Here is a 57,361-nt window from a genome sequence, read left to right on the forward strand (position 1 = left end):
AGCGGTGAAAACGTCTGGGAATACGTCAGCCCCTATCTCGGCAAGGCGCCGGGCAGCGACGCGATCAGCAACTGGGTGTATCGGGCGCTGCCTGTGAGTTATGACTGGGTGCCAACGGACACACCACGCTCCGAGACGGCGGTTAATGCTCCGGTTGTCGGTGTGCAGCAAACCAATGCCAGTCGTTAGTTAAATTGGAATTAATGCTCGAACGAACGGCGATAAGTTATGAGCGAGTTGAACAGTGCTTATTGCAATTTGGTTAGTAACTCGCGTGGACAATAATTGAATGTCCAACCATCCTGACTGTCGTGAGTTTCCAGGAGGAAACTTGCTCTCATCGGAAGACACTTATCCCCACGATAAAGGAAATCGAATCATGTCGAGCATTAATGGCACTTATGTGAACGCTAACGCTGGCGCCAAACTGACGATTACCGATGGCAACGACTCCAACGGTACATTCAGCGGGACGTTCAGCCAGGGCGGCGTTAACTATGACGTCAGCTACGGGCATTACCATTTCCAGAACAGCACCGGACAACCTACCACCATTACATTTGTCGGTCTGAATGGTAATAGCGGATTTCAAGCGTGGTCATTGTTTTCTCCTGATCACAATTACGCAAAAGTTCGCGCGGCCGGTTCCCGTACTAACTTTGACGGTGAAGTAGTGACCCTTGCAGGGGAATTCGTCAAACAATAAGACGCGCGCAATCGATAAAGGCCGGTGCACGAAAGTGCTCCGGCCTTTTTGCTGTTTCTGGAAAATAATAATCAATTATCTACTTGGTATTAGTCGTCCTGCAAAACCGGGTCAGGCGAATTTGATGCGTTGCATGAATACTTTCAATGCCTGAAAAGCATGCTCTTTTTCACGCATCGCTGCAGCCCGCGTGGCGCGTGGCTTTGGCAGAATTGATCAATTTTTATATTCCATAAAGACCTATGCATAACGTTAAAGATTACTTTCGGAGATAAGCGTCAAGCCCAATGATTCACCCATCGATTCGCCGTGGGGGATTCAACAAAACGGTTGATCGGCAGTTTTTGTAGAGAACGCAAAAAGACCGCAGGGAGTGAATCAATGGGCAATGTCCAGACCGCCGCCAGCGCAGAGGAATTGCTGTGGCGTCAGACGCCGGGTGGCGAGTTGGTCGATCTCGGCCGGCCGCATCGTGTGCCGTTGGGGCAGTTGCGTTTGCAGCGTGCGCCCAAGGGCATTCTGAGTCGGCGCGAAACAATTCTGCTCGGCGTGCTCGCGCTGGTGGTGCATGGCGCGGTGATCTACTGGATCAGCCAGAAGCCGACGCCAGTGCTGCCGATCGTGCCGCCGGAAATTCCGCCGATGACCATCGAGTTCTCGCGCCCGGCACCGCCAGCGCCACCGGTAGTCGAGCCGCCGCCACCTGCGCCAGTGGTTGAACCACCACCGCCCGTGGAAGACGAACTCGCGGTAAAACCGCCGCCGCCCAAACCCGTTCCGAAACCTAAATCGGTGGTTAAACAGGCACCCAAACCAGCACCGAAAGCGGTTGAGCAACCACCGGCGCCGCCACAACCGGCAGCCCCGGTTGCAGCGCCAGCGCCACCTGCACCTCCCGCGCCGGCACCGGTAACCCCGGCCTCAGCGAATGCCGCGTACCTGAAAAACCCGGCACCGGAATACCCGTCACTGGCCCAGCGTCGCGGTTGGGAAGGCACGGTGTTGCTGCGCGTGCATGTGTTGGCCAGCGGCAAACCGGGTGAGATCCAGATAGCCAAAAGCAGCGGCCGGCAGCAGCTCGACGACGCGGCGCTGAACGCCGTGAAGCGTTGGAGTTTCGTCCCGGCCAAGCAGGGTGATGTCGCCCAGGACGGCTGGGTCAGCGTGCCCATCGATTTCAAGATTCATTAAACCGAAACCAAATTCGCGCGAAACGTTTACACGAGGGAATACATCATGACGTTACTGGCATCTCCACTGGAATCCATCGAAAGCGCGGTGATCTGGCTGCTGGTGGTTTTTTCCGTCGCCACCTGGGGTCTGGCATTGCTCAAGGCTTGGCAGTTCGGGCGTCTGAAGGCGCAGGACCGGCGTTTTCATAAACGTTTCTGGGCGGCGTCGAGTCTGGATTCAGCCGCTGAATTGAGCGAGACCCAACCCGGCGCCGCAGCGCGGGTGGCACAAGCCGGTTACGCGGCGATTCAGGTGGGCGAGGCGCCTCAGGCCAATGATTTGAGCCAGGCGATCAACCATCAGGATCGACTGGAGCGCGCCCTGCGTCAGCAAATTGTCCGCGAACGCCGTTCGCTGGAAACCGGTCTGGCGGTCGTCGCAAGTATTGGTAGCACCTCGCCGTTCATTGGCTTGTTCGGCACGGTGTGGGGAATCATGGAAGCGTTGAAGGGAATCAGCGCGGCCGGTTCGGCGAGCCTGGAAACGGTGGCCGGCCCGATCGGTGCGGCACTGGTCGCCACGGGCGTGGGGATCGCCGTCGCGGTGCCGGCGGTGCTGGTTTACAACTACTTTTTGCGCCGGTTGAAACTGACGGCGGCGGATCTGGATGACTTCGCCCACGACTTCTACAGCCTGGCGCAAAAGAGTGCGTTCCGCGTGTTGATCCACCCGACGGCGCACAAGGTTGCAGCCCCGGGCAACGCGGCAAAAGTGAAGGAGGCGTCCTGATATGGCCTTCTCCACGCAAGACAGTGATGAGGTACTCAGCGAGATCAACGTAACGCCGCTGGTGGACGTGATGCTGGTGCTGCTGGTGGTGTTTATCGTCACCGCGCCGCTGCTGACCAACGCGATCCCGATCAACCTGCCGAAGACCGAAGCGGTGGCGCCGGTCGAGCAGAAGGATCCGCTGGTGGTGAGCATCGACGGTGCCGGCAAGCTGTTTATCAATAAGGATGAGATTCAGCCGGACTTGCTGGAATTCAACCTCAAGTCGGCCAAGGCCAAAGACCCGGAAGTGCGCGTGCAATTGCAGGCCGATGACGGGGTGAACTACGGCGAAGTGGCACGGGCGATGGCTTCGATTGAACGGGCGGGGATTACCAAGTTGTCGGTGATTACCGCGCGGTAACAGGATTTACGTTTTTCCGGGGCCGTCTCCTTGGCAGGGTGCGGCCCTTTTTTTATTTTTGGCAGGGAGAAAAGCCCCTCACCCTAGCCCTCCCGAAACGTCGGACCGCCCAGAGGGAGAGGGGACTGACCGCGTTGTTCGGCCGCTGTACGCCGATATGTGAAATCCAGTCGAGCTCAGGATTTGAAAGGCCAGAAGATCAGCTCCCTTTCCCCCTCGCCCCCTTGGGAGAGAGGGCTGGGGTGAGGGGGGAAAGAATCTAAAGTCATAAACAATACTCATATTCAATTCAGGTCTTAATAAATAGCTTCTTATTCCTTAACGAATATAAATCCCCTCCCTATACTCGTTCAGGAACAGACACGACGCAGGAGAGCTCCCCATGCGCAACGAATCAATCCGCTATCTGATTGTGCCGGGCTGGCAAGGATCGCCAGAAGATCATTGGCAAAGCCATTGGCAGAACAGCCTGCCGAACAGTGCAAGGGTCGAACAGGCCGATTGGCTGACGCCGCGTCGTGAAGACTGGGTCGCGGCACTGGCCGAGGCGATTGCTGCCGACAGTACGCCGGTGATCCTTATCGCCCACAGCCTTGGCTGCGTCACGGTTGCCCACTGGGCGGCCACGGCGCCGTTGCAATACCTGCGTCAGGTACGCGGCGCCCTGCTGGTTGCGCCGGCCGATGTCGAGCGCCCGGCCTGCGCGCCGGCATTGCGCAATTTTGCGCCGATTCCGACCAATCTGCTGCCGTTCCCCAGCCAGGTTGTCAGCTCCGATAACGATGCTGCCGTCAGTGCACCGCGAGCGCTTGAGCTGGCGCGCAACTGGGGCGCCGAGGCGGGGATTCTCGCCGGTGCCGGACACATCAACGTCAAGTCCGGGCATCAGCGCTGGGAGCAGGGTTTTGCTTATCTCTATCGCCTGCAAAACCGCATGGAACACCACGCTCGCCGCCGCGCCTGATTTTTATTTCTTTCAACGCCCCCGTCTCCCGGCGGTTTTGGGCGGGAGTCTGCCATGAGTTTCGAAACCTTCGGTCAGCCATTGCTGACCTTTCCTGACGCGGAAAAAAGCCCCCTGAGCATTCGCGCCAAGGCATTGGTGTTTGTCGACCCACGCTCACGTCAGTTACGTGAAGAGCTGGAGCAATTGGCGCCGCGCTCGACCTCGGTATTGATCCGTGGCGAGACCGGTACGGGTAAAGAATTGCTCGCTCGGCACATCCATCGCGCCAGTGACCGCAGCGGCCTGTTCGTTTCGGTCAATTGCGGTGCGATCAGCCCGACCTACGCCGATGCCGAACTGTTCGGCTATGCCGCCGGCAGTTACAGCGGCTCGGCCAGCAGCCGTGCAGGCTGGTTCGGTTCGGCCAACGGCGGCACGCTGTACCTCGATGAAATCGGCGACTTGCCGCTGCCAATCCAGATCAAATTGCTTGCCGCCCTGGAGAACCACGAAGTCACCCGTGTCGGTGCGCATCAGCCGAGTCCGGTGGATGTGCGCCTGGTGGCGGCGACCAGCATCGATCTGGCGCAAGCAGTGGACGCCGGGAAATTCCACGAGCGGCTTTATCACTACCTCAGCGAAGGGCAACTGGAATTGCCCGCCTTGCGCGCGCGTATCGGCGACATTCTTTCGTTGGCCGAGTATTTCCTCGGCATTTATAGCCAGCGTCTGGATCTACCGGTGCCGCTGATCAGCGAGGCGGCACAACACGTGCTCGAACAACACAGCTGGCCGGGCAACACCCGCGAGCTGGAAAACGTCATTCACTTTGCCTTGCTGGTGAGCACCGGCGACGAGATTCTGCCGGAGCACCTGAATCTGCCCGAGGTGTCTGGGCCGCAGCTTCAGATCGAGCGACTGGTTGCACAAATCAACATCGGCGGCAGCGTCGATGAGCGTAAGGCATTGAAAGATTTGCTGATTCGTTTGGGTGAGGCGTTGTAACCGTTTCGTTCAACATGAACAAAATGGAATATGAAGCTGAATAAACGTTATTGTCCGGGAATAAAAAATCCCGGTATTGTCCGACCCACGCCAGCGATATCACTTCACTGGCACACGTATTAATGCCGTCGTCGATGACGACCGTGATTTTCGATAAGGACACTGCATGAAAAAGGTTCTGTTGTTTACCGCATTGGCGGCTGCTCTGACTGCTTCCCTGGCCAATGCCGGCGAGAAACTGGTGGTTGCCGCGACCCCGGTGCCGCACGCTGAAATCCTTGAGCTGATCAAACCGACCCTGGCCAAAGAAGGCGTGGATCTGGAAATCAAGGTGTTCACCGACTACGTTCAGCCGAACGTACAGGTTGGCGAGAAGCGTCTGGACGCCAACTACTTCCAGACCCTGCCGTACCTGAACAGCTTCAACCAGGGCAAATACAAGGACGACAAGTCCAAGTACCTGGTGACCGTGCAGGGCGTTCACGTTGAACCGTTCGGTGGTTATTCGAGCAAGTACAAGACCCTGGCTGAACTGCCGGACGGCGCCACCATCGCCATCCCGAACGAAGGCAGCAACAGCGGCCGCGCCCTGATCCTGCTGCAGAAGGCTGGCCTGATCGAACTGAAAGACCCGAAAAACGCTCTGGCAACGCCAAAAGACATCGCCAAGAACCCGCACAACTTCAAGTTCAAGGAACTGGAATCGGCCCTGCTACCACGCGTTCTGAAAGAAGTTGATCTGGACATGATCAACACCAACTACGCGCTGGAAGCCAAACTGAACCCGCAGAAAGATGCGCTGGTGATTGAAGGCGCTGACTCGCCGTACGTGAACTTCCTGGTGGCCCGTGAGGACAACAAGAACAGCGACGCGATCCAGAAGCTGGCCAAAGCCCTGACCAGCCCGGAAGTCAAAGCGTTCATCGAGAAGAAGTACAACGGCGCGGTACTGCCGGCGTTCTGATCTGACGCTTGAACCACCCCCTTCAAGGTGTGAAAACGCCGATGGCCAGTGATGGGCATCGGCGTTTTTGTGTGTGCCTTGAAAAAGCCCCTCACCCTAACCCTCTCCCAGAGGGAGAGGGGACTGATTGGGGGATGCTGTAGAGGTACGCCGACGTGAAAGATCTCTGCTGAATTCATAATCGACTCGATGATTCAGGTCGACGTAATACGCCAGACACCTCGGTCGGCCCCCTCTCCCTCCGGGAGAGGGCTGGGGTGACGGGACTGATCGGGGGATGCTGTAGAGGTACGCCGATGTGAAAGATCTCTGCTGAATTCATAATCGACTCGATGATTCAGGTCGACGTAATACGCCAGACACCTCGGTCGGCTCTCTCTCCCTCCGGGAGAGGGCTGGGGTGAGGGGACTGATTGGGGGATGCTGTAGAGGTACGCCGACGTGAAAGATTTCTGCCGAATCCATAATCGACTCAGTCTTTCAGGTCGATGCAAAACGCCAGACACCTCGGTCGGCTCCCTCTCCCTCCGGGAGAGGGCTGGGGTGAGGGGCTTTTGACTTACGCTGCAGCCTTCAACGCCCGCCTCAACGCCACCAACAATTTCACAATCTCCTGCGGATCCAGTCGCTGCGGCACTTTTACGTCCATGTTTTCTTCCTTGTTATGGGTTTGGCCGGGGGAGTCTGGCCAAAAGCTGTTCGTCCTTGGAGGGCTTTCGTGAAAAAAAGATCCGTCCTACAGCGCAAAGGAAAATAGCCTTCTTATTCCTTCCCGGCAAACCCACAGGATAGTTTTTTGGGTGATATCAATATGCTTTAACGGTATTTAAATTCTTGTTTTTATACCTATAAAGTCGGTGCTTGCCGGACAGCCATCCGCTGTCCACGGACTGCACCACCGTCGCTTACCGAGCGGCGTCCAGGACGTTTCATGACTTTCGATTACGCATTTATCCTCAGCACCCTGCCGGCGTTTCTCAAAGCCGTGGGCGTGACGCTGCAGGTGGGTTTTATCGCCATTGGCACCTCATTGCTGGTGGCGCTGCTCAACGCGACGATTCTGGTGTTCCGCACGCCATACCTGCAAAAACTGGTCGGCCTGTATGTGGAACTGGCGCGCAACACGCCGCTGTTGATCCAGTTGTTTTTCGTCTACTTCGCCTTGCCGGCAGTGGGGATCCAGGTTTCCGGTTTCACCGCCGCAATCATCACCATGACCTTCCTCGGCGGCGCCTACCTCACCGAAGTGCTGCGTGCCGGCGTCGATGCGGTGCCGCAGGCGCAACTGGAATCAGGGCGCTCTATCGGTCTGTCCCACGGCCAGTTGCTGCGCTATGTGATCCTGCCGCAAGCGGGGATCCTCAGCCTGCCGTCGCTGTTCGCCAATTTCATTTTCCTGCTCAAGGAAACCACCGTGGTCTCGGCGGTGGCGGTGCCGGAAATCCTCTACACCACCAAGAGCTACATCGCGCTGTATTACAAAACCTACGAAATGCTCGCCGTGCTGACGCTGATCTGCGTGCTGTTGTTCTTGCCGCTGTCGCTGCTGCTCAGCCGTCTGGAAAGGAGGCTCCAGCATGGCCAGTTCGGGTCTTGAATTACTTTGGGTGTCGTTGCCGCAATTGGCCAAAGGCGCCGGGCAAACTCTGTCGATCTCGTTTCTGAGCATCGCCATCAGCACCGTCGGCGGCGTGCTCTACGGCGTGTTGCGCACGCTCAATGTGACGTGGCTCAACGCGATTTTGCGGGTGTACCTGGAACTGTTCCGGGCGATCCCGGTGCTGGTCTGGTTGTATCTGTTGTTCTTCGGCTTGCCGATTTTCTTTGGTCTGAGCATTCCGAGTTTCTGGTGCGCGGTGCTGGTGCTGTCCCTGTGGGGCGCCAGCGAGGTGGGCGAAGTGGCGCGCGGTGCGCTGCATTCGTTACCACGCGGCCAGCGTGAAGCGGGGCTGTCGATTGGTTTGAACGCCGCGCAACTCTACGGTTACGTGCTGCTGCCGCAAGCGCTGAAACGCATGACGCCGCCGACCATCAACGTCTACACACGGATCATCAAGACCAGCTCGCTGGCGGTGCTCATCGGTGTGGTCGACGTGATCAAAGTCGGCCAACAGATCATCGAGCGCACCTATGAATCGGTGCTGATCTACGGCGCGTTGTTCTTGTTTTTCTTTTTCATCTGCTACCCGTTGTCGGCCGCCTCGCGCGTGCTGGAGCGGCGCTGGACGCAAGCATGAGCGCATTGATCGAGTTTCACGGTTTCAACAAATTCTATGGCGAGCAGCAAGTGCTCAACGGCATCGACCTGCAAGTGCAGAGCGGTGAAGTGATCGTCATCCTCGGCCCCAGCGGCTGCGGCAAAAGCACCTTGCTGCGTTGCCTCAATGGTCTGGAGGAGGCGCACAGCGGCAGCCTGAAATTCCTCGGCCGTGAGCTGCTGGATAAGGCCACCGACTGGCGCGAGATCCGTCAGCAGATCGGTATGGTGTTCCAGAGTTATCACCTGTTCCCGCACATGAGCGTGCTCGACAACCTGCTGCTCGGCCCGCTCAAGGTGCAGAAGCGTCAGCGCCGTGAAGCCCAGCAACAAGCCGAAGCGCTGCTTGAACGCGTGGGACTTTTGGACAAGCGCGATGCCTTCCCGCGTCAGCTCTCCGGCGGCCAGCAGCAACGCATCGCCATCGTCCGCTCGTTGTGCATGAACCCACGGGTGATGCTCTTCGACGAAGTCACCGCCGCCCTTGATCCGGAGATGGTCAAGGAAGTTTTGCAGGTCATTCAGGGCCTCGCCCGCGAAGGCATGACCCTGTTGATCGTCACCCACGAAATGGCCTTCGCCCGTGCGGTGGCCGACCGCATCGTGTTCATGGATGCCGGGCGCATCCTTGAACAGAACCCGCCCGAGATTTTCTTTACGAACCCGCAAACCGCACGCGCGCAGCAGTTTCTGGAGAAGTTCTCCTTCGTTGCAACACTGCCAAAAACGAATCCGACAAAGGAACTGGAACTGTTATGAAAACTGCCGCTTTTTTACTGCCTCTACTGAGCCTCGCCTTGCTTGCCGGTTGCAGCAAAACCGAAGAACCGCCGAAGCCGAAGGTTGCCAGCGAAAGCACTGCGCCGGCCGGTTACCTGGACAAGATCAAGGCTCGCGACAAACTGATCGTTGGCGTCTTTACCGATAAGCCGCCATTCGGTTTTGTCGATGAGGCCGGGCGCTACGTCGGTTTCGATACCGACATTGGCCGGCGTTTCGCCAAGGATCTGCTCGGCGATGAAAACAAGGTCGAGTTCGTTGCCGTCGAGCCGGCAAGCCGTATTCCGTTTCTGCAAAGCGACAAGGTCGACCTGATCCTCGCCAACATGACCGTTACGCCTGAGCGCAAGGAAGCGGTGGAGTTCACCAACCCAAACCTCAAGGTCGCGGTGCAGGCGTTGGTGCCGCAAAGCAGCTCGGTGAAGAAACTCGATGATCTGGCAACCCGCACCACCATCGTCACCACTGGCACCACCGCTGATATCTGGCTGACCAAGAATCATCCGGACTGGAAACTGCTGAAATTCGAGAAAAACTCCGAATCGCTGCAAGCTTTGGCCAGCGGTCGTGGCGATGCTTATGCACAGGACAACCTGGTGTTGTTCAGCTGGGCCAAGCAGAACCCGGGCTATCGCGTGCTCGATGAAAAGCTCGGTGCCGAAGCGCCGATTGCGCCGGCGGTGAAGAAGGGCAATATCGAGCTGCGCGACTGGGTGAATACTGAGCTGGCCAAACTGGGTGAGGAGAAATATCTGCTCAAGCTGTACGACCAATATGTGCGTAAAGAGCTGAGTGATGACACCAAGCCTGAGAGTGTGATTGTTGAAGGCGGCAAGTGGCAGGGGTGATTGTCTGTCAGGTCGGTGGTGAGGCCTGCCCCTCACCCCACCCCTCTCCCGAGGGAGAGGGAGCCGACCGAGGTGTCTTGCATCAGACATCGACCTGACAAACCGAGTCGATTATGGATTCACAGACGCATTTCGCGTCGGCGTCACTTCGACTTTGGATTCACAGATGCATTTTCACGTCGGCGTCACTCTTGAGCATCCCCCAATCAGTCCCCTCTCCCTCTGGGAGAGGGTTAGGGTGAGGGGCTTTTGGCTGGAAGGCTCAATCCGGCCAGTTCCACGCCGGCTCATCCAGCACCCGCTGCCCGACAATCCCGGTCTGCCCCAGTGTCTTCTCCAGCACAATGCAGTTGCACTCCGGATCTTCCTGCAACGCCGAAATCAACCGCCGCGCATGCGACACCACCCACACCTGACACTGCTCCGAGGCACGGACAATCAACCGCGCCAACGCTGGCAGCAGATCCGGGTGCAAACTGGTTTCCGGTTCGTTCAGTACCATCAATGACGGTGGCCGTGGCGTCAGTAATGCCGCGACGAGCAGCAGATAGCGCAACGTCCCGTCCGACAGCTCCGCCGCCGATAACGGTCGCAACAAACCTTCCTGATAAAACTCGATGGCAAACCGTCCACCGGCCTGCGCTTCGATATGCACCCGCGCGCCCGGAAACGCATCGGTAATCGCCGCACGCATCGCATCCCCATCGCCAATCTCGATGATCGTCTGCAACGCCGCCGCCAGATCACGGCCGTCGTGATGCAGCACCGGCGTGCGTGTGCCCAATTGCGGCTGGCGCACCGGTGCATCGGCATCGCTGCGAAAGTGATCGTAAAAGCGCCAACGACGAATGAACTCGCGCATCTGAAACACTTCCGGCGAACTGCGCAGGCTGCCGACCTGATCGAACAGGCTGTCAAAGTTCGGCGTGTGCTGCGCCAGCACATCCCATTGGCGCTCGTTGCGTGTGCGGATCATCGGGCCGTCACGATCCACCAGCAGGCTGGCGGGGCGGTAAAGCGGGCCGGCCCAGATGCACTCGCGCTTGATCTGCGGGTCGAGGCTGAAGCGCGAGGGAATCGGTTGCGAATGCTCGGGCAGCATGAAGTGCCCGTTGGAGTCGGGCAGGCCGAGGCTGATCGAATAGCTGAAATCTTCCCCGGCGAACCCCAGGCGTAGACGCTTTACACCTCGGCGTACTGCCGACTGGATCGGCACCTCGCCGTTACGCATGCGCCGGCTGATGGTTTCCGGCCCGGCCCAGAAGGTCGACTCCAGCCCGCCTTCACGGGCCAGCGCATTGACCACGCCACCCTGAGCGGTTTCCGCCAACAGGCGCAAGGCCCGGTAGAGGTTGGACTTGCCGCTGCCGTTGGGGCCGGTGATCAGGTTCAGCCGGCCGAGCGGGATCACCAGTTTGTTGATCGAACGGTAATTGGCCACCGCGAGAGTATTGAGCATGGAATTCCTTCTCTTCAGGCGCCTATTGTAGGAGCTGCCGAAGGTTGCGATCTTTTGATGTTGTTTTTAAAAGATCAAAAGATCGCAGCCTCCGGCAGCTCCTAGAGGAAATATGGGGGACGAACGGGCGAACGTTGAACCCTGTTCTAAGCTCACAGTCGTATCGTCACTTGCACGTTCGTACACAGGAAGGAGTCTGCATGGCGAGTCCCGGTTTGAAAACAGCGGTCATGCTGAGTCTGTTCACTTTGCTGACCGCATGCGGCGAGAAAAAAGCTCCCGCTGAGTACCTGCCACGGGTTTTTGTACAAGAGGTCAAGCCCACGGATTACGCGGCTTCGGTGACATTGACCGGGGACGTGCAGGCGCGCGTGCAGACCGAACTGTCGTTCCGCGTCGGCGGCAAGATCATCCAGCGCATGGTCGACGTCGGCGACCGGGTTACCGCCAAACAGGTGCTGGCCAAACTCGACCCCAAGGATTTGCAGACCAACGTCGATTCGGCTCAAGCCCAGGTCGTTGCTGAACAAGCCCGGGTGAAACAGAGCGCTGCGGCCTTCGTGCGCCAGCAAAAACTCCTGCCCAAGGGCTACACCAGCCAGAGCGAATATGATTCCGCCCAAGCCGCGTTGCGCAGCAGCCAGAGCGCCTTGAGCGCGGCGCAGGCGCAATTGGCCAACGCCAAGGACCAGCTCAGCTATACCGCGTTGATTGCCGATGCGCCGGGGGTGATCACCGAGCGTCAGGCCGAAGTCGGCCAGGTCGTGCAGGCCACGGCGCCGATTTTTTCGTTGGCCCGCGACGGCGACCGTGACGCGGTGTTCAACGTCTACGAATCGCTGCTGGCCGAGCGTCCTGCGGATCCCTCGATCGTCGTCAGCCTGCTCGATAACCCGGCCATCAAAACCACCGGTACGGTGCGTGAAATCACCCCGGCGGTGTCGGCGCAGTCCGGCACGGTGCAAGTCAAAGTCAGCCTCGACATCCTGCCACAGGGGATGCAGCTGGGCTCGGTGGTCAGCGCCACCGCCAAGGGCAGCGGCAAGTCGGCAGTCGAACTGCCATGGTCGGCGCTGACGAAAAACATCAGTGATCCGGCGGTGTGGATGGTCGACGATAAAGGTGAAGCGCAGTTGCACAACGTGACCGTCGGCCGCTACCTGATCGGCAAGGTCATCATCAGCGAAGGCCTCAAGGGCGGGGAGAAAGTCATTGTCGCCGGTGGCCAGTTGCTGCATCCCGGCATGAAAGTCGAAATCGCTGAAAACACCTACAAGGGTCTGCAACCGGGAGCACAGCCATGAAGCGTCTGGGGCTGTTGTTCGTGGGTGTGTTGCTGGCGGCCTGCTCGAAAAGCGAGCCTCCTCCAGAGCCGGTACGTCCGGTGTTATCGGTCAAGGTTCAGGCGTTGAGCGAGGAAAGTCTCGGGCGTTTCGCCGGCAGCATCCAGGCGCGTTATGAAAGCAACACCGGTTTCCGCGTCGGTGGCCGCATCGCCAGCCGCAACGTCGATGTCGGAGCCGAAGTACAAAAGGGCACGCTGCTCGCCACCCTCGATCCGTCTGATCAGCAGAACCAATTGCGTTCGGCCCAGGGCGACCTGGCCAAGGTTCAGGCGCAACTGATCAATGCCCAGGCCAATGCCCGCCGTCAGCAGGCGCTGTTCGATCGTGGCGTAGGAGCGCAGGCACAACTGGACATCGCCACCACGGACTTGAAAACCACCCAGGCCTCGCTGGACCAGGCACGGGCGGCAGTCAATCAAAGCAAGGATCAGCTCGGCTACACCGAACTGCGTTCCGACCATAAAGCCGTGGTCACCGCGTGGAACGCCGAAGCCGGGCAAGTGGTGACGGCGGGCCAGCAGGTCGTGACCCTGGCGCAACCGGACATCAAGGAAGCGGTAATCGATCTGCCGGACACCCTGGTCGATCAGATTCCCTCCGACGTGGTGTTTCTGGTGGCCGGGCAACTCGACCCGAGCATCAACACCACGGCAACCCTTCGCGAGATCGAACCGCAGGCGCAAAGCGCCACGCGTACTCGTCGCGCACGCCTGACGCTGGCCGAGACACCGGACGGTTTCCGCCTCGGCACGGCGATCAGCGTGACCCTCAGTTCGGCGATCAAACCGCGCATCGAATTGCCGGCTACCGCTTTGCAGGAGGTCGACGGCAAACCACGTATCTGGGTCATCGACACCCAGAGCAAAACCGTCAGCCCCCGCGACGTCAGCGTGATCAGCCGCACCGACAGCAGTGTGGTGCTTGCGGGTGGCGTGAAGAACGGCGAGCGCGTGGTCAGCGCCGGCGTCAACAGCCTCAAACCCGGACAATCGGTAAAACTTGACGAGGACAGTCAATGAAAGGCTCTTTCAACCTCTCCGAATGGGCCCTCAAGCATCAGTCATTCGTCTGGTACCTGATGTTCGTCGCGTTGCTGATGGGCGTGTTCTCATACTTCAATCTGGGCCGCGAAGAAGACCCGTCGTTCACCATCAAAACCATGGTGATCCAGACCAAATGGCCGGGCGCGACCCAGGAAGAAACCCTCGCACAGGTCACCGACCGCATCGAGAAAAAACTCGAAGAACTCGACTCCCTCGACTACGTGAAAAGTTACACGCGCCCCGGTGAATCGACGGTGTACGTGTACCTGCGCGACACCACCAGCGCCAAGGACATCCCGGAAATCTGGTACCAGGTGCGCAAGAAGATCGACGACATTCGCGGGCAGTTCCCCCAAGGTATTCAGGGGCCCGGGTTCAACGACGAGTTCGGTGATGTGTTCGGCTCGGTCTACGCCTTCACCGCCGACGGCCTGACCATGCGCCAGTTGCGCGATTACGTAGAACAGGCGCGGGCCGAGATCCGCAATGTACCGGGGCTGGGCAAGATCGAAATGATCGGCCAGCAGGACGAAGTGATTTATCTGAACTTCTCTACCCGCAAACTGGCGGCGTTGGGTATCGATCAGCGTCAGGTTGTGCAGAGCCTGCAATCGCAGAACGCCGTGACCCCGGCCGGTGTGATCGAGGCCGGTCCTGAGCGGATTTCCGTGCGCACTTCGGGGCAGTTCGCCTCCGAAAAAGATCTCGCCGAGGTCAATCTCAAGCTCAACGACCGTTTCTATCGTTTGGCTGACATCGCCGACATCACTCGCGGTTACACCGATCCGGCTACCCCGGAATTCCGCTTCAACGGCAAACCGGCCATCGGTCTGGCGATTGCCATGCAGAAGGGCGGCAACGTTCAGGAATTCGGCAAGGCGTTGCACCAGCGCATCGATGAACTGACCGCAGACTTGCCGGTTGGCGTGGGTGTACACACCGTGTCCGATCAGGCGGTGGTGGTGGAGGAGGCCGTTGGCGGCTTTACCAGCGCGCTGTTCGAAGCCGTGATCATCGTGCTGGTGGTCAGTTTCATCAGCCTCGGCGTGCGCGCCGGCCTGGTGGTGGCGTGCTCGATTCCGCTGGTGCTGGCGATGGTGTTTGTGTTCATGGAATACAGTGGCATCACCATGCAGCGGATTTCTCTCGGCGCATTGATCATCGCCCTCGGCCTGTTGGTCGACGATGCGATGATCACCGTGGAGATGATGGTCACGCGCCTGGAGATGGGCGAGAGCAAGGAGGAGGCCGCGACGTACGCCTACACCTCGACGGCGTTCCCGATGCTCACCGGGACGCTGGTAACGGTCGCCGGTTTCGTGCCCATCGGCCTCAACGCCAGTTCCGCCGGTGAGTACACCTACACGCTGTTTGCGGTGATTGCCGTGGCCATGATTGTGTCGTGGATTGTCGCGGTGTTCTTCGCGCCGGTGATCGGCGTGCACATTCTCAGCGCCAACGTGAAACCCCATGACGCCGAGCCGGGCCGCGTCGGGCGTGCGTTCAATGGCGGTCTGTTGTGGGCGATGCGCAATCGCTGGTGGGCGATCGGTATCACCGTGCTGCTGTTTGCCCTGTCGATTTTTTGCATGCGCTTTGTGCAGAATCAGTTCTTCCCGGCATCGGACCGCCCGGAAATTCTCGTCGACCTGAACCTGCCACAGAACGCCTCCATCGACGAAACACGCAAAGCCGTCGACAAGCTGGAAGAAACCCTCAAAGGCGACCCGGACATTGTGCGCTGGAGCACCTACATCGGTCAGGGCGCGATCCGTTTCTACCTGCCGCTCGACCAGCAATTGCAAAACCCGTACTACGCACAACTGGTGATCGTCAGCAAAAACTTCGAGGCCCGTGAGGCACTGAGTCAGCGTCTGCGCGAGCGCTTGCACAAGGATTTCGTCGGCATCGGCAGTTACGTCCAGGCGCTGGAAATGGGCCCGCCGGTGGGGCGGCCGATCCAGTACCGGGTCAGTGGCAAAGACATCGATCAAGTGCGTAAGCACGCCATCGACCTTGCCACCGAACTGGACAAGAACTCGCACATCGGCGAGATCATTTATGACTGGAACGAGCCGGGCAAAGTCCTGCGCATCGATATCGCTCAGGACAAGGCGCGGCAGCTCGGGCTGTCGTCCGAAGACGTGGCGAACCTGATGAACAGCATCGTCAGCGGCGCGCCGCTGACCCAGGTCAACGACGACATCTACCTGATCAATGTGGTCGGCCGGGCGGTGAATTCGGAGCGCGGTACGCCGGAAACCCTGCAGAATCTGCAGATCGTTACGCCCAACGGCACATCGATACCGTTACTGGCGTTCGCCACTGTGCGCTATGAGCTGGAACAGCCGCTGGTGTGGCGTCGCGACCGCTTGCCGACCATCACCATCAAGGCCTCGGTGCGCGACGAGATCCAGCCGACCGATCTGGTGAAACTGCTCAAGCCGTCGATTGATGCCTTCGCTGAAAAACTGCCAGTGGGCTACAAAGTCGCCACCGGCGGTACGGTCGAGGAAAGCGGCAAGGCCCAGGGGCCGATTGCCAAGGTCTTGCCGTTGATGCTGTTTTTGATGGCGACGTTCCTGATGATCCAGTTGCACAGCGTGCAGAAGATGTTCCTCGTCGCGAGTGTCGCGCCGCTGGGGCTGATCGGCGTGGTGCTGGCGCTGGTGCCGACCGGCACGCCGATGGGTTTCGTGGCGATTCTGGGGATTCTGGCGCTGATCGGCATCATCATCCGTAACTCGGTGATTCTGGTGACGCAGATCGATGAGTTCGAGAAGAAGGGCTACGCGCCGTGGGATGCAGTGGTAGAGGCGACCGAGCATCGGCGTCGGCCGATCCTGCTGACCGCTGCGGCGGCGAGCATGGGCATGATCCCCATCGCCCGCGAAGTGTTCTGGGGGCCGATGGCCTACGCGATGATTGGCGGGATCGTGGTGGCGACGTTGCTGACGTTGCTGTTCCTGCCGGCGCTGTATGTGGCCTGGTACAAGATTCGCGAGCCGAAGAAGGATTGAGTCAACAGCGACCCTCACCCTAACCCTCTCCCAAAGGGAGAGGGGACTGATTGGGGGATGCCTTGGAGATACGCCGACCCGAAATATCTTCGCTGAATCCATAATCGACTCGGTCTCTCAGGTCGATGTATGAAGCGAGACACCTCGGTCGGCTCCCTCTCCCTGTGGGAGAGGGCTGGGGTGAGGGGCTTTTCCTGACTCAACTCAGTCCTTGCGCCAGACGCTGGCCAACCAAGGCTGCTGCTCGCGCGGCAACCCCGCCGGGCGAAAGTAATGCTCAAGCTCGACAAACCCCGCGTCCGTCAGCAACCCTCGCCACGCCTCAAGATCGTGATACGAGCCATAACGCGGCCCGTTCCAGCCCTCACGATTATCCCCGCGCGGATTTGAGCTGAAGAGCACACCACCGGGCTTCAGGGCGCCATGCAATTGCTTGAGCACCCGCGGCAATTCCTGCAACGGCACATGAAAAAGCACCGCATTGGCAAAGATCCCATCAAAGCGTTCAACCGGCAAATCCAGCTTCAGAAAGTCCTGCTGCAACACTTCACAGCCACTGTCTTCACGGGCCATTCGCGCGAACTCTTGCGAACCGTCCAGCCCGACGGCGATGTGACCCATACGCGTAAACGTCTGCAAATCCCGCCCCGGCCCGCAGCCGAAATCCAGAACCGTGAACGGCGCCACACCTTGAATATGCCGCAGCAACGCATCGATGTTCTGGCTGACATCGTGGTCGCGGGTGCCTTCACGGAAGTCTTCAGCCACCGAGTTGTAGTGGCCGAGGGTGGTGGCGGTGATCTGTTCGAGATCGGTGGGGGTCTGCTTCATGGTGGGGATACGCGGGCAATTGGGGTTTGCCGAATATACGCCATGAAGCGGGGCTGCTGCGCAACCCATCGCGAGCAGGCTCACTCCTACATTTGAAATGCGTTCCCCTGTAGGAGTGAGCCTGCTCGCGAAAGCGGTTTCAGAGGCGCGGCATGATTCCGGATGAGCTCAGCGCTTGTTCAACCCCCGCGCCAACCGGTCCCCACCCAACTGAATCACCGCCACCAGAGCCACCAGCAACACAATCACCGTCAACATGATCTGGCTGTCAAAGCGCTGATAGCCGTAGCGATAGGCGATATCCCCCAACCCGCCAGCGCCAATCGCCCCGGCCATGGCCGACGAATTGATCATGGTCACCAACGTAATGGTGAAACCGCCGACAATCCCCGGCAGTGCCTCAGGCAGCAACACATGCCAGACAATGTGCCAACGCCGGCAGCCCATCGCCTGCGCCGCTTCGATCAAACCATGATCAACCTCACGCAGACTCACTTCGGCAATCCGCGCGAAAAACGGCGTCGCCGCAATCGTCAGCGGAACAACAGCGGCCCACACACCGTACGTAGTACCGACAATCGACCGGGTAAACGGAATCAGCGCGACCATCAGAATCAGAAACGGGATCGAGCGGAACAGGTTCACGAACGCGCCCAAGGCACGGTTCAACACCGGCGCTTCATAGATCCCGCCCTTGTCGCTGGTGACCAGGATCACCGCCATCGGAATCCCCACCAGCAACGCGATCAGCGACGACACACCGACCATCAGGAACGTGTCGATAAAGCCCTGCAACAAGCGATCAAACCACATAACCCGACACCTCCACTCGCTGCGCCCATTGCCCTGCGCGTTCACGTAATTGCTCGGCACTCAATGGCGAACCGCTGACGGCCAACAGCAGTTGTCCCAACGCATGGCCCTGAATCCGTTCCACGCCACCCTGCAGCAATTTCACCCGACCGCCGAGTGCTGTGAAAAGCGCGGCCAGATCCGGCTCATCACTGGCGCTGCCGGTGAACTGCAAGCGCAGCACCACAGCGGCGTCGGAGGACGGCGGCTGCGGGTGCAAACGGCTCTGCAATTCCTCCGGCAAGGCGTGTTGCAGCGGCGCGAGCAAGGTCTGGCTGACCTCGTGTTGCGGATTGCCGAACACTTCCCAGACCGGGCCTTGTTCGACAACCCGACCGTGCTCAAGCACGACAACGCGATCGCAGATTTCGCGGATTACCGCCATCTCGTGAGTGATCAGGACGATGGTCAGGCCCAGGCGTTTGTTGATCTCGCGCAGCAGGCAAAGGATCGACTGGGTGGTCTCCGGGTCGAGCGCCGAAGTGGCTTCGTCGCAGAGCAGAATATCCGGGTCATGCACCAGCGCGCGGGCGATGCCGACGCGCTGTTTCTGCCCACCGGAAAGTTGCGCCGGATAGGCTTTGTGCTTTTCTTGCAGGCCAACCAGTTCGAGCAGTTCGCGCACCTTTTTTTCGCGTTGTTCTTTCGGCACACCCGCGACTTTCAGCGGCAGTTCGACGCTCTGCCACACGGTCTTGGCCGACATCAGATTGAAGTGCTGAAAGATCATGCCGATGCGTCGGCGCAAAGCGACGAGACGGTCTTCATCGAACTCGCCAATGTCGACCTGATCGATCAACACCCGCCCCGACGTCGGTTGCTCCAGACGATTGATGGTGCGGATCAGCGATGACTTGCCGGCGCCGCTGCGGCCGATGATGCCGAACACTTCGCCGCGCTGAATCGCCAGGTCAATGCCCTGCAAAGCCGCGACCGGACCTTGCCGGCCGTTGTAGGTTTTGCCCAGGCCGATGAAGCGTACGTGGGCGCGATTCAACTCCGGGTGCAGCTCGGTTTTTTCAGCATTGTGTGGCTCTGGAGTATCCAGTCGCCGTTGGATCGCGGCCGTCATGCTCAGCTTTCCCAACCGGCTTGATACAGCTTGCCGTGGGCCTTATCCAGCGCCGCGCGAACGACCGGCGAGTGTTGGTAGATGTCGACGAATTTGATCAGGCGCGGATCGGTTTTGCTTTTCGGCTGGATGACGAACTGGATCACGTATTCCTTGTGGTCGAGACCGTCGAACAGCAGTGCCGAACCGGCATCGAAGGTCTTCGCCAGGCGGATGTAGGCGGGGTAACCCTGGACCAGATCGGCGTCGTCATAGGCGCGCACCAATTGCACGGCTTCGACCTGGAGGATTTTGATCTTCTTCGGGTTGGCGACAATGTCATCTTCGGTGGCTTTGTAGCCGACGCCCGGTTTCAGCGTGATCAAACCGGCCTTGGCCAGCAGTTGCAAACCACGACCACTGTTGATCGGGTCGTTGGCGATGGCGACGCTGGCGCCTTCGGGCAGCTCATCGAAGCTTTTGTATTTTTTCGAATAGAGGCCGACGTTGTTGATGATCCCCGGGGCGAATGGCACCAGATCAAAACCCGAGGCGGCTTTGGCGTTTTCGAGGAAGGGGATGTGCTGGAAGTAGTTCACGTCGATGTCGCCGGCGGCGAGGCTGACGTTCGGCGCGATCCAGTCAGTGAACTCCACCAGTTCGACTTTCAGGCCTTGTTTGGAGGCTTCTTCGACAGCAGCTTCCAGCGGAATGGCGAAGGCGGCGGTGGTGCCGATTTTCAACGGGGCGTCGGCGGCGAAGATGGCCGAGCTGAACAGGCCGAGGGCCAGGGCCAGTGCTTTGACTGGGTGGGACAGGCGTTTTTTGGTCATGATGGGTTTTCCAGTCAGTGCATGAAATTTGTGGTGTTTGTTATGGCCTCATCGCGAGCAGGCTCACTCCTACATTTGGAATGCGTTCCCCTGTAGGAGTGAGCCTGCTCGCGATGCTTTTAGCGGCGAAACGCGGAGCCGGTGTGTTGCTCGGGCAACTGCGCCTCACCGTGAAACAGCTTCTCGCGCAAGCTGCCGCTGTCATACGCGGTCTTGTACGACCCACGCCGCTGCAGCTCCGGAATCACCAGATCGATAAAATCGACATAGCTCTCCGGCGTAACAATCCGCGTCAGGTTGAAACCGTCGAGGCCGGTCTCGGCGATCCACGATTCCAGCTCATCCGCCACTTGCTCAGGCGAGCCGACCACGGTGATGTAGCGGCCACCGAGGGCGTGCTGGTCGAGCAATTTGCGTCGGGTCCAGTCGTTGTTCTGCAGGTTCTTGGTAGCCGACTGGATGGCGTTGCTCTTCACGTACTGGATCGGTTCGTCGATCTCGTACTGGGAAAAATCGATGCCGGTCGACGCCGAGAAATGCGCCACACCGGCCTCGGCGCTGGCGTAACTCAGGTACTCGGCGTGCTTGGCCCATGCCGCCTCTTCGGTCGCGCCGACAATCACATTCAGGCCCATGAACACCTTGATGTCGTCAGGATTACGCCCGGCTTCGACGGCACTGGCGCGGACCTTGTCGACTTGAACTTTGGTCGACGGCTTGTTCTGGCCACTGATGAACACGCACTCGGCGTGACGCCCGGCGAACAGCAAACCGCGATCGGAACTGCCGGCCTGAAACAGCACCGGCGTGCGCTGTGGCGAAGGCTCGCAAAGGTGATAACCCTCGACCTGATAGAACTCGCCCTTGTGCTCGACCTTGTGCACCTTTTCCGGGTCGGCGTAGATCCGTTGCTCGCGGTCGTTGAGCACTGCGCCTTTTTCCCAACTGCCTTCCCAGAGTTTGTAGAGCACTTCCAGATATTCGTCGGCCTGATCGTAGCGACGGTCATGTTCCACCTGTTCGCTGAGGCCCATGGCTTTCGCAGCGCTGTCGAGGTAGCCGGTGACGATGTTCCAGCCGACGCGACCACGGCTCAGATGATCGAGCGTCGACATGCGGCGGGCGAACAGATAGGGCGGCTCGTAAGTGAGATTCGCGGTCAGACCGAAACCAAGATTTTTGGTCACGGCAGCCATCGCTGAAACCAGCAGCAGCGGATCGTTGACCGGCAACTGGATCGACTCTTTCAGCGGCACATCGACCGAGTTCTGATAGACGTCGTATACACCAACGATGTCAGCGATGAACAAACCGTCGAACAGCCCGCGCTCCAGCAATTGCGCCAGTTCGGTCCAGTATTCGAGGGTGTTGTAGCGCGTCGAGGTGTCGCGCGGATGCGTCCACAGGCCATGGTTGATGTGGCCGATGCAGTTCATGTTGAACGCGTTGAGCAGGATCTTCTTTTTCGCCGCGCTCATCAGATCGTCCCTCGCAACGGAGGGTTTTCGTCATTGAGGTAGTAGTTGCCCACCGCGTGATATTTCCAGCGCACCGGGTCATGCAGCGTGTGTACGCGGGCATTGCGCCAGTGACGGTCGAGGCCGTGTTCGATCAGGGTCGCCTGGCTGCCGGCCAGTTCGAACAGCGTACTGCCGGCGGCCAAAGAGATTTCAGTGCTGATCGCCCGTGCTTCGGCGACGGCAATCGAAGCCGCGGCGACGGTTTCTGCATTGGTCTCGGCTTGTGCGGCGTCGAGGAATTCGCCGGCCCGTTCAAGCAAGGCTTCGGTGGCGTGCAGACGAATACTCAAGTGGCCGAAGCTTTTCAGCGTCAGTGGGTCTTCGGTGGCTTTGTCGTTGCCGGAATCGATCCATGGGCGGGTTTTGCTGCGCACGAAGTGCAGGGCGTCTTCGTAAGCGGCGCGGGCGATGCCGGTGTCGATGGCGGCGTGAAGGATTTGTGCCAACGGGCCGACCGTGGTTGGCCGTTCGAAGGCGCTTTGGAAGGGCAGCACGTCTTCAGCCGCGACGAATACGTCTTCGAACACAACGGAGCCGCTGCCGGTGGTGCGCTGGCCGAAGCCGCTCCAGTCGTCGATCACGGTCAGGCCTTTGCTGTCACGCGGGACGAAGGCCAGTTGCTGCACACCGTTTTCATCGACCACGGAAGTCGGAATGCGCTGGGCGTAAATCGCCCCGGTCGAGTAAAACTTGCGGCCATTGATGCGATAGCCATCACCGTCGCGCTTAAGGCTGGTGACTCGGTCGTGGGCGGTTTTTGTGCCCAATTCCGCCAAGGCATTGCCGAAGCGTTGGCCGGCGAGTACTTCGGCGTATAGCCGTTGTTTTTGCGCGTGGCTGCCGTTTACGCGCAGCACTTCCAATGCATAAAAATGGTTCTGCGGAATCTGTCCGAGCGAGCCGTCGGCCTGAGCGATCAGGGCGATGACGTTGGCCAGGGTTACGTTGGACACACCCGCGCCGCCGTATTCCTTGGGCACGCTGATGCCCCATAGACCGGAGCGGGAAAATACATCGAGTTCCGGCAGTGGCAAGCGACGTTCACGGTCGCGCAGGGCGCTGTCGCGCTTGAAGTCTTCGGCCAGGTCGCTGGCGACGATCAGGGCTTGCTCATCGCTGGTGATGACCGCGACGTGATGGGAAAAAGTCATAGGTTTCTCCAGATGTCTGGTCGTCTCAGATCCAGGAATGTCGAGCAGGCAAAGCGCCGTTGAGGCGATAGGCGCCGACCGCGTGATATTTCCAGCGCACCGGGTCGTGCAGCGTGTGCACGCGGGCGTTGCGCCAATGGCGGTCGAGATTGAATTCGGCGAGGGTCGCGCGGCTGCCGGCCAGTTCGAACAGCTTTTCGCTGGCGAGCAGGGAAATCTCGGTGGTCAACACTTTCGCTTCGGCCACGGCTATCGAAGCGCGGGCGGCGGACTCGGCGGTGAGCGGTGCGGCGTGTACTTGATCCAGGACTTTGCCGGCCTTGCGCAACAGCGCTTCGGCAGCGTGCAGTTCGATTTTCAGTTTGCCGATGTCAGCGATCACGTAAAGGTCATCGCTGGCCCGTTCGACCTTGGCGTCGATCCATGGCCGCGCACGGGTTTTGACGAACTCGATGGCGTCGTCAATGGCACCACGGGCGATGCCGGCGTCGATCGCGGCTTGAATCAGCTGTGATACCGCGCCTTGGGTATTCGGGGAGTCGTTGATCTTCCAGTTGTCGACGACCAGGCTCGACTCGACGCGCACGTTATTGAGCAGAATCGTGCCGCTGGCGGTAGTGCGCTGACCGAAGCCCGACCAGTCATCAACGATGCGCAAACCCGGCGTGCCGCGACGGACAAAGGCCAGCACTTGCTTGCCGTCATCGTTGAGTGCCTTGACCGCCACCCAGTGCGCGAACAGCGCACCGGTGGAATAAAATTTCTGGCCATTGATCACGTAATCGTCGCCGTCGGCGGTGATTCGCGCTTTCAGTTCCAGGGTGTTTTTGGTGCCGCGTTCCGGGCCGGCATTGCCGATGCGCCAGCCTTCCAGAACACTTTGGAACAGCCGCTTTTTCTGCTCCTCGGTGGCGCTGCCGAGCACCAGGTTGATGATGCCGAACTGGTTCTGCGGAATTTGCCCCAACGCCGGATCGGCGGCGGAAATGATCGCAAACACCTCGGCCAAAGTGACAAAGGAAACCTGCGGGCCACCGTATTCGCGCGGGATGGCGATGCTGCCTAATCCGCTGCGGGTGAACTGTTCGATTTCCGACCACGGCAGCTTGCGCTGACGGTCGCGTTTGGCGGCCTGCACGCGGGCGACTTGCGCCAGTTCATGGGCGGCCTTGATGGCTTGAGCGTCGTTGCGCAAAACCTGCGCGGGCAACAACAACGGGGCGATGTCCAGATCCGACTGGACATTTGCGTCTGCCAGACTGGACATCAGTGCTGCTCCTTGGCTGCACGCAATGCCCTGGCGATCTGCACTGGGGTGATTGTGTTCCGGACCATACTACCTACCTCACATCTCATGAAAAACGCCGCAAAAGTGCGGCGAACGAAAGAATGTCCGGTGGTCCGGTTCATATACCCTAAGCGTGTATAAAAATTAAATAAACTAACTTTTAGGAATATGTATAGAAGGGGTGATGGTCTGATTGGTTAAGAGTTTTCAGGTGAGGGGGATAACCCCCCACCCTCGGCCAGACACATCAATCCTTGCGCGATTCGGCCGCCTTGAGTTCCTGCCTCAGAGGGACTTTCAGATAAGGATTTACACAGCCGATCTTCAAGGTACGTGGCGGCGCCCAGCGTGAGTTGTTACCGACTCGATCAAGGATGCAATACGTCACGTCCAGGCGCAGATCCTCGCCCGCTTCGACAATCACCGACGGTGGGACCCAGACCTGAATCGGCAAGCCGATATCCGCGGCGGTGACCGGCGCCAGATCCATGCGCACATCACCCCAGCGCAAGGTGATGGCGTCGTCCTCGGCCATGTTCAGGTACGGCTCGATGGTCAGCGGCACACCGCGTTTGATCTGGTTTGGATTTACACCCTGACGGCGAATGGTGTCGGGAATGGTCACCGGGGCCAGTTGCTGGTTTTCATCTGCGCTCAGTGTCGAGGGTTGCCCACCGGGGCAGTCAAGTTTGACCTGCACGCGCGTCGCTGCCGACAGCGCCGGACCCTGACCGACCTGCATCACCCGGTAGTGAATGCGCGCGGTACCGCTGGCGATGAAACTCTCCGGCACCCGTAGGCGCACTGCCGTGCCGATGTCATCCGCCGTCAGCACCCTGGAGGCGACATAGCATTTGTTCCAGAACAGCTCGATGAGGTCTCCGCTGTCCATATCGGGGTAGGGCGACACCTCGACCAGAAAATGTGCGGCGGCGCTCAGATTGATGCCGGTTTTTTGCGCAGGCGCCAGGATCGGCGCTGCCAGTTCGGGGGGATGCGAAGTGCGGGTCATCGATTTCTCTCCTTGAAGCCTTGCAGCGAAGTCCGTTTCTGGAAGAACAAAAGGCGTGAATAAACTGGCAATAAAGCTTTGAACTTTCATTCAGGTTGAATACGGGTTTATTGAACTAAGTGGTGCCAGTTGTCGACTAGATAAAAGTGTGCGGGATGGGGTGTCAATAGACGATATTAGCTAATCCGTGAATTACGAATTAATCAGAAGTTTCCTACGCTGCTGTGGTCATGTGCCTAGGCGGTCAGTAGAAATGAGCCACGGAACTCAGGGCTTTTTGGCGGGTTTTGCGCGGATTTATTCGAGCGTTGTCATGTCGGGTGGTGCGGGATTGAGACCGGCATTATCTGTTGCAGAACATATATATGTACCGCTTCGGATATGTTTTGTCTGGATAGGGGGTTGCTGAGGCGGGGTTTTAACAAAGGTAACTTCCATCCATGGAAGTTGCCGGTATAGCAATGAAAGTTCTCAGGCGTGATTCAAGAACTTGCTGAGAAACTGTTGAGTACGTTGTTCTTTCGGGTTGGCAAACAACGCTTTCGCTTCACCTTGCTCGACGATCACGCCTTTGTCGAAAAACACCACGCGGTTGGCCACGTCACGGGCAAAACCCATTTCGTGGGTAACGATGACCATGGTGCGCTTTTCTTCGGCGAGACCACGAATGGTCGCCAGCACTTCGCCGACCAGTTCCGGGTCGAGGGCCGAAGTCGGTTCGTCGAACAGAATCACTTCAGGCTCCATCGCCAGCGCTCTGGCTATCGCCACGCGCTGTTGCTGACCACCGGAGAGACGACGCGGATAAGCGTCTTCCTTACCGGCGAGGCCGACCTTGGCCAGCAGCTTTTTGCCCAACGCAACTGCCTCGTCGCGCGGCATCTTCTTGACCACGATCGGGCCTTCGATGACGTTCTCCAGTGCGGTGCGATGGGGGAACAGGTTGAAATTCTGAAACACGAAGCCAACGTGCTGGCGCAGGTTGCGCACCAGACTCTGCTGCTGGTTCAGCGGGCGACTGGTATCGATTTCGATATCGCCGACCTTGATCCGGCCGCTGGTGGGTTGTTCAAGGAAATTCAGGCAGCGCAGAAACGTCGTTTTCCCTGAACCACTGGGGCCGATGATCGCGACGACTTCGCCTTCCTTGACCTCCAGGTCGATGCCGTTGAGCACGACCTGACCCTTGAATTGCTTGGTCAGTTTTTCCACGACAATCATCGTCAGGACTCCTGGTCGTGCCGATTGACCCGCTCTTCCAACTTGTTCTGGAAGTGCGAAAGCACCGTGGCCAGAATCCAGTAGATCAGCGCGGCGGCAAGATACATGGTGAAGACTTCGAAAGTCCGGGCGGTAATCAGTTGCGCCTGACGGAACAGCTCCGGCACCTGAATGGTGGCGGCCAGTGCCGTGTCCTTGACCAGCGAAATGAAGCTGTTGCCCAGCGGCGGCAACGCCGTGCGCATCGCTTGCGGCAGGATGGCCCGGCGCAGGGTTTGCGCGCGGGTCATGCCGATACTTGCAGCAGCTTCCCACTGACCGCGTTCGATCGAACCGATCGCTGCGCGCAGAATTTCACAGGCGTACGCGGCCATGTTCAGCGAGAAGCCGATCAGTGCCGCTGGCAGCGGATCCAGTTCGATTCCCAATTGCGGGAAGCCGTAATAGATCACGAACAGTTGCACCAGCAACGGCGTGCCGCGAAAGAACGACACGTAGACGCGCGCCAGCCAGCTCACTGATTTGAAGCGCGACAGGCGCATCAACGCCAGGCCGAAGCCCAGCAGCAAGCCGAAGAACATCCCGCCGAGGCTGAGGACTACCGTGTAGTACGCGCCCTTGAGCAGAAAGGGCGCGGAGTCCAGCAACAGCGCCGTGGTTTCGGCGAGTTGCTGGCTCAACTGCGGGAAGTGCGCTTCGAATTGAAATCCAGCTTCCATTATTTAGTGACGTCTGCGTTGAAGTACTTCTCGGACAGCTTCTTCAAAGTGCCGTCTGCACGCAGTTCGTCGATTGCCTTGTTCACGGCAGCCAGCAGTTCAGGTTCGCCTTTGCGCAGAGCAACACCGGCTTCCTGACGGGAGAAAGCTTCACCGGCAGCAACGGTTTTCGGGGCTTTCTTGGCATATTCAAGTGCAGCCAGACGGTCGATCAGGATGGCGTCGGTGCGGCCGTTGTTCAGGTCGGCGAACTTGGTCGGATCATCATCGTAGGTGCGCACGTCAGCGCCCGGCACGTTGGCGCGGACCCATTGCTCGTAGTTGGTGCCCAGGCCCACACCGACTTTTTTGCCGGACAGGTCATTGGCGGTCTTGATGTTCAACGCGGCTTCTTTGCTCTTCAGCACCAGCGCCTGAATACCGGAAACGGTGTACGGCTCGGAGAAGTCATACTTCTTCTTGCGCTCGTCGGAGATGGTCACCTGATTGACTACAACGTCCAGACGCTTGGATTCCAGCGCCGCGAGGATGCCGTCCCACTTGGTCGGCTGAATCTTGGCTTTGACGCCGAGTTTTTGCGCCAGCGCTTCGGAGAGTTCAACTTCGAAACCGGACAGTTTGCCGTCGGCATCGACGAAGCTGAACGGTGGGTAAGTGCCTTCCAGGCCGACGTTGATAACGCCTTTGTCCTTGATCTGTTGCAGCTGCTCACCGGCCACTGCCTGGCCGATCAGACCGGCGCTCAGCGCCAGGCCCAGCGAACCCACCAGCAGATTGCGACGTAGTGCGGAAAAATTCATGACAAGCCCCTGTGTTTTCTTATGGAAGACGCTTAAGGAAAGTTGGCGAATGGGTGATTCGACGACAGCGCTATCCTGCCTTAAAGCAGCTTATGCGTCTTGCGCGAAATTCGCCTGCGGCGAGACTATAAGATGTCTGCTTTAGACTTGAAAATACTTAATATTTGAAATGTTATTCTTTATTGGAATATGAGGTTCGTTCCCACGCTCTGCGTGGGAATGCCTCTAGGGACGCTCCGCGTTCCAGCTCTCGAAGGGACGCAGAGCGTCCCGGGCTGCATTCCAACGCAGAGCGTGGGAACGATCAGTCAGAGGAAATCCTTGTAGGCGAACAACGCTGGCGCCCCACCGGTGTGCAGGAAGATGATCGGGCCTTCATCAAAACGCTGACGACCAATCCCATCAAGCAAACCCGCCATCGCCTTGCCGGTGTACACCGGATCGAGCAACACCGCTTCCTGACTCGCCAGCAATTTCACCGCCGCCAACGTCCCGGCATTCGGCTCGCCATAACGCGGGCCAAAGTATTCGTCCCACAACTCGACCTTGAAACTGGCTGGCAGTTCGACGCCGAGCAGCTCTGCCGTGCGTTCCGCCAGACCCTGTACCTTCGGCCGCTGGTCTTCTTCGCTGCGCGAAACCGTCACGCCAATCACCGGTAATTGCGGCAGCACTTCGCTCAACGCCAACGCCAGACCACTGTGAGTGCCTGCACTGCCCGAGGCCAGAACCACCGCGGCAAACTCCAGCCCGGTGTCCTTGATCTGCTCGGCCAGTTCAAGCCCAGCGCGCACGTAACCCAAAGCACCGAGAGCATTCGAACCGCCGACCGGCACCAGATACGGCTTCTTGCCGTTGCTGCGCAAACGCACGGCGAGGGCGGCCAGTTGTTCGTCGGCGTTGTCGAGGTTGTCGACCAGTTCGACTTTGGTATCGAACAGATCCAGCAGCAGGCGATTGCCGTTGCCGGTGTAATTGCTGTCGTCGCTGCCCAGCGGATTTTCCAGCAGCGCCACACAGCCCAGGCCGAGCTTGGCGGCCAGTGCAGCGGTCTGACGAACGTGGTTCGATTGCACGGCACCGGCGGTGATCAGCGTGTCGGCGCCTTGCGCCAAGGCGTCGGCGGCGAGGTATTCGAGCTTGCGCAGTTTGTTGCCGCCCATGGCCAGCGGCGTCAGGTCATCGCGCTTGATGTACACCTCGCGGCCGAGCCAGGTGGACAGGCGTTCGAGTTTTTCCAGCGGCGTCGGGTGATTGAGCAGATCGAGGCGGGTAAAGCGGTCCAGCTGTTGTTTGATCATGAGTCCGTACTGGCTTGGAAGATGAAAGGACTATAGGCACGTGCTTTTGCAGGGGCAACCGCCAATCGCTTATAGCTAAATCGACTGAGCCCAGCACTATCGGTTCTTAATTCGCCCTCGCAGCCTTGCCGTAAAGTAGTCGCCGTTGACGCGGCCAGACAGTCCGGCCGCCCCTGAGGAGTCTTTACCGTGAGCGAGCGTTCCAGCCATTGGCAATTGCAGACCATCGTCAGTCAACTGCGCAGCGCGCGGGATCAGTGGCGGGCACAGAACGGCCGGGCGTCCGGCGAGCAGGGTGGTCGCGAGTTGCCGTCGCGGGCAGCGATGGCGGAGATTCTTGAAGCGCTGTGTGGCGCGCTGTTCCCGATGCGTCTGGGACCGGTGGATTTGCGTGAAGAGAGTGAAGACTTCTACGTCGGTCATACCCTTGATGTCGCACTGAATGCCTTGTTGGCGCAGACCCGTCTGGAACTGCGCTACGTCGCCCGCCATAGCGCGCAGGCCGACACCGAAGTCGAAGCCCGCGCGATTCAGATCGTGCAGGATTTCGCCCTGGCATTGCCGGGCCTGCGCACGCTGCTCGACACCGATGTGCTGGCGGCCTATCACGGTGATCCGGCGGCGCGCAGTGTTGATGAAGTGCTGCTGTGCTACCCGGGGATTCTGGCGGTGATTCACCATCGTCTGGCGCATCATTTGTATCGCGCGGGTTTGCCGTTGCTGGCGCGAATCAGCGCGGAAATCGCTCATTCGGCGACCGGCATTGATATCCATCCGGGCGCGCAAATCGGCCGGAGCTTCTTCATCGATCACGGTACGGGTGTGGTGATTGGCGAGACGGCGATCATTGGTGAGCGCGTGCGGATTTATCAGGCCGTGACGTTGGGCGCCAAACGTTTCCCGGCGGATGAGGACGGGCAGTTGCAGAAGGGCCATCCGCGTCATCCGATCGTTGAAGATGATGTGGTGATTTATGCCGGAGCGACGATTCTCGGGCGGATCACCATTGGCAAGGGTTCGACCATTGGCGGCAATGTGTGGCTGACGCGCAGTGTGCCGGCGGGGTGCAATTTGACCCAGGCGAATCTGCAGCATGATGACGGGACGCAGAAGTAGGCTCTGAAATTGCGTTGCGGCGTCTGGCCTCTTCGCGAGCAGGCTCGCTCCCACACTGGAATGCGTTTCAAATGTGGGAGCGAGCCTGCTCGCGAATGATTTTCAGACCAAATCAAGATAATGGCAATCAGCCAATTCTCCAGTGAACGAATACCCTCAAACCCGCGTCATACCCATCCTTGAGCTAGCGTAGGAAAACTACCGCCTAGCCGTACGATTAGTCCTTACCCCCCTATCCATGTTTAACTTGAACGTTCATTCAAGTTAAACCGGTGGTTCGCTGCCCGCTCACAACAGGAGGCTTGCCTTTGCTGAGTCCGATCATTTCAGCCACGTTTCAACCCCTCGAGGTGCACGTTTCATGAGTGCATCGTCTACCCCCGCCAGCGGTCTGGTACGCATGAATCCGCCGGTGTTCTATTTCGCCGCGACGGTCATTCTGCTGTTTGGTCTCGTCGTCATTGCCATGCCGGAACAGGCCGGCGCCTGGCTGCTGGAAGCGCAAAACTGGGCGGCCAATACGGTCGGCTGGTACTACATGCTCGCGATGACCCTGTATCTGGTCTTCGTGGTGGTCACCGCCTTATCCGGCTACGGTAAGATAAAACTCGGTGCCGACCACGACGAGCCCGAATTCAGTTATCTGTCCTGGGCCGGCATGCTGTTCGCCGCCGGGATCAGCATCACGCTGTTCTTCTTCTGCGTCTCTGAACCGCTGACTCATATGCTGCAACCGCCGCAAGGCGAGGCGGGTACGGCGGACGCGGCGCGCCAGGCCATGCAGATTCTGTTTCTGCACTGGGGCCTGCATGGCTGGGGCGTGTTCGCCTTTGTCGGCATGGCGCTGGCCTATTTCGCCTATCGCCACAACCTGCCGCTGGCGCTGCGTTCGGCGCTGTATCCGCTGATTGGCAAACGCATCAACGGCCCGATCGGTTACGCGGTGGACGGCTTCGGCATCATCGCCACGGTGTTCGGTCTGGGTGCCGACATGGGCTTCGGAGTACTGCACCTCAACTCGGGCCTCGACTACCTGTTCGGTATCGCTCACACCCAGTGGATTCAGGTCGGCCTGATCACGCTGATGATGGGCGCGGCGATCATCGTTGCCGTCTCCGGCGTCGATAAAGGCGTGCGGGTGATGTCCGACATCAACATGCTGCTGGCTTGTGCGCTGCTGCTGTTCGTGTTGTTCGCCGGGCCAACCCAGCATCTGCTCAACACCTTGATCCAGAATCTCGGCGACTACCTCGGCGCCTTGCCGATGAAGAGTTTCGACCTCTACGCCTACGATAAACCGAGCGACTGGCTCGGCGGCTGGACCGTGTTCTATTGGGCCTGGTGGATTGCATGGTCGCCGTTCGTGGGCTTGTTCATCGCACGGATTTCCCGTGGCCGGACCATCCGTGAATTCGTTTTCGGCGTGCTGTTGATTCCGCTCGGTTTTACTCTCGCGTGGATGTCGATCTTCGGCAACAGCGCCATCGATCAGGTCCTCAACCACGGCATGAGCGCGCTGGGCATGTCGGCCATCGACAACCCGTCGATGAGCATTTACCTGCTGCTGGAAACTTATCCATGGAGCAAAACCGTCATCGCCGTGACGGTGTTTATCAGCTTTGTGTTCTTCGTCACCTCTGCCGATTCCGGCACTGTGGTGCTCTCGACGCTGTCGGCCAAGGGCGGTAGCCCGGACGAAGACGGGCCGAAATGGCTGCGGGTGTTCTGGGGCGCGATGACCGCGCTGATCACCAGTGCGCTGCTGTTCTCCGGCAGCATTGATGCGCTGAAGTCAGCGGTAGTGCTGACCTCGTTGCCGTTCTCGCTGATTCTGCTGCTGATGATGTGGGGTCTGCACAAGGCGTTCTATCTCGAGTCGCAGAAGCAGATCGCGCAGTTGCATTCGCTGGCACCGGTCTCGGGTTCTCGGCGCGGCACGGGCGGCTGGCGACAGCGCTTGAGTCAGGCTGTGCATTTCCCGTCGCGGGACGAGGTGTACCGCTTCATGGACACCACGGTGCGCCCGGCGATTGAAGAAGTGACGGCGGTGTTCGTCGAAAAAGGCCTGAACGTGGTCACCCAACCGGACCCGGCGAATGACAGCGTCAGCCTCGAAATCGGTCATGGTGATGCGCATCCGTTCATCTATCAGGTGCAGATGCGCGGCTACTTCACGCCGTCGTTCGCGCGTGGCGGCATGGGTTCCAAGCAGCTCAACAATCGTCGCTACTATCGCGCCGAAGTGCACTTGAGCGAGGGCAGTCAGGACTACGATCTGGTCGGCTACACCAAAGAGCAGATCATCAACGACATCCTCGATCAGTACGAGCGGCACATGCAGTTCCTGCATCTGGTGCGTTGATCGGCGACTGGGCGCCGGGACGTTTTACGACTCGGCGCTCAGCACCATGAACAACACCATCGCCGCCACCGGCACGCCGAATACCGCACTGCCAATGGCTATTTCCGATCCCACGGACTGTCCGGCATGCACCACGCCCACCGCACCATTGATCACCGTCAACGCCAACCACAGCGCGGCGAAGCCGTAGCCCATGGTCTGGCGGCTGAAGCCGATGCGCTCGCCGATGTAGAGCATCAGGGCGAGCAGGATCAGGCCGAAAAAGATGATGATGGCGGTGTGCATGGCGGGTTCTGCCTGGTGGATGGGTATCGCCTGAAAGACCGCTATCGCGAGCAGGCTCGCTCCCACAATGGATCCCGGCTGGACATAAATTTCATGTACACAGGAAATCCCTGTGGGAGCGAGCCTGCTCGCGAAGGGGCCACCTCGGTGTTCTTTAGAGCATAGCCAATCCAGCCCACTGTTCTTTTATCTGACCATTGATAGTTTGTGGCTAGTGCGCGATGTCGGTTCGCAGAACAGAGTTAGCTCTCAGATAACGATCAATTTCAGGATGTGTCGTTTGAATTACTCCCCGAGAGTTACGCCTATAGTTGCCGACATTAAATGGCTTGAAGAATGGGTTTCCTATGAAATTCCCGGTCGTTCTGCACAAGGATGCCGATTCAGACTACGGAGTTATCATCCCGGATGTCCCGGGCTGTTTCTCCGCAGGCACTACGGTCGCTGATGCTTTTGAAAAGACTCAGGAGGCGCTGGCGCTTCACTATGAGGGTTTGGTCGCCGACGGCGCGCCTTTGCCTCAGATGCGGGACATTGATGCTCATCTCGATAACCCGGATTACGCGGGAGGGATCTGGGGCGTGGTCGATTTTGATATCACCCCGTATTTCGGCAAGTCAGTGCGTTTTAACGCCACGCTGCCGGAGCAGTTGCTTGAGCGTATTGACCAGACAGTCCGCCGTGACCAGCGCTATCGATCCCGTTCCGGATTTCTCGCGGCGGCCGCCTTGCGCGAACTGTCGGTATAGCGAAGTCAGGTGCTTTCCCGTTCGATGACTTGGCACTGCAGCAGGTTCAGCCGCTGCACCTCGTCGCTCGGCAACACGCCAAGACTTTCCAGCACGCGCGTTGCTGCGAGCACGCCGATCTCCAGCGCCGGTGGTTTGATCGTACTCAGGCTGGGCAGCAGCATCTCGGCGAACGGGTAGTCGCCGAAGCCAAGAACGGCGCAATCTTCGGGGATTTTCAAACCCGCGCGTTGCCCGGCAAGCAAGCCGCCGGCGGCGAGGTTGTCGTTGGCGAAGATGATCGCGTCGGGGCGCGGTGTGGTGTTCATCAGGGCGTCCATTGCCTGTTTGCCGGCCTCGAATGGTGCGCGATCAGCGTCAGGGGCGTAGATCCAGGGTTCCAGGCCGGATTCTTTTAAAGTCGCCGCGTAACCGTCGCGGCGCTCCAGTGCGCTGAAGTCCCCCGGCGCGCTGTTCTGCACGAAGGCGATGCGTCGGTAGCCTTTTCCCAGCAGATGTTTTGCCGCCGTCACGCCCACTTCAAAATGCGAAAAACCGATCTGCATCGGCTCCCGATCCGGTTGGTAATCCCACGTCTCAATCACCGGAATATCCGCCTCGGCGATCATCTTTTCCGTACCCGCACTGTGAAAGTGACTGGTCAACACCAGCGCCGCCGGCGACCAGCCGAGAAACGCCCGCACGGCGTTTTCTTCCTGCTCGGTGCTGAAGTAACTCGACGCCAGCAACAGCTGATAACCGTGACGGCTGAGCGTGTCGCTGAAGCCTTGAATGGTATTGGCGAAGATCGGCCCGGAGATGTTCGGGATCACCATGCCGACGATTTTCCCCCGTGCCGAGGCCAGCCCGCCGGCCACCAGGTTCGGCACGTAACCCAACTCAGCTACCACCGCCGCAATCCGCTCGCGACGCTCGGGCGAAACCTGCTCCGGCTGGTTGAAGTAGCGCGACACGGTAATCGCCGAAACCCCGGCCTCACGCGCCACGGCATTCAGGGTCACACGTCCGGCGCCACGGCGTTTGCGCGGTTTTTCTTCGCTCAAGGCTCGATCCTTCTTAAAAACCAAATCGCATATAAAAGTAATTTTTCAGTATTGGACGCTCTATGTGCAGCTTGCCAATACTGTCGATGGTAGCGCTAACAAAGCGCGCTGTCTGCTACTCGCTCGAGCGAATGCCCAAGACACCGATTCAGGCGCTGTCGTCGCAGAACGGCAGCGGTTAAGGGCTAATTTCGAGCGGGCAAACATGCACAACATTCCTGGGGCGACACACAAACTGGCGCAATCGATTCGCGCCGCTGGTTGGTTATTTACGGGGTTGGCGGCGCTGCCGTTGCCCAACGCATTCGCTGCCGAGAGCAGTGATCAGGAGCCAACACTCAAATCGGTGACCGTCACTGCCACACGCCGCGAAGAATCGCTGCAAAAAGTGCCGGTCGCGGTGTCCGTCATCGATGGCGAACAGCTTGAGCGCGACAACCGCAACGGCGTAGCGAGCATCGTCCAGCAGGTGCCGTCGCTGAACTTCCGCACCGGCGCATCGAACAAGGACACCTCGTTGTTCGTGCGCGGCGTCGGCACCATTTCCACTTCTCCAGGCGTCGAGCCGACCGTGGCGACGGTGATCGATGGCGTGGTGTATGCGCGTCCGGGTCAGTCCACGCTGGATCTTCTGGATCTGGAGCGCGTCGAAGTATTGCGTGGCCCGCAAGGCACGCTGTTTGGCAAGAACGCCTCGGCCGGTGTACTCAACATCACCAGCAAGGCACCGACCGCCGAGACCCACGGCTACATCGATCAGTCGTACTACAGCGGCAACGAAAGTCGCACCCGATTTGGCATCGGCGGCAGCCTGATTCCGGACGCGTTGAAAGGCTCGATCAGCACGCTGTTCGGCACCTACGACGGCAACGTCGACAACCAGCACAACGGCCAAGAGGTCAACGGCTACAACCATCGCGGCGTGCGCGGCAAACTCGAATTCACCCCGAATGACGACGTCACCTTCACCCTGATTGCCGACTACATGCAGTCCCACGACGACGGCCCCAACGGCGTGGTCAGCAAGTCGCTGACGCCGGCCTTCACCAACGCACTGAGTCCGGTCAATGCAAGCAGCCACAACCGCGACATCAACACCGACACCCGCTCACACGTTGAGGACACCAACAAAGGCTTGTCCGGCCAGCTCGACTGGCAATTGGGCGATTACACCCTGACGTCGATTACCGCGTGGCGTGGATGGGACAATACGCAGTATCAGGACGGCGACCGTCTCGGTACGGTGACGGCGGCGTTCCCCGGCACGGCGGACAAGGGCGATCTGGCCTTCGATCAATATTCGCAAGAGCTGCGTTTGGCCTCGCCGAAGGGTGAATTCCTCGAGTACGTCGGCGGCCTGTTCTACATGCACGGCAAGGACGACGAGACCTATCAGCGCACGCTGACAACGACCACGCGCACCGACCGTGGTGTCGCCGATTACAGCACCACCAGCGACAGCTATGCGGTGTTCGGTGAGAGCACGCTGAACTTCACCTCGGACTTTCGCGGCATCGCCGGCCTGCGCTACACCCACGATGATCTCGAATACGATCACCGCCGCGTCTCGACTTCGGCGACCACCGTCAGCGGCATTCAACCGGCGACCAGCAGTTCCGGTTCGGTGGACGAAGACGGCTGGTCCGGTCGCCTCGGCGTGCAGTACGACCTGAGTGATACGGTCACCACTTACCTGACCTACTCGCGCGGCTACAAAGGCCCGGCCTACAACGTGTTCTTCAACATGCAGCCGCGCGACACCGAAGCACTCAAGCCGGAAACTTCCAACACCTGGGAGGCGGGCATCAAAGCCACGTCCTGGAACAATCGTCTGACCACCAACCTCGCGGTGTTCCACAGCGAGTACGACAACTATCAGGCTAACTTCTTCGACACCGTCGCCGGCCAGGTTGTGACGCGTTTGATCAACGCTGGCAGTGTCAGCACCGAAGGTGTCGAACTCGATTACGCCTTGCAGGCCACCCAGCAACTGAAACTGTCCGGCGCACTGGCCTACACCCGCGCACGGATCGACGAATTCGCCTGCCCGGCGGGCGCGGCGGCGTCGTGCAACGTCAACGGCAAACCGCTGCCGTTCAGTCCTGACTGGAAAAGCTACGTGCGCGCCGACTACAGCATCCCGCTGGATAACGGTCTGGATATCGAACTGGGCACCGATTACAGCTGGCAGAGCGAAGTGCAGTACGACATCAGCCAGAACGCCGACACCAAGCAGGGCGCCTACGGTCTGTGGAACGCCAGTGTCGCGCTGGCCGATTACAGCAATGGCTGGCGCGTGGCGCTGCTGGGCAAGAACCTTACCGACAAATCCTATTCGCCGTTGCTGGCCAGCGGTGGCAATTACATCTATCGCGCCGTGCCACGGGATGACGAGCGCTACTTCGGCGTGCAACTGCGCAAGGATTTCTGAGATGAGCAGACAGTTGAAACTCGGCGCGTTCCTTATGGCCACCGGGCACCACGTGGCGGCGTGGCGTCATCCGGATGTACCGGCGAATGCGGGACTGGATTTCGCCCATTACAAGCGGCTGGCGCAGATTGCCGAGGCGGCGAAGTTCGATGCGTTGTTTGTCGCTGACAGCGTCGCCGCGCCGACTCAGGACATCGCCAGCCGCATGGCGCGCTCTGATCACTTCGAACCGCTGACACTGCTCTCGGCGTTGAGTGCGGTGACCGAGCACATCGGCCTGATCGCCACGGCGACCACCAGTTACAACGAGCCGTATCACGTGGCGCGCAAATTCGCTTCGCTCGATCATCTCTCGGGTGGGCGCGCGGGGTGGAATCTGGTGACCTCGGACAACGCCGCTGAGGCGCTGAATTTCGGGCGAGACGAACACATCGGTCACGCCGAACGCTACAGCCGCGCTCGGGAATTTCATCAGGTGGTCACCGGGCTTTGGGACAGTTGGGAGGATGATGCGTTTGCGCGCGACAAGGCCAGCGGGGCGTATTACGACCCTGCAAAGCTGCACGTGTTGGACCACGTCGGCGAGCACTTCCGGGTCAAAGGCCCACTGAACGTCGCGCGCTCGCCGCAGGGGCAACCGGTGATTGTTCAGGCCGGCTCTTCGGAAACCGGGCGCGAATTGGCGGCGCAGACGGCTGAAGTGGTATTCACCGCGCAGACTTCCCTGGCCAGTGCCCAGGCGTTTTACGCCGACCTCAAAGGACGCTTGCCCAAGTACGGGCGCAGCGCCGATTCGTTGAAAATCATGCCCGGAGTTTTTGTCGTCGTCGGCGGCACCGAAGCCGAGGCGCAGGAAAAGTGTGAAACGTTTCAGCAATTAGTCGAACCCGAGGTTGGCGTCGCCTTGCTTGGGCGTATGCTGGGCAACTTCGATTTGTCGAAGTACCCGCTGGATGGGCCGTTGCCTGAACTACCGCTAACCGAAAGCGGTCAGCAGAGCCGGCAGAAATTGCTGACGGAATTGGCGGGCCGCGAGAACCTGAGCCTTGCCGAACTGGGTCGCAAGATTGCCGGCGGGCGAGGGCATTACAGCCTGGTCGGTACGCCGGAGCAGATCGCTGATCGCTTGCAGGAATGGTTCGAACAGGGAGCGGCGGACGGTTTCAACGTGCTAGTGCCGCACTTGCCCGGCGGGCTCGAAGACTTCGCCAATGGCGTGGTCCCGGAACTGCAACGGCGTGGGTTGTTCAGAACTGAGTATGAGGGCCGGACCTTGCGTCAGAACCTTGGCCTGGCTCGACCCGGCAATCGATTTGTGTAACACCCTTCGCGAGCAAGCTCGCTCCCACAGGGAAATGCATTCCAAAGGTGGGAGCGAGCTTGCTCGCGAAGCAGTCGACACCCATTTCAAGACAGACAAGAGAGGATTCGATGACTTACACCGCTGCCGAAAACCGCTACGACTCCATCCCTTACCGCCGCGTCGGGCGCAGCGGTCTGGTGCTGCCGGCGCTGTCGCTGGGCCTGTGGCACAACTTCGGTGACAGCACGCCGATCGACACCCAGCGCGCCTTGCTGCGCACCGCGTTCGATCTGGGCATCAATCACTTCGACCTGGCCAACAACTACGGCCCGCCGTACGGCAGCGCCGAGACCAACTTCGGTCGCCTGCTGCGCGAAGACTTCAAGCAATACCGCGATGAACTGATCATCTCCAGCAAGGCCGGTTGGGACATGTGGCCCGGCCCTTACGGTCAGGGCGGTGGCTCGCGCAAATACGTGTTGGCCAGCCTCGACCAGAGCCTGCAACGCCTGGGGCTCGACTATGTGGATATCTTCTATTCGCACCGCTTCGACCCGGACACCCCGCTGGAAGAAACCGCCAGCGCCCTCGCCACCGCGGTGCAACAGGGCAAGGCGTTGTACATCGGTATCTCGTCGTATTCCGGGGTGAAAACCCGCGAGATCGCTGCGCTGCTCAAAGAGTGGAAAGTGCCGTTGTTGATCCATCAACCGGCCTACAACCTGCTTAATCGTTGGGTGGAAAAAGACCTGCTGGATACCACCGATGAACTCGGCACGGGTGTGATTGCTTTCACGCCGCTGGCGCAAGGTCTGCTCACCGACAAATACCTCAACGGCGTGCCGGCGGATGCGCGGGTCAATCGTCCGGGGGGTGGTTCGTTGCAGGCTTCGCACTTGTCCGACGCCAACATTGCTCACGTGCGCGCATTGAACGAGATCGCCAAGCGCCGTGGTCAGAGCCTGGCGCAACTGGCGCTGGCGTGGACGCTGCGTGATCCACGGGTGACCTCGGCGTTGATTGGTGCGAGTCGGCCGGAGCAGATTATCGAGAACGTTGGGGCGTTGAAGAATTTGAGCTTCAGTGCTGAAGAGCTGGCGGAGATTGACCGGTTTGCGCAGGAAGGCGGGATCAATCTTTGGGAGAAGCCTTCGACGGCGGAGTGATGAAGGTTGGGTTGGGTCAGCAAGATCCAACCCCCTCACCCCAGCCCTCTCCCCCAGGGGGGCGAGGGGGAAAGGGAGCCGATCTTCATGCTTTTCAAAACTTGAGTTCAACCCGACATTTCAGGTCGATGTAGCTCGTACAAACACCTCGGTCAGTCCCCTCTCCCCCAGGGGGGGCGAGGGGGAAAAGGGAGCCGATCTTCATGTTTTTCAAAACTTGAGTTCAACCCGACATTTCAGGTCGATGTAGCTCGTACAAACACCTGGGTCAGTCCCCCTCTCCCCCAGGGGGGCGAGGGGGAAAGGGAGCCGATCTTCATGCTTTTCAAAACTTGAGTTCAACCCGACATTTCAGGTCGATGTAGCTCGTACAAACACCTCGGTCAGTCCCCTCTCCCTTTGGGAGAGGGTTAGGGTGAGGGGCTTTTGGCTGTAAAAACGACTCAACGAAAAAACGGCACATCCCCCAACACCGTCGCCCGCTGCATCACCCGCCGCGCAGGCCGGTAGTCATCCACCGCGTAATGCTGCGTCACGCGGTTATCCCAGAACGCAATATCGTCCTGCTGCCAACGCCAGCGAATGGTGAATTCCGGTCGCGTCGCATGGGCGAACAGAAACTTCAGAATCGCTTCGCTCTCGGTTTCCGACAGCTCATTGATCTTCGACGTGAAGCCTTCATTGACGAACAATGACCGCCGCCCGCTGACCGGATGCGTACGAATCACCGGGTGCGACAGCGGCGGATTCTTGCGTCGGGCTTCTTCCCACTGCGCCAGCGCTTCAGGCGTGTTGCCATAACGCTCCAGTGGAAACGAGCGAGTGAAATCGTGGGTTGCAGTCAGCCCTTCCAGCAAGCCTTTCAGCGGCGCCGACAGCGCTTCATACGCGGCAATGCCGCTGGCCCACAACGTGTCACCACCAAACTCCGGCAGCAACTTGGCGCTGAGCACCGCGCCCATCGCCGGGGTCGGCAGGAAGGTCACGTCGGTGTGCCAGATCGCGTTGTCGCGCACGTCGGTGACGGCGGTGTCGAGGATCAGCACCTCCGGTTGTTCCGGTACGTTCGGGTAGATCGGGTGAATGTGCAGGTCACCAAAGTACGCAGCGAAACGCGCCTGTTGCGGCGGCTCGATTGGCTGATTGCGGAAGAATAAAACCTGATATTTGAGTAGCGCCTGCTCGATGGCGTCGCGGTGTTCCAGGCTCAAAGGCTGGCTGATGTCGACGCCGCTGATCTGTGCGCCGAGGGCTGAGCTTAATGGGGTGATGTTGAGGCTGCTCATGGTCTTTCTCTTCGAATTCGGGGTTCAAGCTTTTGTGGGAGCGAGCCTGCTCGCGAATGCGGAGTGTCAGGCTAAAGTGCAGTGACTGATCCGACGCTTTCGCGAGCAGGCTCGCTCCCACAAGGGAAGTTTCACAAGGCGATTTAGTGGGCCTGGCCGTGCCACGGCACCAGTTTGCGCTGCAGGGCGCGCAGGCCCATTTCCATGGCGAAGGCGATCAGGGCGATGACCAGAATCCCCAGTACCACCACATCGGTGACCAGGAATTGCGCGGCCGACTGCACCATGAAGCCCAAACCGCTGGTGGCCGCGATCAGTTCAGCAGCAACCAAGGTCGACCAACCCACGCCCAGACCAATACGCACACCCGTGAGAATGTCCGGCAACGCGCTGGGCAAAATCACATGACGAATCAGCTGCAAACGCGTCGCGCCCAACGACTGTGCTGCACGCAATTTCGCCGGATCTACCGTGCGCACGCCGGTCGCCGTGGCAATGGCAATCGGCGCGAAAATCGCCAGATAAATCAGCAGCACTTTTGACAATTCGCCGATGCCGCACCAGATCACGATCAGCGGCAGATAGGCCAGCGGTGGGATAGGGCGGTAGAACTCGATCAGTGGATCGAGCACGCCACGGGCAATGCGATTGGCGCCGATGGCAATGCCCACGGGCACGGCGGTCAGGATCGCAAAACCGAGGCCCAGACCGATGCGGCTCAGGCTTGCGCCGAGGTGCTGCCACAACGTCGAATCCATGTACCCCGTGGTCGCCAGCAACCACCCCTTTTGCAGCACGGCGGAGGGTGGCGGCAGGAACAGCGGCTCGATCAATCCAGTGGCCGTCACCCCCCACCAGATCGCCAACAATGCAAACAAGGTCAGCAAGCTGATCCAGCGTGTGCTGAGGCTGCGGCGTACGGGAATCGCCGCCGAAGCGCTGACCGGTTTTACCGCAGCCGAAGAAACGTCGTAACTGCTCATGCACGCTCCTGCCGTTGCCCGGCGCTGCGTTGCGAGAACACTTTGCTCAGCACGTGTTCGCGGGTTTCGATAAAACGCGGATCGGATTTGATCGCGCGGGCGGATTCGCCGGCGGCATAACGCTGACCGAAGTCTAGATGCAGGCGCTCAACGATCTGCCCCGGATTCGGCGCGAGCAGAATCAGGTCAGTGGCGAGGAACACCGCTTCTTCAATGTCATGGGTAATCAGGAAAACCGGCTTGGCCGTGCGCTGCCAGACTTGCAGCAACAGCTCCTGCATCTGTTCGCGGGTGAACGCGTCGAGGGCGCCGAAGGGCTCGTCCATCAGCAATACACGCGGATCAGCGGCGAGGGCGCGGGCGAGGCCGACGCGTTGTTTCTGGCCACCGGAAAGCTGCCAGATACGACGGCTTTCGAAACCCGAGAGATCAACCAGCGCGAGCATTTCACGGGCGATTTTTTCGCGCTTGTCCCTGGCGATACCGGCCAGTTCCAGACCGAATGCAACGTTGGCCAACACGTCCTGCCAAGGCAGCAACGCGTCGTCCTGGAACACCACGCCACGTTCGGCGCTCGGGCCTTTGACCGGCACGCCGTCGAGGGTGATGCGCCCGGCGCTCGGTTCGACGAAACCGGCAATCAGGTTCAACAGCGAGGTCTTGCCACTGCCGGACGGGCCGAGGGCGACCAGCAATTGCTGAGGCCCCAGGGTCAGAGAAATATCCGCCAGCACCGGTTCCGGGCTGCCCGGGTACTGTGCGCTGATGCGCTCCAGCTGTAGCAAGGCCATCGCAGTTAACTCCCGATCAGTTGGTGATGAATTTGGCGCTGACGTACGGCGCGTAGTCCGGCAGAACGGCTTCGACCTTGCCTTGCTCCTTGAGGAACGCGGCGGTGTCAGTGATGGCTTTGGTGGTCGGCGCGCCGAGGCTGACGACCTGATCAGCCGCGAGCGGGTAGACGTTGCCTTGCAGCAACAGCGGAATGTCGCTGGCCTTGGCGCCGGAGAGTTTCACCAGTTTGTCGACGTTGGATTGGTCGGCGAGCCAGGCTTTCGGGTCTTTGCGGTAATCGGCGTAGGCGTCGAGGGTGACCTTGGCGAACGCGGTGACGATTTCCGGGTGCTTCTCGGCGAAGTCTTTACGCACGATCCACGCATCGAAGGTCGGTGCACCGAACTTGGCCAGTTCGCCGGAGGTGATCAGCACTTTGCCGTTTTCCTTGGCCACGCCCAGCGCCGGATCCCACACGTAAGTGGCGTCGATGTCACCGCGTTTCCACGCGGCGATGATCGCTGGCGGGGCGAGGTTGAGCACGGTGACTTTCGATGGGTCGATGTTCCAGTGCTTCAGCGCCGCGAGCAGGCTGTAGTGACCGGTGGAAACGAACGGCACGGCGATTTTCTTGCCGATCAGATCTTGCGGAGTCTTGATACCGGAACCGTCACGGGCGACCAGTGCTTCGGCAGCGCCGATCTGGGTAGCAATGAGGAAGGTTTCGACCGGGACCTTGCGGGTAATCGCAGCGGTCAGCGGACTCGAGCCGAGGTAGCCGATCTGCACGTCACCGGAGGCGATGGCGGCAATGATGTCGGCGCCGTTGTCGAACTTGCGCCAGGCGATATCGGCTTTGGTGGCTTTTTCGTAAGCGCCGTCAGCCTGGGCGACTTTCGCCGGGTCAACGGTGGTTTGGTAGGCGACGGTGAGGTCGGCGGCCTGAGCCAGAAAACTCGCGGCAGCCAGGGAGGCTACGGCGAGCAGGCGAAGCGGGAAATTCAGTTTCATTGAAAAGCTCCATATCAGGCGACCGAGCGTCGGCGTGAAAGGAGACTAAATGATCTAAGAATCAGTAAATAAATAACTTTTTAGAATGAGCTTATGAGCGGAAAAATCTAAGGAGGGGCTCAGATCGTTCCTACGCTCTGCGTGGGTATGCAGCCGGTGACGCTCCGCGTCACCTGGACGCGGAGCGTCCCTTGAGGCGTTACCACGCGGAGCGTGGGAACGATCAAAATTGTGGATATTCGGATCTTGCGTTCGACGTTAGATCTTTGCCCCCTCACCCCAGCCCTCTCCCCCAGGGGGGCGAGGGGAAAGGGAGCCGATCTCTGTGCTTTTCAAGGCCTGAGTTCGGCTCGGTATTTCAGGTCGGCGTACTTCGCACCAGCAACCCGGTCAGTCCCCCTCTCCCCCAAGGGGGCGATGGGGGAAGGGAGCCGATCTCTGTGCTTTTCAAGGCCTGAGTTCGGCTCGGTATTTCAGGTCGGCGTAACTTTCATGAGCACCTGGATCAGTCCCCTCTCCCTCTGGGAGAGGGTTAGGGTGAGGGGCTCTTCAGTTGCTGATCGCCAAAATACTCGCCTGATACGACCCGACAAACACATCAAAATCCCCAACCTCGTTCTGCTCCAGCTCAGCCTGCGCAGCCAAAGAAGTACGTGCCAACTCCTCAAACTTCGCCTGCTCATCCGCCGCCAATGGCTCGCTGCGGAAGAACTCGGCATGCGCCTGGCTCTGACGCAGGGAGAACTGCGCAAAGCTTTCCTTGTGCTCAGCCATCGCCGCCAACACCTGTGCGGATGGCGTCAGGGACGGATCACTGACCTTGGCCAGTTGCGCATCGAGCGCCTTGCTGTGCGCATCGCCGCCATGGCTCTGATCCAGCAACGCCGCCAATGGAGCAATCTGTTCCAGCAGCTCGGCCGCCCAAGTCTTCATCTCGACCGATTCACCGTCACGCTGCAATTGCAGGCCCGGACGACGACCTTCCTTGACCACGCTGAGGAAGTTCGACGTCGCGTTGCCGCACGAATTGTTGGTCAGCAACGGGCTGTCGTTCAACGCGCAGTACAGCAGAAACGCGTCGAGGAAGCGTGATTCAGTGAGATCGATGCCCATCGGCAGGAACGGGTTGATGTCCAGGCAACGCACTTCAACGTACTGAATGCCCCGGGCCACCAGCGCCTGGATCGGCCGTTCGCCAGTGTAGGTCACGCGTTTCGGGCGGATGTTGGAGTAGTACTCGTTTTCGATCTGCAGGATGTTGGTGTTCAGCTGCACCCACTCGCCATCCTTGTGCGTGCCGACTTCAACGTACGGCGCGTACGGCGTGGCCACGGCTTTGCGCAGGCTGTCGGTGTAGCTCGCCAGATCGTTGTAGCACGGCGTCAGACCGGCCTGGGCGTTGCTCTGATAACCGAGGTCGCTCATGCGCAGGCTGGTGGCATACGGCAGATACAGAGTGTCCGGATCGAGCTGTTCCAGCTGATGCGAACGACCACGCAGGAACCCGGCGTCGAGCGCTGGCGAGGCACCGAACAGGTACATCAGCAGCCAGCTGTAGCGGCGGAAATTACGGATCAGGGCGATGTAGGAAAACGACTGAAAATCGCGATCGGTGCCGACAAACCCTTCGGTCTCACGTAGCAACGGCCAGAGCTTTTCCGGCAGGGAGAAGTTGTAGTGAATCCCGGCAATGCACTGCATGGTCTTGCCGTACCGCAGGGCCAAGCCCTTGCGGTAGACGTACTTGAGCTGACCGATGTTGGAGGTGCCGTAATAGGCAATCGGGATATCTTCCTCGGCCGGCAACGGACACGGCATCGATGGACTCCACAGGTACTCGTTGCCGAGCTTGCTGTAGGCAAAACGGTGAATCTTGTCCAGGCTCGCCAGCGTGTCGGCCGGGTCGGGCAGGGCGGGCGTGATGAATTCCAGCAGCGACTCGGAGTAGTCGGTGGTGATTTGTTCGTTGGTCAGCGCGGAACCCAAGGCTTCGGGGTGCGGCGTTTGCGCCAGGCGACCTTCGCTGGTCACGCGCAGGCATTCACGTTCGATACCGTGCAGGCACTGCTCGAGCAGAGAGAGGTTAGCGCGCTCGCCGAGCAGAGCCAGGCGGCGGTTGAGAAGTTCGCTCAATTTGGATTCCTTCACGCGTCAGTCGCCCCAATATGGGGGTGGGCAGGACGGTCTACAAGGGTGAAGTTGAAACTGGCGTTTTCGCCTGGTTTTGTAGCGGCAGGCCATTTGCCGGTCAGTCAGGAACTGCACAATCCCTGTGGGAGCGAGCCTGCTCGCGAAGGCGGTGTGTCAGCCAACATCTGCATTGCTGATACACCCTCTTCGCGAGCAGGCTCGCTCCCACAGGATTCGTTGCGCCGAAATTAACCCAAATTGATGACCACAAGCTACAGGACAGCGAACGTGCCTTGCGCTTTTGCGACCAGTTTGTCGCCCTGCATCACGTCAGCTTCGACCACCAACGTGCGCCGGCCCGGGTGGATAACCCGCGCCGTGCACAGCACCTCGCCATCGGAAACGGCGCGGATATAGTTGATCTTGCACTCGATGGTCGCGCTCTGCTGATCGAAGCCGTGGGTGCTGGAACAGGCCAGCCCCATGGCGATGTCGACCAGACTGAACAGCGCGCCACCGTGCAATTTGCCGCCGCGATTGCGCAGTTCCGGTTCCAGCACCAGGGCGACTTGCGCCACCCCGGTTTCCAGGCTGTGCAGGCGGCAGCCCAACAGCTTGAAAAACGCGCTCTCGACGAGCCCGGCCGGAATTTCCATCAGCGTTTCTTCAACTGCTTGGCGTTGGCGAACAGCGAGGCCATCGCGTTGTTCACTGGTGCGGCGGTCGCGGTTTCCTTGCGTGGCGCGTTGTTCGAAGGCTGGCGCTGAGCCGAGCCCGGACGCGAGCCACGGGCGCCGTCGATTTTCTCGCCCGGGGTGTCGCCCATGCGCATCGACAGGCCAACGCGTTTGCGCGGAATGTCGACTTCCATGACCTTCACTTTCACCACATCACCGGCCTTCACCGCTTCGCGCGGATCCTTGATGAACTTCTCCGACAACGCCGAGATGTGCACCAGACCGTCCTGATGCACGCCGATGTCGACGAATGCGCCGAACGCGGTCACGTTGGTCACCACGCCTTCGAGGATCATCCCCAGTTGCAGATCCTTGAGGTCTTCGACGCCTTCCTGGAACTCGGCGGTCTTGAATTCCGGACGCGGGTCGCGGCCCGGTTTTTCCAGTTCCTGGATGATGTCGGTCACGGTCGGCAGACCGAAGGTCTCGTCGGTGAATTTCTTCGGATCCAGACGCTTGAGGAAGCTTGCATCGCCGATCAACGAACGGATATCACGGTCGGTTTCAGCGGCAATGCGCTGCACCAGCGGATAGGCTTCCGGGTGCACCGCCGACGAATCCAGCGGGTTGTCGCCGTTCATCACGCGCAAGAAACCGGCCGCCTGTTCGAAGGTTTTTTCGCCCAGACGCGCGACTTTCTTCAGCGCTGCACGGGTTTTGAACGCGCCGTGCTCGTCGCGGTGCGCGACGATGTTTTGCGCCAGCGTGGCGTTGAGGCCGGAGATCCGCGCCAGCAGCGCCACCGAAGCGGTGTTCACGTCAACGCCTACGGCGTTCACGCAGTCCTCGACCACAGCGTCCAGACCGCGCGCCAGTTTCAGCTGCGAGACGTCATGCTGGTACTGGCCGACACCGATGGATTTCGGATCGATTTTCACCAACTCGGCCAGAGGATCCTGCAGACGACGGGCGATGGAAACGGCGCCACGGATCGACACGTCGAGATCCGGGAATTCCTTGGCCGCCAGTTCCGACGCCGAGTACACCGATGCACCGGCCTCGGAAACCATGACCTTGGTCATTTTCATCGCTGGGTATTTTTTGATCAGCTCGATCGCCAGTTTGTCGGTCTCGCGGCTGGCAGTGCCGTTGCCGATGGCGATCAGGTCTACCGAGTGCTTGGCGCACAGGGCGGCCAGAATGGCGATGGTCTGATCCCACTTGTTGTGTGGCACGTGCGGGTAAACCGTGGCGTGATCCAGCAGTTTGCCGGTGGAGTCAACCACGGCGACCTTGCAGCCGGTACGCAGGCCCGGGTCGAGGCCCAGGGTTGCACGCGGGCCAGCCGGGGCGGCCAACAGCAAGTCGTGCAGGTTGTGGGCGAACACGTTGATCGCTTCGGTTTCGGCACCGTCACGCAGTTCGCCGAGCAGGTCGGTTTCCAGGTGCGTGTAGAGTTTGACCTTCCAGGTCCAGCGCACCACTTCGCCGAGCCATTTGTCGGCCGGGCGGTTCTGATTCTGGATGTTGAATTGCTGGCCGATCATGCCTTCGCACGGGTGCATGGTGCCCGGCAGCTCGTCGCCGACTTTCAGCGCGGAGCTGAGGATGCCTTCGTTGCGGCCACGGAAAATCGCCAGCGCGCGGTGCGACGGCATGCTTTTCAGCGGTTCGTCGTGTTCGAAGTAATCGCGGAACTTGGCGCCTTCCTCTTCCTTGCCGGCGATGACGCGGGCACTGAGGGTCGCTTCCTGCTTGAGGTAGTTGCGCAGTTTTTCCAGCAGGCTGGCGTCTTCGGCGAAACGTTCCATGAGGATGTACTTGGCGCCTTCCAGCGCGGCTTTCACATCGGCCACGCCTTTTTCGGCGTCGACGAAGCGCGCGGCTTCGGTTTCCGGGGCCAGGTTCGGGTCGTTGAACAGGCCATCCGCCAGGTCGCCGAGGCCGGCTTCCAGGGCGATCTGACCCTTGGTGCGGCGCTTCTGCTTGTACGGCAGGTACAAGTCTTCGAGGCGGGTCTTGGTGTCGGCGAGTTTGATGTCGCGCTCGAGGGCAGGGGTGAGTTTGCCTTGCTCTTCGATGCTGGCGAGGATGCTGATGCGCCGTTCGTCGAGTTCTCGCAGGTAGCGCAGACGCTCTTCCAGATGACGCAACTGGGTGTCATCGAGGCTGCCGGTGACTTCTTTCCGGTAACGGGCGATGAAGGGAACGGTAGAGCCTTCATCGAGTAGCGCGACGGCCGCTTCGACCTGTTGTGGGCGTACGCCGAGTTCCTCGGCAATGCGGCTGTTGATGCTGTCCATAAAACCACCTGACATATTGTGAAATCAGGCTCGCAGGCACGGAAATAAAGGCCCGGAGTCTGGTTGAGCGGCTAGAAAATTGCCGCTGCCTGGGTCAAAAGGCAGCCCATTGACCCGTGAAATCGAACAATTACTGCGCAGGACAGGAAAAAAAGCCTGCCACCTGCGGTAACGATTCAGACGTTGCCTGGCACAAAACGCCGCGCATTATAACCAGCGTTCTGTCATTCGGGGGCGTCGCAGTCTGTAGGCATAAACCCCGGTTTTCTGGCAGTGAAGGAAAAATCTGCTAACAATGCACACGGTGCGTATAACGGCAGCTACGCCATAATGCGCGCCGAGCTAAAAGGAGCATCCAATGAGCAGCACTGCACAAACTGCTGAAGGCGAAAAAATTCTCATCGTTGACGACGATCCGGGGCTGAGCAGCCTGCTGGAACGTTTTTTCGTCAGCAAGGGCTACCGTGCCCGCACCGTACCGAACACCGAACAGATGGATCGTCTGCTGTCGCGTGAAGTTTTCAATCTGGTCGTCCTCGACCTGATGCTGCCCGGCGAAGACGGTCTGACCGCTTGCCGCCGCCTGCGTGGCGCAAACAATCAGATTCCGATCATCATGCTCACCGCCAAGGGCGATGAGTTGAGCCGCATCAAGGGGCTGGAACTGGGCGCCGACGATTATCTGGCCAAGCCGTTCAACCCGGACGAGCTGATGGCCCGTGTCAAAGCCGTCCTGCGTCGTCAGGCCGCTCCGGTACCGGGCGCGCCGGGTAGTGAAGACGAAAACGTCACCTTCGGTGATTACGTGTTGTCGCTGGCCACCCGCGAACTGAAACGCGGCGACGAAGTGCACATGCTCACCACCGGTGAGTTCGCGGTACTCAAGGCTCTGGTGATGAACGCGCGTCAGCCGCTGACCCGCGACAAACTGATGAACCTCGCCCGTGGCCGCGAGTGGGATGCCCTTGAGCGTTCCATCGACGTGCAGATCTCCCGTCTGCGCCGCATGATCGAGCCTGATCCATCGAAGCCGCGTTATATCCAGACTGTCTGGGGCGTGGGTTACGTATTCGTACCCGATGGTGCCGCCACCAAGTGATCGGTGATTTGTAGGAGCGGGTCTGCAGGTTTTGGTTGAACAGCCATGCCCGCAGACTCGCAATCCGCAATATGCGAGCATTGCTCGCTCCTGCAAGTGTGTAGCGGTTATAGATGAAAACCCCCGTCTGGTTCCCCCAAAGTTTTTTCTCCCGCACCCTCTGGCTGGTGCTTATCGTCGTGCTGTTTTCCAAGGCGCTGACCCTGGTTTATCTGTTGATGAACGAGGACGTGCTGGTGGACCGCCAATACAGCCACGGCGTCGCCCTGACGCTGCGTGCCTATTGGGCCGCCGATGAAGAAAACCGCGCGAAGATCGCTGATGCCGCCACCCTGATTCGGGTCGTGGGCGCCGGTGTGCCGGAAGGCGAGCAGCATTGGCCGTACAGCGAAATCTACCAGCGACAGATGCAGGCGGAGTTGGGCGCCGACACCGAAGTACGCTTACGCATGCACTCGCCGCCGGCGTTGTGGGTCCGCGCGCCGAGCCTCGGTGACGGCTGGCTGAAAGTGCCGCTGTATCCGCATCCGTTGCGCGGCCAGAAAATCTGGAACGTGCTCGGCTGGTTCCTCGCCATTGGCTTGTTGTCGACGGCGTCGGCATGGATTTTCGTCAGCCAGCTCAACCAGCCATTGAAACGCTTGGTCTACGCCGCCCGGCAGCTCGGTCAGGGTCGCAGTGTGCGTCTGCCGATCAGCGATACACCGAGTGAGATGACCGAGGTGTATCGCGCTTTTAACCAGATGGCCGAAGACGTGGAGCAGGCCGGACGCGAGCGCGAGTTGATGTTGGCCGGCGTGTCCCATGACTTGCGTACACCGTTGACCCGCTTGCGGCTTTCGCTGGAGCTGATGGGCGATCGCAATGACCTGACCGATGACATGGTCCGCGATATCGAAGACATGGACGCGATTCTCGACCAGTTCCTCGCGTTTATTCGTGATGGTCGCGATGAGTCGGTGGAGGAGGTGGATCTGACTGATCTGGTGCGTGAGGTCGCGGCGCCGTACAACCAGAATGAAGAGAGGGTGCGTTTGCGTCTGGAACCGATCCAGCCGTTTCCGCTGCGTCGGGTATCGATGAAACGCTTGCTGAACAACCTGATTGGCAACGCCTTGAACCATGCCGGCGGTCACGTTGAAGTCGCGGCTTATGTGTCCGGTGACGTCAGTGCGCCGTATGTGGTGCTGAGCGTGATGGACCGAGGCGCGGGGATCGATCCTTCGGAGCTGGAGGCGATCTTCAACCCGTTTACCCGGGGCGATCGTGCCCGCGGCGGCAAGGGCACAGGGTTGGGTTTGGCGATTGTGAAGCGGATTGCTTCGATGCATGGCGGCAATGTTGAACTGCGTAACCGGTCCGGGGGGGGATTGGAGGCGCGGGTGAGGTTGCCTTTGGGATTGATGTTGCCTCGGGATGCCGTTTAAACCATAGAACCCTCACCCCAGCCCTCTCCCAGAGGGAGAGGGAGCTGACCGAGGTGTCTTGCGTCATACATCGACTGAAAGACTGGGGCGATTGTGGATTCGGCACAGCAGGATAAGGTCGGCGGAGTTTTCCAATATCCCCCAATCAGTCCCCTCTCCCCCTGGGAGAGGGTTAGGGTGAGGGGCTCTTGCTCTCCGCTTTAGCCCTTGCCTTTGGTGCGGGTCATATTCGGCCCGCCATTCTTCTCAAGATGCTCAATGATGATCCCCGCCACATTCTTCCCCGTGGTGGTCTCGATCCCTTCCAGCCCCGGCGACGAGTTCACTTCCATCACCAGCGGCCCGTGATTGGAACGCAGGATATCCACCCCCGCCACCGCGAGGCCCATGACCTTGGCCGCACGCAACGCGGTCATGCGTTCTTCCGGGGTGATCTTGATCAGGCTGGCGCTGCCGCCGCGATGCAGATTTGAACGGAACTCACCCGGTTTGGCCTGGCGCTTCATCGCCGCGATGACTTTGTCACCGACCACGAAGCAGCGAATATCCGCGCCGCCCGCTTCCTTGATGTATTCCTGAACCATGATGTTCTGCTTCAGGCCCATGAACGCCTCGATCACCGACTCCGCCGCCGTGGCGGTTTCGCACAGCACCACGCCGATGCCCTGGGTGCCTTCCAGTACCTTGATCACCAGCGGCGCGCCGTTGACCATGTCGATCAAATCGGGAATGTCATCCGGCGAGTGGGCAAAACCGGTCACCGGCAAACCGATGCCGCGCCGCGACAGCAATTGCAGCGAGCGTAATTTGTCCCGCGAGCGGGCGATCGCCACCGACTCGTTGAGCGGGAACACGCCCATCATTTCGAACTGGCGCAACACCGCGCAACCATAAAACGTCACCGACGCACCGATCCGTGGAATCACCGCATCGAAGCCTTCCAGCGGTTTGCCGCGATAGTGAATCTGCGGCTTGTGGCTGGCGATGTTCATGTAGGCGCGCAAGGTGTCGATCACTACCATTTCATGCCCGCGCTCGGTTCCGGCTTCGACCAGACGGCGGGTGGAATACAGACGCGGGTTCCGCGACAGCACAGCGATCTTCATGCAACACCTGTGGAGGAGGTAGATACCGGGAACACCGGCTTGTCTTGTACATACTTGATGCCCGGATTGACGACCAGATGGCCATCGATCAGGGCTTTGGAACCGAGCAGCAGGCGATAGCGCATGGATTTGCGGCAGGCGAGGGTGAACTCGATCGGCCAGACCCGATCACCCAGGGCCAGAGTTGTGCTGATCACATAGCGCTCCTGCGCATGGCCGTTGGAGCTTTTGATGGTCTTGCGCGTCACCAGCGGTGCTTCGCAGCGGCGGTGACGCAACTGCACCACCGTGCCCAGGTGCGCGGTGAAGCGCACCCACTTTTCACCGTCACGCTCGAACGGTTCGATGTCGGTGGCATGCAGGCTGGAGGTGCTGGCACCAGTGTCGATTTTCGCTCGCAGGCCCGCGACTCCCAAATCCGGGAGCGCCACCCACTCGCGCAGACCGACAACGGTCAAATGGTCAAATGTCTTCAATAGAAAAAACCAACGATTAACGCGCCCAGGCCTCAGGTGAAACCTGGGCCAACGCTTTGAATGCAGGTTTGGCGAACCAGTAGCCCTGCATCAGAAATATTCCACAGTCCGCCAGGAAATCCCGTTCACCGGCGCTCTCAATGCCTTCGGCAATGACTGTAACGTCCAACTCCGCACAGATTGTGACAATCCCCCGAACGATCGCCTGACGAACACGGTCTTGATCGACATCGCGGATCAGCGCCATGTCGAGTTTGATCAGGTCCGGTTGGAAATCAGCCAGCAGATTGAGCCCCGAATAACCGGCACCGAAATCGTCGATGGCGGTCTTGAAGCCGAATTCGCGGTATTCACGCAGAATATTGGTCAAATGGCGATAGTTATCTACGTGCTCGCTTTCCAGGGTTTCGAAAATCAGCCGGTCGATAGGGAAACGATGTTTTTTTGCCGCCTCGAGCGTACTGCGAATACACAGCTCTGGACGATAGACCGCGTTGGGCATGAAGTTGATCGACAAGTGTGTCTGCATATTTAGATTGGCCGCGCCTTCGATGGCGCGGGTCCGGCAGAGCTGGTCGAAACGGTAGCGGTTATCTTCTGTAACCTGATCCAGCACACTGAGTGCGCCTTCACCGGCCACACCTCGAACCAACGCTTCGTGGGCGAAAACCGACTGGTCGCGCAGATCGACGATGGGTTGGTAGGCGAAGGCAAAATCGAAGCCCAGCGGCTCGCTTTGCTGGCAGCACTGGCAACCGGCTTTGGGCGACATTAATGAAGATGGAAATTTAGTCACTCGATCACTCCATGCCGATGCACCGGCCAAGATCACAGTCTATCTGGAGGGCTGAGTTCTTGCGCCCGACAGAAACGGTAGTACAGTTCCGACTACTGGCTGAACGAGGAATTCACATGGCGCAAAAACAGGAAGAGGAAGACAAGGTTCGTCTCGACAAATGGCTGTGGGCTGCGCGTTTTTACAAAACCCGTGCCCTCGCCAAAGCAGCGATCGAGAGTGGCAAGGTGCATTGTCGTGGTGAGCGCTGCAAGCCTGGCAAAGAGCCACGCATCGGCGATGAGTTCGAGATTCGTACCGGATTTGAAGTGCGCTCGGTGAAGGTTGAGGCGTTGTCGATTGTGCGACGCGGCGCACCGGAGGCGCAGGCGTTGTATGCGGAGACCGAGGCAAGTATTGCCAAGCGTGAAGCGGCTGCGGCAATGCGCAAGGCAGGGGCGCTGGGCGTTACCACGGATGGCAAACCGAGCAAAAAACAGCGGCGGGATTTGTTCAAGTTTCGTGGCGGCAGTAACGACGAGTAAGCGAGGCGTTTTGGCGTTGTTGGTGCTGGCCTCTTCGCGAGCAGGCTCGCTCCCACAGTAGATTGCATTCCAATGTGGGAGCGAGCCTGCTCGCGAATCGAGGGCGCAGCCCTCGCCGAAGACAGCTCGGAATCAGGCGCTACGCACCACACTCATCCGCGAAACCAGCGGCAACTTGCCCAGCAGCGCAAAGATCGGCGCTGTCACTTTCAGCCAAAAGTTCGACGCATGGTAGGCAAACGGCGTGTAGTAACCCCAACCCAACGCCCACACCGCCAGCAGCACACCGCCGATGTAATCGTCCTGACCCCAATGCGCGCCGGCCACCAGGCGCGGCAGCATGAACAACAGCGCCAGGCCCCAGATCGTCAAAAACTGCCCGACCGTGCGGCTGAACACCCCCATGAACAATGCCCAGATCAGCAACACCGAAGCGTGGTCACCCGGGAAACTCTGGCCCGAGCGATCCTTCAGCTCCCAGGTTTTCTCCAGGTGCGGGAAGTAATCGCTGATATGCACCGCGCCTTCCAGCACCATCGACGGGCTGCTGTGCTGCCAGTCCATATGGTCGGCGAACTTGGAAAACAGCGCGCGGATCACCACCATCAACAGCAGGATCGAGAAAAAACCGAAAAACGCGCGACGCACGTCAATGGCCTTGAACACCCAGTCGCCCTTGATCAGCAGCGTCAACAGAATCAGGCCGACGACGATGTCGAACGGACGCAGACTTGCAATTGCCCAGATGTGGAGCCATATCGGGTTGCTGGCCAGCGGTGCATTGAGCGAGCGGAACAGCCACTCGTCGAAAATCACACACAGCGAGTTGCCCGTAGGCCATAACCAGAAAGCCAGTAGCGCCAACGGCACTACGTTGCACAGAACCAGCCGGCCGAGGTTCCACCTAGATTGGAACAAACCCGGATTGTTCATAAAATGCCTCCCATGGCAGAGCAGTCGGCACCAAAAAGAGTGCCAAGAAGCGCAAATTTTCACGTCTTGTAACCATTTTGTCACCACATTCAGATACCCAAAATTATGACCGAGCTAGCGGATACCGATTTCACCCAACGTTTCATCTTCGATGACAGCGATACGCGCGGCGAACTGGTTGCGCTTGAGCGCAGCTACGCCGAAGTCCTTGCCAAGCACCCGTACCCGGAGCCGGTAGCGCAACTGCTCGGCGAATTGATGGCGGCGGCCTCGTTGCTGGTGGGCACCCTGAAGTTCGATGGTTTGCTGATTCTGCAGGCACGTTCGGAAGGCCCGATCCCGATGCTGATGATCGAGTGCTCCAGCGAGCGCGACATCCGTGGCCTGGCGCGTTACGACGCCGAGCAGATCATGCCGGACGCGACCCTCGCTGACCTGATGCCGAATGGCGTTCTGGCCCTGACTGTCGACCCGACTGTTGGCCAGCGTTATCAGGGCATCGTCGACCTCGACGGCGAAACCCTCTCCGACTGCTTCACCAACTATTTCGTCATGTCGCAACAGGTCGGCACTCGCTTCAAGCTGTTTGCCGACGGCCGTCGCGCCCGTGGCCTGCTGCTGCAGCAATTGCCGGCTGACCGTCTGAAAGACGAAGAAGATCGCGCCGCCAGCTGGCAGCACATCACCGCGCTGGCCACCACCCTGACCGCCGATGAATTGCTCAGCCTGGACAACGAAACCGTCCTGCATCGCCTCTACCATGAAGAGCAGGTTCGTCTGTTCGATGTGCAGAAACTGCGCTTTCGTTGCAGCTGCTCGCGGGAACGCTCCGGCAATGCGTTGGTCAGTCTCGGTCTGGAAGATGCGCAGCAATTGGTGGTCGAACACGGTGGCAACATCGAGGTTGATTGCCAGTTCTGTAACGAGCGCTACCTGTTCGATGCCACGGATGTTGCTCAATTGTTCGCTGGCGCAGGCGTCGACACGCCGTCAGATACCCGGCACTAAAACGGTTCAGCGCAGGTAAATTCACTGCGTAACGACGGAATTTCGCCGTTACGACGGGAGGACCCTACTCTTTTTGGGCTTTTCTGGCATAATCCGGCCCACTTTTTTCGCGGTAGTAGTGCACGACTTTCTACTACAAAACGTTTGGAGCACACTCGGCCACTGGCCGACGGGGAACCTCATGACGCAAGCCAATAACGCCGTGTACACCGATCTGAGTGTTGATGATCTGGTAAAAGAAGCCCTGAACCGCGGTGAGGGCGAGCTTGCCGATACCGGCGCTCTGGTTGTTCGCACTGGTCACCGCACCGGTCGTTCGCCTGTTGACCGTTTCATCGTTGAAGAGCCTTCCACCCAGGCCGCTATCGCCTGGGGCCCGATCAACCGCAAGTTCCCGGCCGACAAGTTCGACGCGCTGTGGGCTCGCGTTGAGGCGTTCAACAACGCGCAAGAGCACTTTGTGTCCCACGTGCATGTAGGCGCGGCGGAAGATCACTACCTGGCCGTGAAAATGACCACCCAGACTGCCTGGCAGAATCTGTTCGGTCGTTGCCTGTTCATCAACCCGGCCCAGTACAACCCGGCCGGTCGTGAAGAGTGGCAAGTGCTCAACGTGGCCAACTTCGAGTGCGTGCCTGAGCGTGACGGCACCAACTCCGACGGTTGCGTGATCCTCAACTTCGCACAGAAAAAAGTGCTGATCGCTGGCATGCGTTACGCCGGTGAGATGAAGAAAGCCATGTTCTCCGTGCAGAACTTCCTGCTGCCGGCCGCTGACGTGCTGCCAATGCACTGCGCTGCCAACATCGGCGAAGAAGGCGACGTGACCCTGTTCTTCGGTCTGTCGGGCACCGGTAAAACCACCCTGTCGGCTGACGAAAGCCGTTACCTGATCGGTGACGACGAACACGGCTGGGGCGAAGGCGTGGTGTTCAACATCGAAGGCGGTTGCTATGCCAAGTGCATCGACCTCTCCGAGAAGAACGAGCCGGTTATCTGGAAAGCCATCAAGCATGGCGCTGTGCTGGAAAACGTTGTTATCGACGACGCCAAGC

52 protein-coding genes (2 of these 52 cut by a window edge) are annotated in these 57,361 nt (G+C 59.5%); 26 read left to right on the plus strand and 26 right to left on the minus strand.

Features of this window, described 5'->3' with window-relative positions; genetic code table 11:
• From AC5SEM_RS27075 to AC5SEM_RS27130, 12 genes are all read left to right on the plus strand, one after another.
• On the plus strand, positions 1-189 hold the 3' portion of the coding sequence (locus AC5SEM_RS27075) for an aryl-sulfate sulfotransferase (protein WP_495471657.1). The gene continues 1,155 nt to the left of window position 1, outside the view; the window shows 189 of its 1,344 coding nt (coding positions 1,156-1,344); its start codon lies off the left edge, out of view; its stop codon occupies positions 187-189.
• A 190-nt stretch (positions 190-379) separates the two neighbouring features.
• Positions 380-706: a hypothetical protein gene (locus AC5SEM_RS27080; protein WP_038359731.1), complete on the plus strand. Its 327-nt coding sequence runs from the start codon at positions 380-382 to the stop codon at positions 704-706.
• A gap of 381 nt (positions 707-1,087) precedes the next feature.
• Complete coding sequence (locus AC5SEM_RS27085; protein ID WP_495471658.1) at positions 1,088-1,897, plus strand: energy transducer TonB; 810 nt, start codon at positions 1,088-1,090, stop codon at positions 1,895-1,897.
• 45 nt (positions 1,898-1,942) lie between these two features.
• A complete protein-coding gene (locus AC5SEM_RS27090; protein ID WP_034151845.1) occupies positions 1,943-2,668 on the plus strand; it encodes a MotA/TolQ/ExbB proton channel family protein in 726 nt (241 codons plus the stop codon).
• Position 2,669: 1 nt separating this feature from the next.
• Positions 2,670-3,071 (plus strand): ExbD/TolR family protein, encoded by a 402-nt coding sequence (locus tag AC5SEM_RS27095; RefSeq protein WP_003220570.1) that lies wholly within the window; start codon positions 2,670-2,672, stop codon positions 3,069-3,071.
• Between the two features lie 382 nt (positions 3,072-3,453).
• A complete protein-coding gene (locus tag AC5SEM_RS27100) occupies positions 3,454-4,035 on the plus strand; it encodes an alpha/beta hydrolase (RefSeq protein WP_034151846.1) in 582 nt (193 codons plus the stop codon).
• Positions 4,036-4,089: 54 nt separating this feature from the next.
• Positions 4,090-5,022, plus strand: a complete 933-nt coding sequence (locus AC5SEM_RS27105) for a sigma 54-interacting transcriptional regulator (protein WP_077570158.1) — start codon at positions 4,090-4,092, stop codon at positions 5,020-5,022.
• 166 nt (positions 5,023-5,188) lie between these two features.
• A complete protein-coding gene (locus AC5SEM_RS27110) occupies positions 5,189-5,986 on the plus strand; it encodes a MetQ/NlpA family ABC transporter substrate-binding protein (RefSeq protein WP_007918708.1) in 798 nt (265 codons plus the stop codon).
• Positions 5,987-6,917: 931 nt separating this feature from the next.
• The gene (locus AC5SEM_RS27115; RefSeq protein ID WP_008083580.1) at positions 6,918-7,583 is read left to right on the plus strand and encodes an amino acid ABC transporter permease; all 666 of its coding nucleotides are present in this window, start codon (positions 6,918-6,920) and stop codon (positions 7,581-7,583) included.
• Positions 7,564-8,223: an amino acid ABC transporter permease gene (locus tag AC5SEM_RS27120; protein ID WP_007918714.1), complete on the plus strand. Its 660-nt coding sequence runs from the start codon at positions 7,564-7,566 to the stop codon at positions 8,221-8,223. The genes AC5SEM_RS27115 and AC5SEM_RS27120 overlap by 20 nt, the downstream gene beginning before the upstream one ends.
• A complete protein-coding gene (locus AC5SEM_RS27125; protein WP_077570160.1) occupies positions 8,220-9,002 on the plus strand; it encodes an amino acid ABC transporter ATP-binding protein in 783 nt (260 codons plus the stop codon). The genes AC5SEM_RS27120 and AC5SEM_RS27125 overlap by 4 nt, the downstream gene beginning before the upstream one ends.
• Positions 8,999-9,871 (plus strand): transporter substrate-binding domain-containing protein, encoded by an 873-nt coding sequence (locus tag AC5SEM_RS27130; RefSeq protein WP_495471659.1) that lies wholly within the window; start codon positions 8,999-9,001, stop codon positions 9,869-9,871. The genes AC5SEM_RS27125 and AC5SEM_RS27130 overlap by 4 nt, the downstream gene beginning before the upstream one ends.
• A gap of 262 nt (positions 9,872-10,133) precedes the next feature.
• On the opposite strand, the gene AC5SEM_RS27135 is transcribed toward AC5SEM_RS27130, so the two are convergent.
• Positions 10,134-11,330: an AAA family ATPase gene (locus tag AC5SEM_RS27135; protein WP_495471660.1), complete on the minus strand. Its 1,197-nt coding sequence runs from the start codon at positions 11,328-11,330 to the stop codon at positions 10,134-10,136.
• A 200-nt stretch (positions 11,331-11,530) separates the two neighbouring features.
• On the opposite strand from AC5SEM_RS27135, the gene AC5SEM_RS27140 reads away from it, so the two are divergent.
• From AC5SEM_RS27140 to AC5SEM_RS27150, 3 genes are read left to right on the plus strand one after another with little or no spacing between them, the layout of a single operon-like run.
• Positions 11,531-12,634, plus strand: a complete 1,104-nt coding sequence (locus AC5SEM_RS27140) for an efflux RND transporter periplasmic adaptor subunit (protein ID WP_495471661.1) — start codon at positions 11,531-11,533, stop codon at positions 12,632-12,634.
• Positions 12,631-13,695 (plus strand): efflux RND transporter periplasmic adaptor subunit, encoded by a 1,065-nt coding sequence (locus tag AC5SEM_RS27145; RefSeq protein ID WP_495471662.1) that lies wholly within the window; start codon positions 12,631-12,633, stop codon positions 13,693-13,695. The genes AC5SEM_RS27140 and AC5SEM_RS27145 overlap by 4 nt, the downstream gene beginning before the upstream one ends.
• Positions 13,692-16,739, plus strand: a complete 3,048-nt coding sequence (locus AC5SEM_RS27150; RefSeq protein WP_495471663.1) for an efflux RND transporter permease subunit — start codon at positions 13,692-13,694, stop codon at positions 16,737-16,739. Before AC5SEM_RS27145 ends, AC5SEM_RS27150 begins: the two co-directional genes overlap by 4 nt.
• Positions 16,740-16,943: 204 nt before the next feature.
• Here AC5SEM_RS27150 and AC5SEM_RS27155 read toward each other — a convergent pair whose 3' ends face one another.
• From AC5SEM_RS27155 to AC5SEM_RS27210, 12 genes are all read right to left on the minus strand, one after another.
• Positions 16,944-17,570, minus strand: a complete 627-nt coding sequence (locus AC5SEM_RS27155) for a class I SAM-dependent methyltransferase (protein WP_495471664.1) — start codon at positions 17,568-17,570, stop codon at positions 16,944-16,946.
• Between the two features lie 168 nt (positions 17,571-17,738).
• Positions 17,739-18,383 (minus strand): methionine ABC transporter permease, encoded by a 645-nt coding sequence (locus tag AC5SEM_RS27160; RefSeq protein ID WP_495471665.1) that lies wholly within the window; start codon positions 18,381-18,383, stop codon positions 17,739-17,741.
• Positions 18,373-19,494, minus strand: a complete 1,122-nt coding sequence (locus AC5SEM_RS27165) for a methionine ABC transporter ATP-binding protein (protein ID WP_495471666.1) — start codon at positions 19,492-19,494, stop codon at positions 18,373-18,375. Before AC5SEM_RS27165 ends, AC5SEM_RS27160 begins: the two co-directional genes overlap by 11 nt.
• 2 nt (positions 19,495-19,496) lie before the next feature.
• Positions 19,497-20,306 carry a MetQ/NlpA family ABC transporter substrate-binding protein gene (locus AC5SEM_RS27170; RefSeq protein ID WP_316917442.1) on the minus strand — a complete coding sequence of 270 codons (810 nt, stop codon included), beginning with the start codon at positions 20,304-20,306 and terminating at the stop codon, positions 19,497-19,499.
• A 119-nt stretch (positions 20,307-20,425) separates the two neighbouring features.
• Positions 20,426-21,784: an LLM class flavin-dependent oxidoreductase gene (locus AC5SEM_RS27175; protein ID WP_495471667.1), complete on the minus strand. Its 1,359-nt coding sequence runs from the start codon at positions 21,782-21,784 to the stop codon at positions 20,426-20,428.
• Entirely contained in the window at positions 21,784-22,977 is a 1,194-nt protein-coding gene (locus AC5SEM_RS27180) for an SfnB family sulfur acquisition oxidoreductase (protein WP_077570180.1), read from the minus strand. The genes AC5SEM_RS27175 and AC5SEM_RS27180 overlap by 1 nt, the downstream gene beginning before the upstream one ends.
• Positions 22,978-23,002: 25 nt before the next feature.
• Positions 23,003-24,244, minus strand: coding sequence for an SfnB family sulfur acquisition oxidoreductase (locus AC5SEM_RS27185; protein ID WP_495471668.1), 1,242 nt, complete (start codon positions 24,242-24,244; stop codon positions 23,003-23,005).
• A gap of 268 nt (positions 24,245-24,512) precedes the next feature.
• Positions 24,513-25,277, minus strand: coding sequence for a hypothetical protein (locus AC5SEM_RS27190; RefSeq protein WP_077570185.1), 765 nt, complete (start codon positions 25,275-25,277; stop codon positions 24,513-24,515).
• 471 nt (positions 25,278-25,748) lie between these two features.
• Complete coding sequence (gene tcyN, locus AC5SEM_RS27195) at positions 25,749-26,498, minus strand: L-cystine ABC transporter ATP-binding protein TcyN (RefSeq protein ID WP_150692893.1); 750 nt, start codon at positions 26,496-26,498, stop codon at positions 25,749-25,751.
• Between the two features lie 2 nt (positions 26,499-26,500).
• Positions 26,501-27,217, minus strand: coding sequence for a cystine ABC transporter permease (gene tcyL, locus AC5SEM_RS27200; protein WP_249122190.1), 717 nt, complete (start codon positions 27,215-27,217; stop codon positions 26,501-26,503).
• Positions 27,217-28,017, minus strand: a complete 801-nt coding sequence (tcyJ, locus tag AC5SEM_RS27205; protein WP_077570189.1) for a cystine ABC transporter substrate-binding protein — start codon at positions 28,015-28,017, stop codon at positions 27,217-27,219. The genes tcyL and tcyJ overlap by 1 nt, the downstream gene beginning before the upstream one ends.
• A gap of 308 nt (positions 28,018-28,325) precedes the next feature.
• The gene (locus AC5SEM_RS27210; RefSeq protein ID WP_495471669.1) at positions 28,326-29,318 is read right to left on the minus strand and encodes a D-cysteine desulfhydrase; all 993 of its coding nucleotides are present in this window, start codon (positions 29,316-29,318) and stop codon (positions 28,326-28,328) included.
• A 189-nt stretch (positions 29,319-29,507) separates the two neighbouring features.
• On the opposite strand from AC5SEM_RS27210, the gene epsC reads away from it, so the two are divergent.
• Both epsC and betT read left to right on the plus strand, forming a co-directional pair.
• Complete coding sequence (epsC, locus tag AC5SEM_RS27215) at positions 29,508-30,434, plus strand: serine O-acetyltransferase EpsC (protein WP_016983653.1); 927 nt, start codon at positions 29,508-29,510, stop codon at positions 30,432-30,434.
• Between the two features lie 400 nt (positions 30,435-30,834).
• Entirely contained in the window at positions 30,835-32,796 is a 1,962-nt protein-coding gene (gene betT, locus AC5SEM_RS27220; RefSeq protein ID WP_176470116.1) for a choline transporter BetT, read from the plus strand.
• A 24-nt stretch (positions 32,797-32,820) separates the two neighbouring features.
• Here the strand turns inward: betT and AC5SEM_RS27225 are convergent, their stop codons facing one another.
• Entirely contained in the window at positions 32,821-33,081 is a 261-nt protein-coding gene (locus AC5SEM_RS27225) for a hypothetical protein (RefSeq protein ID WP_077570197.1), read from the minus strand.
• Between the two features lie 347 nt (positions 33,082-33,428).
• On the opposite strand from AC5SEM_RS27225, the gene AC5SEM_RS27230 reads away from it, so the two are divergent.
• Complete coding sequence (locus AC5SEM_RS27230) at positions 33,429-33,830, plus strand: type II toxin-antitoxin system HicB family antitoxin (protein ID WP_495471670.1); 402 nt, start codon at positions 33,429-33,431, stop codon at positions 33,828-33,830.
• A gap of 5 nt (positions 33,831-33,835) precedes the next feature.
• Here AC5SEM_RS27230 and AC5SEM_RS27235 read toward each other — a convergent pair whose 3' ends face one another.
• The gene (locus AC5SEM_RS27235; protein ID WP_495471671.1) at positions 33,836-34,873 is read right to left on the minus strand and encodes a LacI family DNA-binding transcriptional regulator; all 1,038 of its coding nucleotides are present in this window, start codon (positions 34,871-34,873) and stop codon (positions 33,836-33,838) included.
• Positions 34,874-35,078: 205 nt separating this feature from the next.
• Here AC5SEM_RS27235 and AC5SEM_RS27240 point away from each other — a divergent pair, with 205 nt between their 5' ends.
• From AC5SEM_RS27240 to mgrA, 3 genes are all read left to right on the plus strand, one after another.
• Complete coding sequence (locus tag AC5SEM_RS27240) at positions 35,079-37,304, plus strand: TonB-dependent receptor (RefSeq protein ID WP_495471672.1); 2,226 nt, start codon at positions 35,079-35,081, stop codon at positions 37,302-37,304.
• Between the two features lies 1 nt (position 37,305).
• Entirely contained in the window at positions 37,306-38,625 is a 1,320-nt protein-coding gene (locus tag AC5SEM_RS27245) for an LLM class flavin-dependent oxidoreductase (protein WP_495471673.1), read from the plus strand.
• 110 nt (positions 38,626-38,735) lie between these two features.
• A complete protein-coding gene (gene mgrA / locus AC5SEM_RS27250) occupies positions 38,736-39,773 on the plus strand; it encodes an L-glyceraldehyde 3-phosphate reductase (RefSeq protein WP_242209841.1) in 1,038 nt (345 codons plus the stop codon).
• 443 nt (positions 39,774-40,216) lie between these two features.
• Here mgrA and tauD read toward each other — a convergent pair whose 3' ends face one another.
• The 7 genes from tauD to AC5SEM_RS27285 all read right to left on the minus strand — a co-directional run bounded on the left by tauD (position 40,217) and on the right by AC5SEM_RS27285 (position 48,937).
• A complete protein-coding gene (gene tauD / locus AC5SEM_RS27255) occupies positions 40,217-41,059 on the minus strand; it encodes a taurine dioxygenase (protein WP_038359808.1) in 843 nt (280 codons plus the stop codon).
• A 143-nt stretch (positions 41,060-41,202) separates the two neighbouring features.
• Entirely contained in the window at positions 41,203-42,042 is an 840-nt protein-coding gene (gene tauC / locus AC5SEM_RS27260) for a taurine ABC transporter permease TauC (protein ID WP_495471674.1), read from the minus strand.
• Positions 42,039-42,833, minus strand: a complete 795-nt coding sequence (tauB, locus tag AC5SEM_RS27265; protein WP_077570211.1) for a taurine ABC transporter ATP-binding subunit — start codon at positions 42,831-42,833, stop codon at positions 42,039-42,041. The genes tauC and tauB overlap by 4 nt, the downstream gene beginning before the upstream one ends.
• Before the next feature lie 16 nt (positions 42,834-42,849).
• Positions 42,850-43,827 (minus strand): taurine ABC transporter substrate-binding protein, encoded by a 978-nt coding sequence (gene tauA / locus AC5SEM_RS27270; RefSeq protein WP_257356782.1) that lies wholly within the window; start codon positions 43,825-43,827, stop codon positions 42,850-42,852.
• A gap of 549 nt (positions 43,828-44,376) precedes the next feature.
• Positions 44,377-45,960, minus strand: a complete 1,584-nt coding sequence (gene gshA / locus AC5SEM_RS27275) for a glutamate--cysteine ligase (protein WP_331693496.1) — start codon at positions 45,958-45,960, stop codon at positions 44,377-44,379.
• Between the two features lie 269 nt (positions 45,961-46,229).
• Complete coding sequence (locus AC5SEM_RS27280; protein ID WP_007917925.1) at positions 46,230-46,613, minus strand: PaaI family thioesterase; 384 nt, start codon at positions 46,611-46,613, stop codon at positions 46,230-46,232.
• Positions 46,613-48,937, minus strand: a complete 2,325-nt coding sequence (locus AC5SEM_RS27285; RefSeq protein ID WP_016986272.1) for a Tex family protein — start codon at positions 48,935-48,937, stop codon at positions 46,613-46,615. Before AC5SEM_RS27285 ends, AC5SEM_RS27280 begins: the two co-directional genes overlap by 1 nt.
• 358 nt (positions 48,938-49,295) lie before the next feature.
• On the opposite strand from AC5SEM_RS27285, the gene ompR reads away from it, so the two are divergent.
• Together ompR and AC5SEM_RS27295 are read left to right on the plus strand one after the other, a co-directional pair.
• A complete protein-coding gene (ompR, locus tag AC5SEM_RS27290) occupies positions 49,296-50,036 on the plus strand; it encodes an osmolarity response regulator transcription factor OmpR (RefSeq protein WP_064388985.1) in 741 nt (246 codons plus the stop codon).
• A gap of 113 nt (positions 50,037-50,149) precedes the next feature.
• Complete coding sequence (locus AC5SEM_RS27295; protein ID WP_495471675.1) at positions 50,150-51,463, plus strand: ATP-binding protein; 1,314 nt, start codon at positions 50,150-50,152, stop codon at positions 51,461-51,463.
• Between the two features lie 200 nt (positions 51,464-51,663).
• On the opposite strand, the gene rimK is transcribed toward AC5SEM_RS27295, so the two are convergent.
• The 3 genes from rimK to rimA are packed head-to-tail and all read right to left on the minus strand — an operon-like array spanning position 51,664 to position 53,841.
• Complete coding sequence (rimK, locus tag AC5SEM_RS27300) at positions 51,664-52,569, minus strand: 30S ribosomal protein S6--L-glutamate ligase (protein ID WP_007949201.1); 906 nt, start codon at positions 52,567-52,569, stop codon at positions 51,664-51,666.
• On the minus strand, positions 52,566-53,045 hold the full coding sequence (gene rimB, locus AC5SEM_RS27305) for a retropepsin-like aspartic endopeptidase RimB (protein ID WP_016986269.1): 480 nt from the start codon (positions 53,043-53,045) through the stop codon (positions 52,566-52,568). The genes rimK and rimB overlap by 4 nt, the downstream gene beginning before the upstream one ends.
• Positions 53,046-53,061: 16 nt before the next feature.
• Positions 53,062-53,841, minus strand: a complete 780-nt coding sequence (gene rimA, locus AC5SEM_RS27310; protein WP_495473507.1) for a S6 modification regulatory phosphodiesterase RimA — start codon at positions 53,839-53,841, stop codon at positions 53,062-53,064.
• A gap of 116 nt (positions 53,842-53,957) precedes the next feature.
• On the opposite strand from rimA, the gene AC5SEM_RS27315 reads away from it, so the two are divergent.
• Positions 53,958-54,365, plus strand: coding sequence for an RNA-binding S4 domain-containing protein (locus tag AC5SEM_RS27315; protein WP_495471676.1), 408 nt, complete (start codon positions 53,958-53,960; stop codon positions 54,363-54,365).
• Positions 54,366-54,497: 132 nt separating this feature from the next.
• Here AC5SEM_RS27315 and AC5SEM_RS27320 read toward each other — a convergent pair whose 3' ends face one another.
• Positions 54,498-55,298, minus strand: coding sequence for a phosphatase PAP2 family protein (locus tag AC5SEM_RS27320; RefSeq protein WP_123592936.1), 801 nt, complete (start codon positions 55,296-55,298; stop codon positions 54,498-54,500).
• Positions 55,299-55,403: 105 nt separating this feature from the next.
• Here AC5SEM_RS27320 and hslO point away from each other — a divergent pair, with 105 nt between their 5' ends.
• On the plus strand, positions 55,404-56,306 hold the full coding sequence (gene hslO, locus AC5SEM_RS27325) for an Hsp33 family molecular chaperone HslO (protein WP_077570226.1): 903 nt from the start codon (positions 55,404-55,406) through the stop codon (positions 56,304-56,306).
• A 181-nt stretch (positions 56,307-56,487) separates the two neighbouring features.
• Positions 56,488-57,361, plus strand: the 5' portion of a protein-coding gene (locus AC5SEM_RS27330) for a phosphoenolpyruvate carboxykinase (RefSeq protein ID WP_007917942.1). It continues 668 nt past the right edge of the window; 874 of the gene's 1,542 nt are visible here — the first part of the coding sequence; its start codon is at positions 56,488-56,490; the stop codon falls past the right edge of the window.

It is taken from the genome of Pseudomonas sp. CH61 (genome assembly GCF_059429415.1).

What these genes read in the sequence shown, in the direction of transcription:
- AC5SEM_RS27225 (WP_077570197.1), bottom strand. Translation starts at nt 33,081, where the DNA reads ATGCACACCGCCATCATCATCTTTTTCGGCCTGATCCTGCTCGCCCTG.
- ompR (WP_064388985.1), top strand. Translation starts at nt 49,296, where the DNA reads ATGAGCAGCACTGCACAAACTGCTGAAGGCGAAAAAATTCTCATCGTT.
- AC5SEM_RS27245 (WP_495471673.1), top strand. Translation starts at nt 37,306, where the DNA reads ATGAGCAGACAGTTGAAACTCGGCGCGTTCCTTATGGCCACCGGGCAC.
- AC5SEM_RS27120 (WP_007918714.1), top strand. Translation starts at nt 7,564, where the DNA reads ATGGCCAGTTCGGGTCTTGAATTACTTTGGGTGTCGTTGCCGCAATTG.
- AC5SEM_RS27090 (WP_034151845.1), top strand. Translation starts at nt 1,943, where the DNA reads ATGACGTTACTGGCATCTCCACTGGAATCCATCGAAAGCGCGGTGATC.
- betT (WP_176470116.1), top strand. Translation starts at nt 30,835, where the DNA reads ATGAATCCGCCGGTGTTCTATTTCGCCGCGACGGTCATTCTGCTGTTT.
- tauC (WP_495471674.1), bottom strand. Translation starts at nt 42,042, where the DNA reads ATGAGCAGTTACGACGTTTCTTCGGCTGCGGTAAAACCGGTCAGCGCT.
- AC5SEM_RS27295 (WP_495471675.1), top strand. Translation starts at nt 50,150, where the DNA reads ATGAAAACCCCCGTCTGGTTCCCCCAAAGTTTTTTCTCCCGCACCCTC.
- tcyN (WP_150692893.1), bottom strand. Translation starts at nt 26,498, where the DNA reads ATGATTGTCGTGGAAAAACTGACCAAGCAATTCAAGGGTCAGGTCGTG.
- AC5SEM_RS27190 (WP_077570185.1), bottom strand. Translation starts at nt 25,277, where the DNA reads ATGACCCGCACTTCGCATCCCCCCGAACTGGCAGCGCCGATCCTGGCG.
- tcyJ (WP_077570189.1), bottom strand. Translation starts at nt 28,017, where the DNA reads ATGAATTTTTCCGCACTACGTCGCAATCTGCTGGTGGGTTCGCTGGGC.
- AC5SEM_RS27165 (WP_495471666.1), bottom strand. Translation starts at nt 19,494, where the DNA reads ATGACGGCCGCGATCCAACGGCGACTGGATACTCCAGAGCCACACAAT.
- hslO (WP_077570226.1), top strand. Translation starts at nt 55,404, where the DNA reads ATGACCGAGCTAGCGGATACCGATTTCACCCAACGTTTCATCTTCGAT.
- AC5SEM_RS27320 (WP_123592936.1), bottom strand. Translation starts at nt 55,298, where the DNA reads ATGAACAATCCGGGTTTGTTCCAATCTAGGTGGAACCTCGGCCGGCTG.
- AC5SEM_RS27185 (WP_495471668.1), bottom strand. Translation starts at nt 24,244, where the DNA reads ATGTCCAGTCTGGCAGACGCAAATGTCCAGTCGGATCTGGACATCGCC.
- AC5SEM_RS27315 (WP_495471676.1), top strand. Translation starts at nt 53,958, where the DNA reads ATGGCGCAAAAACAGGAAGAGGAAGACAAGGTTCGTCTCGACAAATGG.
- AC5SEM_RS27115 (WP_008083580.1), top strand. Translation starts at nt 6,918, where the DNA reads ATGACTTTCGATTACGCATTTATCCTCAGCACCCTGCCGGCGTTTCTC.
- tcyL (WP_249122190.1), bottom strand. Translation starts at nt 27,217, where the DNA reads ATGGAAGCTGGATTTCAATTCGAAGCGCACTTCCCGCAGTTGAGCCAG.
- AC5SEM_RS27280 (WP_007917925.1), bottom strand. Translation starts at nt 46,613, where the DNA reads ATGGAAATTCCGGCCGGGCTCGTCGAGAGCGCGTTTTTCAAGCTGTTG.
- tauD (WP_038359808.1), bottom strand. Translation starts at nt 41,059, where the DNA reads ATGAGCAGCCTCAACATCACCCCATTAAGCTCAGCCCTCGGCGCACAG.
- AC5SEM_RS27175 (WP_495471667.1), bottom strand. Translation starts at nt 21,784, where the DNA reads ATGAGCGCGGCGAAAAAGAAGATCCTGCTCAACGCGTTCAACATGAAC.
- AC5SEM_RS27240 (WP_495471672.1), top strand. Translation starts at nt 35,079, where the DNA reads ATGCACAACATTCCTGGGGCGACACACAAACTGGCGCAATCGATTCGC.
- AC5SEM_RS27160 (WP_495471665.1), bottom strand. Translation starts at nt 18,383, where the DNA reads ATGTGGTTTGATCGCTTGTTGCAGGGCTTTATCGACACGTTCCTGATG.
- mgrA (WP_242209841.1), top strand. Translation starts at nt 38,736, where the DNA reads ATGACTTACACCGCTGCCGAAAACCGCTACGACTCCATCCCTTACCGC.
- AC5SEM_RS27085 (WP_495471658.1), top strand. Translation starts at nt 1,088, where the DNA reads ATGGGCAATGTCCAGACCGCCGCCAGCGCAGAGGAATTGCTGTGGCGT.
- AC5SEM_RS27105 (WP_077570158.1), top strand. Translation starts at nt 4,090, where the DNA reads ATGAGTTTCGAAACCTTCGGTCAGCCATTGCTGACCTTTCCTGACGCG.
- rimK (WP_007949201.1), bottom strand. Translation starts at nt 52,569, where the DNA reads ATGAAGATCGCTGTGCTGTCGCGGAACCCGCGTCTGTATTCCACCCGC.
- AC5SEM_RS27150 (WP_495471663.1), top strand. Translation starts at nt 13,692, where the DNA reads ATGAAAGGCTCTTTCAACCTCTCCGAATGGGCCCTCAAGCATCAGTCA.
- AC5SEM_RS27170 (WP_316917442.1), bottom strand. Translation starts at nt 20,306, where the DNA reads ATGACCAAAAAACGCCTGTCCCACCCAGTCAAAGCACTGGCCCTGGCC.
- AC5SEM_RS27285 (WP_016986272.1), bottom strand. Translation starts at nt 48,937, where the DNA reads ATGGACAGCATCAACAGCCGCATTGCCGAGGAACTCGGCGTACGCCCA.
- AC5SEM_RS27095 (WP_003220570.1), top strand. Translation starts at nt 2,670, where the DNA reads ATGGCCTTCTCCACGCAAGACAGTGATGAGGTACTCAGCGAGATCAAC.
- AC5SEM_RS27080 (WP_038359731.1), top strand. Translation starts at nt 380, where the DNA reads ATGTCGAGCATTAATGGCACTTATGTGAACGCTAACGCTGGCGCCAAA.
- AC5SEM_RS27230 (WP_495471670.1), top strand. Translation starts at nt 33,429, where the DNA reads ATGAAATTCCCGGTCGTTCTGCACAAGGATGCCGATTCAGACTACGGA.
- AC5SEM_RS27100 (WP_034151846.1), top strand. Translation starts at nt 3,454, where the DNA reads ATGCGCAACGAATCAATCCGCTATCTGATTGTGCCGGGCTGGCAAGGA.
- AC5SEM_RS27155 (WP_495471664.1), bottom strand. Translation starts at nt 17,570, where the DNA reads ATGAAGCAGACCCCCACCGATCTCGAACAGATCACCGCCACCACCCTC.
- AC5SEM_RS27130 (WP_495471659.1), top strand. Translation starts at nt 8,999, where the DNA reads ATGAAAACTGCCGCTTTTTTACTGCCTCTACTGAGCCTCGCCTTGCTT.
- AC5SEM_RS27145 (WP_495471662.1), top strand. Translation starts at nt 12,631, where the DNA reads ATGAAGCGTCTGGGGCTGTTGTTCGTGGGTGTGTTGCTGGCGGCCTGC.
- AC5SEM_RS27135 (WP_495471660.1), bottom strand. Translation starts at nt 11,330, where the DNA reads ATGCTCAATACTCTCGCGGTGGCCAATTACCGTTCGATCAACAAACTG.
- AC5SEM_RS27125 (WP_077570160.1), top strand. Translation starts at nt 8,220, where the DNA reads ATGAGCGCATTGATCGAGTTTCACGGTTTCAACAAATTCTATGGCGAG.
- AC5SEM_RS27180 (WP_077570180.1), bottom strand. Translation starts at nt 22,977, where the DNA reads ATGACTTTTTCCCATCACGTCGCGGTCATCACCAGCGATGAGCAAGCC.
- tauB (WP_077570211.1), bottom strand. Translation starts at nt 42,833, where the DNA reads ATGGCCTTGCTACAGCTGGAGCGCATCAGCGCACAGTACCCGGGCAGC.
- AC5SEM_RS27140 (WP_495471661.1), top strand. Translation starts at nt 11,531, where the DNA reads ATGGCGAGTCCCGGTTTGAAAACAGCGGTCATGCTGAGTCTGTTCACT.
- AC5SEM_RS27210 (WP_495471669.1), bottom strand. Translation starts at nt 29,318, where the DNA reads ATGATCAAACAACAGCTGGACCGCTTTACCCGCCTCGATCTGCTCAAT.
- tauA (WP_257356782.1), bottom strand. Translation starts at nt 43,827, where the DNA reads ATGAAACTGAATTTCCCGCTTCGCCTGCTCGCCGTAGCCTCCCTGGCT.
- AC5SEM_RS27110 (WP_007918708.1), top strand. Translation starts at nt 5,189, where the DNA reads ATGAAAAAGGTTCTGTTGTTTACCGCATTGGCGGCTGCTCTGACTGCT.